The 57,671-nt window shown below is 71.4% G+C and carries 44 protein-coding genes and 2 pseudogenes (1 of these 46 running past the window's edge); 22 read left to right on the plus strand and 24 right to left on the minus strand.

What is annotated here, in order from left to right:
- Positions 1–86: 86 nt before the first annotated feature.
- From ACWD11_RS31430 to paaA, 11 genes are all read right to left on the minus strand, one after another.
- The gene (locus ACWD11_RS31430; RefSeq protein ID WP_451287085.1) at positions 87–1,841 is read right to left on the minus strand and encodes an NACHT domain-containing protein; all 1,755 of its coding nucleotides are present in this window, start codon (positions 1,839–1,841) and stop codon (positions 87–89) included.
- Between the two features lie 809 nt (positions 1,842–2,650).
- Complete coding sequence (locus ACWD11_RS31435; protein WP_389421102.1) at positions 2,651–2,806, minus strand: hypothetical protein; 156 nt, start codon at positions 2,804–2,806, stop codon at positions 2,651–2,653.
- 432 nt (positions 2,807–3,238) lie between these two features.
- Positions 3,239–4,498 (minus strand): kynureninase, encoded by a 1,260-nt coding sequence (locus ACWD11_RS31440; RefSeq protein WP_451287087.1) that lies wholly within the window; start codon positions 4,496–4,498, stop codon positions 3,239–3,241.
- Positions 4,495–5,343 (minus strand): alpha/beta hydrolase family protein, encoded by an 849-nt coding sequence (locus ACWD11_RS31445; RefSeq protein ID WP_451287089.1) that lies wholly within the window; start codon positions 5,341–5,343, stop codon positions 4,495–4,497. The genes ACWD11_RS31440 and ACWD11_RS31445 overlap by 4 nt, the downstream gene beginning before the upstream one ends.
- Positions 5,333–6,181 carry a tryptophan 2,3-dioxygenase gene (locus ACWD11_RS31450; RefSeq protein WP_389421105.1) on the minus strand — a complete coding sequence of 283 codons (849 nt, stop codon included), beginning with the start codon at positions 6,179–6,181 and terminating at the stop codon, positions 5,333–5,335. Before ACWD11_RS31450 ends, ACWD11_RS31445 begins: the two co-directional genes overlap by 11 nt.
- Positions 6,182–6,206: 25 nt before the next feature.
- Positions 6,207–6,983, minus strand: a complete 777-nt coding sequence (locus ACWD11_RS31455) for an SDR family oxidoreductase (protein WP_389421106.1) — start codon at positions 6,981–6,983, stop codon at positions 6,207–6,209.
- A gap of 33 nt (positions 6,984–7,016) precedes the next feature.
- Positions 7,017–8,132, minus strand: coding sequence for a 2Fe-2S iron-sulfur cluster-binding protein (locus tag ACWD11_RS31460; protein ID WP_451287091.1), 1,116 nt, complete (start codon positions 8,130–8,132; stop codon positions 7,017–7,019).
- A 10-nt stretch (positions 8,133–8,142) separates the two neighbouring features.
- The gene (paaD, locus tag ACWD11_RS31465) at positions 8,143–8,661 is read right to left on the minus strand and encodes a 1,2-phenylacetyl-CoA epoxidase subunit PaaD (RefSeq protein WP_451287093.1); all 519 of its coding nucleotides are present in this window, start codon (positions 8,659–8,661) and stop codon (positions 8,143–8,145) included.
- Complete coding sequence (paaC, locus tag ACWD11_RS31470; RefSeq protein WP_451287205.1) at positions 8,658–9,398, minus strand: 1,2-phenylacetyl-CoA epoxidase subunit PaaC; 741 nt, start codon at positions 9,396–9,398, stop codon at positions 8,658–8,660. Before paaC ends, paaD begins: the two co-directional genes overlap by 4 nt.
- A gap of 55 nt (positions 9,399–9,453) precedes the next feature.
- Entirely contained in the window at positions 9,454–9,765 is a 312-nt protein-coding gene (gene paaB, locus ACWD11_RS31475; protein ID WP_389421109.1) for a 1,2-phenylacetyl-CoA epoxidase subunit PaaB, read from the minus strand.
- Positions 9,762–10,772: a 1,2-phenylacetyl-CoA epoxidase subunit PaaA gene (gene paaA / locus ACWD11_RS31480; protein WP_389421110.1), complete on the minus strand. Its 1,011-nt coding sequence runs from the start codon at positions 10,770–10,772 to the stop codon at positions 9,762–9,764. The genes paaB and paaA overlap by 4 nt, the downstream gene beginning before the upstream one ends.
- A 324-nt stretch (positions 10,773–11,096) precedes the next feature.
- Between paaA and ACWD11_RS31485 the strand changes: the two genes are divergently transcribed.
- From ACWD11_RS31485 to ACWD11_RS31495, 3 genes are all read left to right on the plus strand, one after another.
- Positions 11,097–11,345: an acyl carrier protein gene (locus tag ACWD11_RS31485; RefSeq protein WP_389421111.1), complete on the plus strand. Its 249-nt coding sequence runs from the start codon at positions 11,097–11,099 to the stop codon at positions 11,343–11,345.
- A complete protein-coding gene (locus tag ACWD11_RS31490; protein WP_451287096.1) occupies positions 11,345–12,829 on the plus strand; it encodes a class I adenylate-forming enzyme family protein in 1,485 nt (494 codons plus the stop codon). The genes ACWD11_RS31485 and ACWD11_RS31490 overlap by 1 nt, the downstream gene beginning before the upstream one ends.
- 306 nt (positions 12,830–13,135) lie before the next feature.
- Positions 13,136–13,786: a 4'-phosphopantetheinyl transferase superfamily protein gene (locus tag ACWD11_RS31495; protein ID WP_451287098.1), complete on the plus strand. Its 651-nt coding sequence runs from the start codon at positions 13,136–13,138 to the stop codon at positions 13,784–13,786.
- A 58-nt stretch (positions 13,787–13,844) separates the two neighbouring features.
- On the opposite strand, the gene ACWD11_RS31500 is transcribed toward ACWD11_RS31495, so the two are convergent.
- The 4 genes from ACWD11_RS31500 to ACWD11_RS31515 form a co-directional block, all read right to left on the minus strand.
- Positions 13,845–14,039 carry an antitoxin gene (locus tag ACWD11_RS31500; protein WP_451287100.1) on the minus strand — a complete coding sequence of 65 codons (195 nt, stop codon included), beginning with the start codon at positions 14,037–14,039 and terminating at the stop codon, positions 13,845–13,847.
- A 71-nt stretch (positions 14,040–14,110) separates the two neighbouring features.
- Positions 14,111–15,340 carry a crotonyl-CoA carboxylase/reductase gene (ccrA, locus tag ACWD11_RS31505; RefSeq protein WP_389421115.1) on the minus strand — a complete coding sequence of 410 codons (1,230 nt, stop codon included), beginning with the start codon at positions 15,338–15,340 and terminating at the stop codon, positions 14,111–14,113.
- Positions 15,341–15,377: 37 nt separating this feature from the next.
- The gene (locus tag ACWD11_RS31510; RefSeq protein WP_451287102.1) at positions 15,378–19,487 is read right to left on the minus strand and encodes an alpha/beta fold hydrolase; all 4,110 of its coding nucleotides are present in this window, start codon (positions 19,485–19,487) and stop codon (positions 15,378–15,380) included.
- Complete coding sequence (locus tag ACWD11_RS31515; protein ID WP_451287104.1) at positions 19,480–28,098, minus strand: amino acid adenylation domain-containing protein; 8,619 nt, start codon at positions 28,096–28,098, stop codon at positions 19,480–19,482. The genes ACWD11_RS31510 and ACWD11_RS31515 overlap by 8 nt, the downstream gene beginning before the upstream one ends.
- 486 nt (positions 28,099–28,584) lie before the next feature.
- Between ACWD11_RS31515 and ACWD11_RS31520 the strand changes: the two genes are divergently transcribed.
- Both ACWD11_RS31520 and ACWD11_RS31525 read left to right on the plus strand, forming a co-directional pair.
- Complete coding sequence (locus ACWD11_RS31520) at positions 28,585–29,889, plus strand: phthiocerol/phthiodiolone dimycocerosyl transferase family protein (RefSeq protein ID WP_451287106.1); 1,305 nt, start codon at positions 28,585–28,587, stop codon at positions 29,887–29,889.
- A gap of 61 nt (positions 29,890–29,950) precedes the next feature.
- Positions 29,951–30,469 carry an RNA polymerase sigma factor gene (locus ACWD11_RS31525; protein WP_451287108.1) on the plus strand — a complete coding sequence of 173 codons (519 nt, stop codon included), beginning with the start codon at positions 29,951–29,953 and terminating at the stop codon, positions 30,467–30,469.
- A gap of 98 nt (positions 30,470–30,567) precedes the next feature.
- Here the strand turns inward: ACWD11_RS31525 and ACWD11_RS31530 are convergent, their stop codons facing one another.
- Positions 30,568–31,254: a PAS domain-containing protein gene (locus ACWD11_RS31530; protein WP_451287110.1), complete on the minus strand. Its 687-nt coding sequence runs from the start codon at positions 31,252–31,254 to the stop codon at positions 30,568–30,570.
- 999 nt (positions 31,255–32,253) lie between these two features.
- Between ACWD11_RS31530 and ACWD11_RS31535 the strand changes: the two genes are divergently transcribed.
- The 5 genes from ACWD11_RS31535 (at position 32,254) to ACWD11_RS31555 (ending at position 36,106) form a co-directional block, all read left to right on the plus strand.
- Positions 32,254–33,015, plus strand: coding sequence for an isocitrate lyase/PEP mutase family protein (locus tag ACWD11_RS31535; protein ID WP_451287112.1), 762 nt, complete (start codon positions 32,254–32,256; stop codon positions 33,013–33,015).
- A gap of 428 nt (positions 33,016–33,443) precedes the next feature.
- Positions 33,444–33,596 (plus strand): hypothetical protein, encoded by a 153-nt coding sequence (locus ACWD11_RS31540; RefSeq protein WP_451287114.1) that lies wholly within the window; start codon positions 33,444–33,446, stop codon positions 33,594–33,596.
- Between the two features lie 261 nt (positions 33,597–33,857).
- Positions 33,858–34,322, plus strand: coding sequence for a DUF2199 domain-containing protein (locus ACWD11_RS31545; RefSeq protein ID WP_451287207.1), 465 nt, complete (start codon positions 33,858–33,860; stop codon positions 34,320–34,322).
- Positions 34,322–34,984 carry a hypothetical protein gene (locus ACWD11_RS31550; RefSeq protein WP_451287116.1) on the plus strand — a complete coding sequence of 221 codons (663 nt, stop codon included), beginning with the start codon at positions 34,322–34,324 and terminating at the stop codon, positions 34,982–34,984. The genes ACWD11_RS31545 and ACWD11_RS31550 overlap by 1 nt, the downstream gene beginning before the upstream one ends.
- A gap of 375 nt (positions 34,985–35,359) precedes the next feature.
- Positions 35,360–36,106 (plus strand): hypothetical protein, encoded by a 747-nt coding sequence (locus ACWD11_RS31555; protein ID WP_451287118.1) that lies wholly within the window; start codon positions 35,360–35,362, stop codon positions 36,104–36,106.
- A 103-nt stretch (positions 36,107–36,209) separates the two neighbouring features.
- Here ACWD11_RS31555 and ACWD11_RS31560 read toward each other — a convergent pair whose 3' ends face one another.
- On the minus strand, positions 36,210–37,202 hold the full coding sequence (locus ACWD11_RS31560; RefSeq protein ID WP_451287209.1) for an NAD(P)-dependent oxidoreductase: 993 nt from the start codon (positions 37,200–37,202) through the stop codon (positions 36,210–36,212).
- A 32-nt stretch (positions 37,203–37,234) separates the two neighbouring features.
- Between ACWD11_RS31560 and ACWD11_RS31565 the strand changes: the two genes are divergently transcribed.
- The 7 genes and pseudogenes from ACWD11_RS31565 to ACWD11_RS31595 form a co-directional block, all read left to right on the plus strand.
- Positions 37,235–37,879 (plus strand): TetR/AcrR family transcriptional regulator, encoded by a 645-nt coding sequence (locus tag ACWD11_RS31565; RefSeq protein ID WP_451287120.1) that lies wholly within the window; start codon positions 37,235–37,237, stop codon positions 37,877–37,879.
- Between the two features lie 48 nt (positions 37,880–37,927).
- Positions 37,928–38,173, plus strand: coding sequence for a hypothetical protein (locus ACWD11_RS31570; RefSeq protein WP_451287122.1), 246 nt, complete (start codon positions 37,928–37,930; stop codon positions 38,171–38,173).
- A gap of 549 nt (positions 38,174–38,722) precedes the next feature.
- Positions 38,723–39,817 (plus strand): pectate lyase family protein, encoded by a 1,095-nt coding sequence (locus ACWD11_RS31575; protein WP_451287124.1) that lies wholly within the window; start codon positions 38,723–38,725, stop codon positions 39,815–39,817.
- 11 nt (positions 39,818–39,828) lie between these two features.
- The gene (locus ACWD11_RS31580; RefSeq protein ID WP_451287126.1) at positions 39,829–40,827 is read left to right on the plus strand and encodes a pectate lyase family protein; all 999 of its coding nucleotides are present in this window, start codon (positions 39,829–39,831) and stop codon (positions 40,825–40,827) included.
- A gap of 11 nt (positions 40,828–40,838) precedes the next feature.
- Positions 40,839–41,867 (plus strand): pectate lyase family protein, encoded by a 1,029-nt coding sequence (locus ACWD11_RS31585; protein WP_389421128.1) that lies wholly within the window; start codon positions 40,839–40,841, stop codon positions 41,865–41,867.
- A gap of 25 nt (positions 41,868–41,892) precedes the next feature.
- The gene (locus tag ACWD11_RS31590) at positions 41,893–42,909 is read left to right on the plus strand and encodes a pectate lyase family protein (protein WP_451287128.1); all 1,017 of its coding nucleotides are present in this window, start codon (positions 41,893–41,895) and stop codon (positions 42,907–42,909) included.
- A gap of 520 nt (positions 42,910–43,429) precedes the next feature.
- Positions 43,430–43,549, plus strand: a pseudogene (locus ACWD11_RS31595) (IS5/IS1182 family transposase); the annotation flags it as partial.
- An 83-nt stretch (positions 43,550–43,632) separates the two neighbouring features.
- Here ACWD11_RS31595 and ACWD11_RS31600 read toward each other — a convergent pair.
- Both ACWD11_RS31600 and ACWD11_RS31605 read right to left on the minus strand, forming a co-directional pair.
- The gene (locus ACWD11_RS31600; protein ID WP_451287130.1) at positions 43,633–44,439 is read right to left on the minus strand and encodes an IS5 family transposase; all 807 of its coding nucleotides are present in this window, start codon (positions 44,437–44,439) and stop codon (positions 43,633–43,635) included.
- A gap of 92 nt (positions 44,440–44,531) precedes the next feature.
- Positions 44,532–45,280: pseudogene (locus ACWD11_RS31605) on the minus strand (transposase family protein).
- Between the two features lie 116 nt (positions 45,281–45,396).
- Between ACWD11_RS31605 and ACWD11_RS31610 the strand changes: the two are divergent.
- The 3 genes from ACWD11_RS31610 to ACWD11_RS31620 all read left to right on the plus strand — a co-directional run bounded on the left by ACWD11_RS31610 (position 45,397) and on the right by ACWD11_RS31620 (position 47,507).
- The gene (locus ACWD11_RS31610; RefSeq protein ID WP_451287132.1) at positions 45,397–45,540 is read left to right on the plus strand and encodes a DUF6248 family natural product biosynthesis protein; all 144 of its coding nucleotides are present in this window, start codon (positions 45,397–45,399) and stop codon (positions 45,538–45,540) included.
- Positions 45,498–45,827 (plus strand): DUF6248 family natural product biosynthesis protein, encoded by a 330-nt coding sequence (locus ACWD11_RS31615; protein WP_451287134.1) that lies wholly within the window; start codon positions 45,498–45,500, stop codon positions 45,825–45,827. The genes ACWD11_RS31610 and ACWD11_RS31615 overlap by 43 nt, the downstream gene beginning before the upstream one ends.
- 510 nt (positions 45,828–46,337) lie before the next feature.
- A complete protein-coding gene (locus tag ACWD11_RS31620) occupies positions 46,338–47,507 on the plus strand; it encodes a PP2C family protein-serine/threonine phosphatase (RefSeq protein WP_451287136.1) in 1,170 nt (389 codons plus the stop codon).
- 960 nt (positions 47,508–48,467) lie between these two features.
- On the opposite strand, the gene ACWD11_RS31625 is transcribed toward ACWD11_RS31620, so the two are convergent.
- Positions 48,468–49,537, minus strand: a protein-coding gene (locus ACWD11_RS31625; protein WP_451287138.1) for an IS630 family transposase whose coding sequence is annotated in 2 segments (ribosomal slippage) — positions 48,468–49,060 and positions 49,060–49,537 — 1,071 coding nt in all. Because the reading frame shifts where the segments join, the coding sequence is not laid out codon by codon here.
- Positions 49,538–49,626: 89 nt separating this feature from the next.
- Positions 49,627–50,472, minus strand: a complete 846-nt coding sequence (locus ACWD11_RS31630; protein WP_451287139.1) for an IS5 family transposase — start codon at positions 50,470–50,472, stop codon at positions 49,627–49,629.
- Between the two features lie 607 nt (positions 50,473–51,079).
- On the opposite strand from ACWD11_RS31630, the gene ACWD11_RS31635 reads away from it, so the two are divergent.
- Positions 51,080–52,324 (plus strand): IS256 family transposase, encoded by a 1,245-nt coding sequence (locus ACWD11_RS31635; RefSeq protein ID WP_451287141.1) that lies wholly within the window; start codon positions 51,080–51,082, stop codon positions 52,322–52,324.
- A gap of 246 nt (positions 52,325–52,570) precedes the next feature.
- Here the strand turns inward: ACWD11_RS31635 and ACWD11_RS31640 are convergent, their stop codons facing one another.
- Entirely contained in the window at positions 52,571–52,999 is a 429-nt protein-coding gene (locus ACWD11_RS31640) for an STAS domain-containing protein (protein ID WP_451287143.1), read from the minus strand.
- An 824-nt stretch (positions 53,000–53,823) separates the two neighbouring features.
- Positions 53,824–54,453, minus strand: coding sequence for a TetR/AcrR family transcriptional regulator C-terminal ligand-binding domain-containing protein (locus ACWD11_RS31645; RefSeq protein ID WP_451287145.1), 630 nt, complete (start codon positions 54,451–54,453; stop codon positions 53,824–53,826).
- 105 nt (positions 54,454–54,558) lie between these two features.
- Here ACWD11_RS31645 and ACWD11_RS31650 point away from each other — a divergent pair, with 105 nt between their 5' ends.
- Positions 54,559–55,617 carry an aldo/keto reductase gene (locus tag ACWD11_RS31650; protein ID WP_451287147.1) on the plus strand — a complete coding sequence of 353 codons (1,059 nt, stop codon included), beginning with the start codon at positions 54,559–54,561 and terminating at the stop codon, positions 55,615–55,617.
- Between the two features lie 297 nt (positions 55,618–55,914).
- On the opposite strand, the gene ACWD11_RS31655 is transcribed toward ACWD11_RS31650, so the two are convergent.
- Positions 55,915–57,671, minus strand: partial view of a LamG-like jellyroll fold domain-containing protein gene (locus tag ACWD11_RS31655; protein ID WP_451287149.1) — the 3' portion only. Its footprint extends 118 nt past the window's final position; the window shows 1,757 of its 1,875 coding nt (coding positions 119–1,875); its start codon lies off the right edge, out of view; its stop codon occupies positions 55,915–55,917.

The following is a 57,671-nucleotide window of genomic DNA, read 5'->3' on the forward strand; positions in this document are numbered from 1 at the left end:
AACTCCGGCGGGTAGTTCTTCATGACCACGAGATGTCCGTTCTCAGATCCTCAGGATCCAGTGTCTCGTGTGTTCAACATCAGGGGTCAACGCCCAAGGTCGCCGCGCAGCAGCCTCAGCGGATCGCTCACCGGGCGGTCCGCATCTCCCACGGGGCGGGAGGTGGCCCTGCCGAGGAAGGCCGTACTCATCACCATGACGAGCCCCGCCCCGATACCGAGAGCGGCCAGTGCGCCTGTGGCGAAGCGATTCGGGCGCATGTCGACCATGATCGACACTAAGGCCGCGCCCATGGTGCCCAGCATCGCCAGAGCACCCTGCAGACACGACGCCACAGCACGCATCCGCCGGTAGGGCATGAGCCGTCTTGGCCGGGGCCACGGTTGGCTCCACCGCGGCAGCCCCCAGAGGCACACCACGACGGCCGCGGCGACGACGAACAGGAGCGGCGGCGCGGGGCGAGTCAGCGAGGCCAACAGACCGAACCCGACCGCGGCCAGAGCGATGAGTACGGTGCACAGCGCCAGGTGGGCAAGACGCACCCGGCGGGGACCGGCCAGCAGCCACAGCCTGTGCGGCACGATGTCCAGCTCGGGTGCCGCTGGCGGGTGTGGATCGGCGAGACCCGCGCCGAGCGGTCGGCCACGCCACAGCGCCAGACCGCTCACCGGAGGCACGGCTCGCAGGTGCCGTGCCAGCAGCCCCAGCCACTCCTGAACCGCCTGTGCGTCATAGCGGCCGGGATTCTTGGGGTGCAGCTGCACCGAGGCTGGCACGAACTCCTCCAGCAGATGCGTCTGTACGCTTCCGGCGGCGGCCCGCACGCACAGATGGGCCGGATCCCTGCCGGCGGCGTACACAGTAGCGGCCAGCGCCAGTTGCCACGGCGTCGACAGCGCCGCGGCCAGGCGACCTTGAGGATGCTGCTCCAGCTCGTCGAGCACGGGCCGCCAGCCGTTGTGCATGGCGCGACCGGCCAGGTAGTGGCGGGCCTGCTCGGCAATGACGGGCACCAAGTCGATCCACGCCGAGTCCCGCAGACCCCTGCCCGCGCCGCTGAGCACCTCGTACTGGTCGGTGCGGCAGGTGAGGACCACGGGTGCCGGAGCGCGTCCCTGGAATCGGGCGTTGAGCTTCTCCAGTGCGCTACGGGCGCGCGGTGTTGCGGCGAGTGACGCGGCAGACGGGTCCATCTCGTCCAGCCCGTCGAGGACGGGCAGCACGCGCCCCTGCCGCACCAGATGCCGAGCGACGGCCGGGTGCCGGTCGTACTCCTCCACCAGCTGCTCGACCAACCAGTCCTCGAACGCACGGTGTGTGTCCCAGCCGGCCAGGGCGAGTCGCACCGGTACGGGGTCTTCGGGCCTGCGGTCCTCCAGCAGGGCCAGCACCAACTCCACCGCCAGCACGGTCTTGCCTGCCCCGGCCCGTCCCGTGATCACTACGCGCCCGTAGCGGGTGAACCGGTAGAACGAGCCGACCTCTCCCAGCTGCCCGCCGGACACAGGCCCCGAAGGGCCTTGCACGACCACGGACCGCGCCTGCTCGCGGATCCGGAACTCCACATCGATCGCCACATGGTCGGCGCCCAGCAACTGCCTGCGCTGAAACGTCTCCAACTCCACGACACAGGCTGCGAGATCCTCGGCCAGCACCGGCGAGTCCACCGGCTCCCACGGACTGCGCCGCAGCCCCACCACCGAAACGATCAGGGCCACAACCGCGACCGCGAGAGCCACCACACTCGCCGTGTCCTGTGGCTCCAAGCCACCACCGACCAGAGCCTGCAGGGTCCATACCCCGCATCCCGCCACGGCGACGCCGCTGGCAGCGAACACCACCTGCCAGCCCCGCCGATGACCGCGTCCCCCAACCCGCATGTGTTCACTATCGCCGTTCCGCGCACCGACCGCGCGGACTTCCAGCTACCGCGATCAGCGTCTCGCCCCGACGGAACCCCGACCAGCTCTGACCACGGAGCACTTCGCCCCGGTCCTCGGCGTGCTGAAACTCCCCGGTGACCGCGCCAGTTCCTCGCCGAGACGGTCCGCACCACGAACGAGGAGTTCGCCGGCACCCTCGGCGTATACCTCATCGCGCCTCCGAGCACGATGGCCGTGCGCAGCCCCGCGCTGGCGAAGCTGTCTCCGAAGTCCGCTACGGCACCATTGCGTCGAACGCCTGGACCGGCGTCGGCTGTCTCACCGCAACCGCCTCCTGGGATGCTTTCCCGGGGCACACCCCGCGACGACGTGCAGAGCGGCATCGGCGTCGTGCACGACGCGCTCTTCATGGACGGGCCCGAGCGCACCGTGGTCCGGAGCCCGTCCACCCTGCTGCGCCCCAGGCGCTCCTGCACGGGGTTCAGCTTGATCGGGCTGGCACTCTGGGCACCGATGCAGCACGCCCGTCGCTTCTGTACCAAAGCGGCAGCATCCGCCTCACCCCGCAGCCAGGCAACTCATCGCCAACGAGACAGGGCGGGGTCGCCGCATGGCCCCGCCCACGGGATTCCCAACTGTCTCTCTGGCGGGCTCTCACCTCGTCCCGGCCTCGAGTGGTCCAGAAGCTCCTCACGGTGTGGACTTCCGACGCGCAGGGAGTCCTGGACACATCACTCGTCGCAGAGAGTTGGTGAGGCGCCCTGATTTTAGAAGAAGTGCTTGCGTCCACCGACCGCGCGACCGGTCGCACCCAGGAGCCACAGGATGACGCCCACCAGAATGAGGATGCCACCGATCGTCGTCAGCAGACCCATGCCTACAAGCAGGCCGATGATCAGCAGAATAAGTCCAAGAATGATCATTTTGTACCCCATCGTCAATTCCGGCTCAGGCGCGTGTGCGTATGAGCTTCACAAGGGCCTGAGTTCGTCCCTTGGTGGGTAGATCCCGACCAGCTCCGAATGCCAGGACCTTGGTGCGATAGCCCTTGTGCCCGGCGACACGGTGTTCACGCCCTCCTTCGGAACTTCGTTCAGTACGCCATCTCCTCGACCGTCCTCTGCTCCGGAAGGTCCTGCCACCCCGGACGGTTCGGACGTTGGTGACGGAGACACCGGGCAGCGGCGCCTACGGGCAGACGCCCCTGTAACGGGAGGACGCTGAATACCGTCCTGACCAGGTTGAATCCGGGTTCGGCAGTCGGCTACAGCCCACTTTCGATACACGGCCTGCGCTCGACCCCTTCACTGTCTCCTGGTGGCGGCCCCGGTGCGCCTGGCCGCCGCCCGGTCCCCTCAGGTCACCGGTCCCGTGGTCGGCGGCGCGGGGTCGTAGGCGGCGTCCCGGGTGAGGTCGCGCAGGCGCAGCGCGGCCGTGAGGAGGTCCCGGTGGGAGGTGAAGAGGGCGTTGACGCCGAAGCGCAGCAGGTCGGGTGCGCGCATGTCGGCGATCACGCCCCGCTCGGCGAGGGCGACGGCCAGTCCGCGGGCGTGCGGGTGGCGCAGGGTGACCTGGCTGCCGCGGCGGGCGGGGTCGGCCGGGGTGACGGAGGTGAAGCCGAGGGGGGTGAGGAGGGTGTCCGCGCAGTCGAGGAGGAACCCCGTCAGCGACAGGCTCTTGGCGCGGACATCGGCCAGGTCGACGCCGTCGAAGGCGGTGAGAGCCGCTTCGAGGGCGAGCAGCGACAGCACCGGCGGAGTGCCGATGCGGGCACGGGCGATGCCGGGGGCGGGCGTGTACTCCTGCGCCAGGGCGAACGGGTCGGCGTGGCCGGTCCAGCCGGGCAGCGGCGTCTCCAGGACGGCGTGGTGGCGGCGCGCCACGTACAGGAAGGCGGGGGCGCCGGGGCCGCCGGAGAGGAACTTGTAGCCGCAGCCGACGGCCAGGTCCACGCCGACCGCGTCGACGTCGAGGGGCAGGGCGCCGGCCGCGTGGCACAGGTCCCACAGCGTGAGGGCGCCGGAGTCGTGGGCGGCGCCGGTCAGTGCCCGCATGTCGTACAGCTCCCCGGTGCGGAAGTCGACGGGCGAGTAGCTGACGACGGCGACCCGGTGGCCCTCGGCATCGAGGAAGCGCGGGAGGTCCGCGGGCTCCACCCGCCGTACCTCCAGGTCCCGGCGGCGGGCGACCGCGTCGGCGAGGTAGCGGTCGGTGGGGAAGTGCCCAGGGTCGGTGACCAGCAGCGGGCGGTCCGGGCGGAGCGCGGCGGCGGCGTCGAGCGCGGTGAACAGCTGCACGCTGGTGGAGTCGCCCGCGACCGTCTGGCCGGGCGCGGCCCCGATGAGCGCGCCGATGGTGTCCCCGACCCGCAGGGGAGCTTCCCACCAGCCGTTCGCGTTCCAGGAACCGATGAGGCCGGTGGCCCACTGGTGCCGCACCACGTCGTCCAGGGCCGCGGGGACGGCGGCGGGCAGCGGGCCGAGGGAGTTGCCGTCGAGGTAGACGACGTCCGGCGGGAGGAGGAAGCGGGCGCGGAGGGGGGCCAGGGGATCGTCGGTGTCGAGCCGTGCGGCTCGCACGCGCAGGTCGGCGGGGGCGGACAGTGCGGCGGTCATCGGTGTGCGGCCTCCTGGCCCGCGCGACCGGAGCCCTTCGGGGGGAAGGCGGCGGCCATGTCGCGGAGGGTGTCGGCGACCGCGCGGGCGCCGGGCGCTTCCGGTTCGATGAGGGTGTAGTGGCCGGTGCCGGGCAGGACGACCGTCCTGAGGTCCCGGTGCACGGCCGCGTAGTCGCCGAACTGGGTGAGTGGGACCTCCTCGTCGGCGGCGCCGTGCAGCAGCACGGTGGGGACGCCGGTGGTGCCGGTGTCGCGCAGCAGGGTGAGGGGGTCGACCGCGGGCAGCCGCTCCGCGAAGTACTCCTCGCCGCCGAGGAGTTGGAGGGCGGCGTCGTTGCTGAGGCGGTCGCGGCGGGTGGCGGTGAGGTCGGTGATCGGCGCGAGGGCGAGGACGCTCGTCGGCAGGGTGCGGGTGTACCAGCGGGAACCGGGTGGCAGCAGTCCCCGGGCGGCGCACCACAGTGCCAGGTGGCCGCCGGAGCAGTGGCCCGCCAGGACGTAGGGCCGCCCCTGGGGCAGGGTGTCCACGATGCGGGCCACGTCGTCGAAGGTCTCGGGGTAGCCGCCCGCGCCGCCGGAGCGGCGGAAGCCGGGGAGCAGCACCTCGAAGCCCTGCCGGGACAGCCAGGCCGCGAACGGGGTCAGGTGCATGCGGTCGTAGCGCCAGTAGCCGCCGTGCAGCAGGATCACCAGCGGGGCGTCGGGGTCGTCGGACGGCCAGGCGTCGTAGGACTGGTGGGGGTGGTCGCCGTAGCGGCCGTGCGCCGGTGCCAGGACCGGCTTCAGGCTCAGGACCCGCTGCTCCTCCTCGGCGGCGAAGGCGGAGACGGCCCTAGATGTCACCACGCACCTCCCACAGTTCGGGGAAGACCGGGCGGGTGGCCCGCTGCTCCAGCCAGGCGAGCCCGGCGGAGCCCGCGCTGCCGGGTTTGGCGCCCATGGCGCGGCGCACCACCAGGACGTGGTCGTGGCGCCAGCGGGTGACGAGTTCGGCGATGTCGGTGAGCAGTTCGCCCAGCGCGAGGTGGGGGTGGTGCTGTGGCCCGGCGTAGATCCGCCGCCACGCCTCGGTCACCCCGGGGTCACTGGTGTACGGGCTGGTCATGTCGCGTTCGCGGACGTGGCGCGGGACGGGCAGGCCCTGCCGGTGGAGGTAGGCCAGTACCTCGTCGTACAGGGACGGTTCGCGGTAGGTCTCGGCGAGGGCGTCGTGGACGGCCGGGTCGCCGCGGTGGGCGCGCAGCAGCCCGGCGGACTTGTCGCCGAGGAGGAACTCCACGTGCCGGTACATCGCCGACTGGAACCCCGACGCCCGGCCGAAGGCGGCCCGGAAACCGTTGAACTGGGCGGGCGTCAGGGCGGCGATGGGCGCCCAGGCGCCGAGCAGAGCGGTCAGCGCGCGGCGGCTGCGCGTCAGGGCGTCCATGGCCGCGTGCAGGTCGTCCTTGGCGAAGGCCACCCGTGCCGTGCGCCACTCGTGCACGATCAGGGTGAACCACAGTTCCATCACCTGGGTGGTGACGAGGAAGCCCATCTCGTCCGGGGCCTCGGTGAGGGGGTGCTGGAGGGAGTTGAGCACGGACGCGTGGACGTACGTGTCGTAGGGGCTGGCGCCCGCGAAGGGCCGGGTCAGGGCGTCGTCCGTCACCGGCTCGTCGAGGGCGGACGTGCGGTCGTTCATCGCATCTCCTAGGAACGCGGCCGGGTCACACACCGAGGTGGGCGCCGCCGGAGGCGTCGATCCACTGGCCGGTCACCCAGCGGGCGTCGTCGCTCGCGACGAAGGAGACGACGTCGGCGATGTCCACCGGGTCGCCGAGCCGGCCGAACGTGGAGGCCTCGGAGTAGCGGCGGCGGATCTCCGGGACGGCGAGGGTGGGGTTGATCTCCGTCTCGGTGTAGCCGGGTGCGACGGCGTTGACGGTGATGCCCCGGGGTCCCAGTTCCTGGGCCAGGGAGAGGGTGAGGTAGTCGAGGGCGGCCTTGGTCATGGTGTAGGAGACGATCGCCGGGAAGGCGACGCGGGTGGCGACGGAGGAGATGTTGACGATTCGGCCGCCGTCGCGCAGGCGGTCCAGGCCGCGCTGGATGATGAAGAACGGCGCCTTGGTGTTGATCGCGAAGACGCGGTCGTAGTCGGCCTCGGTCACCTGGGCGAGGGGGCGGGGGACGGTGATGCCCGCGTTGTTGACGAGGATGTCCAGGCCCGCCGGGGCGTCCCGCTCCGCCAGGGCCGCGTCGAAGGCGGCCCAGAGGGTGTCGGCGTCGCCGGGGACGCCGAGTTCGGCGTGCACGGGGAAGGCGCGTCCGCCGTCGGCGTCGATCTCCTTGACGGTCCGCTCGGCGGCCGTCCGGTCGTGGCCGTAGTGGACGGCCACCAGGGCGCCCTCGCGGGCGAGGCGGCGGCTGATGGCTCTGCCGATGCCCCGGCTGCCTCCGGTGACCAGGGCGGTCTTTCCCTCGTGGCGGGCGGTGGCGGTCATCGTGGGTCTCCTTCGCTTCAGGGGGTGTACGGATCAGGTGTCGAAGTCGAGGGTGATCTCGGGGGTGAGCGGCCGGGCGCGGCAGACGAGGGTGTAGCCGGCGGCGTGGTCCCGTTCGTCCAGGGCGTGCTGGCCGTCGGCCGTCACCTGCCCGGACAGGACCTTGGCGCGGCAACTGCCGCATACGCCCTCGCGGCAGGCGTACGGCACGTCGGGGTGGGCGCGCAGCAGGGCGTCGAGGAGGACCGGGTCGTGCGGCTGGACGGTGGCGACACGGCGGCGGCCGTCGAGCAGGGCGGTGACCTGGACCTGTCCCGCCGCGGGTGCGGGTGTGGCCGGTTCCGGGGGCCGCTGTGCCGTCCCCCCGGGCGTGAACAGCTCCCAGCGGACGAGCGCCGGATCGGCGCCCTCCTCGGCCAGGACCCGCCGCGCGGTGTCGACGAGGCCGGGCGGTCCGCACAGGGCGTGGGCGGTGTCCGGGCCGGGGCAGGCGTCCACGGCCGCCAGCAGGCGGCGCAGCCCGGCCGCGTCGAGCCGTCCCGCGAGCGGGCCGCCCCCGCTCCCCCGGTCCTCGCGGGTCAGTACGTGCAGGACGGTGCACCGGTCGACGAACTCGTCCTTCACCTCGGCCAGTTCGTCGGCCAGCAGGGCGTCGGCGGCGGTACGGACCGAGTGGACGAGGGTGACGCGGCAGGCCGGGTCCCGGCGCAGCGCGTGGGCGGCCATCGGGGCCAGCGGGGTGATGCCGGTGCCGCCCGCGAGGAGGACGTGGTGGGCGCCGGGCAGCTCCGGCAGGGCGAAGGTGCCGGTGGGCGGGGAGAGTTCGAGGTGGTCGCCGGGGGCGAGACGGGTGGCGGCGTGGGTTCCGAAGCCGTCGGGGGCGCCCTGTTTGATCACCAGGCGGAGGGTCCCGGGGGCGTGCGGGGGCGGGCAGACCGAGTAGCTGCGGCGGAATTCGCCGTCGCCGTGGCGGTGCCGGACGATGACGTGCCGGCCGGGGTGGTGGGCGAAGACCTCGCGCAGGGCGGCGGGCACGTCGAAGGTGACGGCCACCGTGTCGGCGGTCGGGTGGCGGACCTCGGTGACGCGGAGCCGGTGCCAGCGGGGGCGGGGTGAGGCGGCGGGCGGGGCAGGGGCGGCGGTGTTCACGGTGGGTGCCTTACTGCGCGGTCAGGTGGGGGAAGGGCTCGCGGCATGCCGTGCACCACAGCACCGACTGGCAGCGGGAGGGCCCGAAGGGGCTGTGCGGCCGGGTGGCCCGTGAGCCGCAGTGCGGGCAGGGCACCTCGCCGAGACCGACGAGGACCGGGCCGGGGCCACCGGGGGCCGGGGTGACGGGCGGGGCGATGCCGTGCGCGGCGAGTCGGCGCCGGCCCTCGGGGGTGATGCGGTCCGTCGTCCAGGGCGGCGCGAGGACCTGCCGGACCCGGCCCTCGGGGTGGCCGCAGGCGGTCAGGACCTCCCGTACGGCGGCGGTGATCTCGCCCAGCGCGGGGCAGCCCAGGTAGGTGGGGGTGATCTCCACCTCCAGTACGCCGTCGGCGGCCGGGGCGACGGAGCCCACCACGCCGAGGTCGCCGAGGCCGATCACCGGCAGTTCCGGGTCCGGGAGCGCCGCCACCCGGTCGCGCACCTCCTGGGCGGAGCGGCGGGAGGTGTCCGGTACGGTCCCGCTCACCAGGTGCCTCCGGGGAACTGCCGCCGCACCGACTGCAGTTCGGCGATGAGCGGCCCGAACTCCTCGGTGTGCAGCCCCGAGCGGCCTCCCGTGGCCGACCAGACGGGCCGGGGCACGGTGAGCCCGGCCCCGGTGACGACCTCGGTGACCCGCCCGAGCCACGTCTCGCGCAGCGGTGCCGGGGAGGGCACCGTGCCGGAGGCGGCCAGGCGGCGCAGCACCTCGTCCTCCTCGAAGAGTTCGGCGGTGTACGGCCACACCCGTTCCAGGCCGTCCCGCATACGGCGGGCGCTCTCCTTCGTGCCGCGCCCCAGCGTCACCGTCCAGCGGTCGGCGTGCAGCCGGTGGTAGGCGACCTCCTTGGCGGCGCGGGCGCCGAACGCGGCGAGGTCGGGGTCGGCGCAGTGCGCGACGGCCTCGTAGTACAGGACGGCGTAGTGGGTGTAGGCGAGCTGCCGGGCCACGGTCACCGCGAAGTCGCCGTTGGGGAGTTCGGTCAGCAGGGCGTTGGTGAACTCGCGGTCCGGGCGGCCGTAGGCGAGGTCGTCCTCGGTGCGGCCGGTGCCGTCGAGCCGTCCGGCGCGGGTGAGCAGGGCGCGGGCGTGGCCGATCAGGTCGAGGGCGATGTTGGACAGGGCGAGGTCCTCGTCGATGGTCGGCGCGCGGGTGATCCACTGGCACAGCCGCTGGCCGAGGACGAGCGCGTCGTCGCCGAGGCGCAGCAGGTGCCGGGCCAGGTCGGGTGCGGCGGAGGGTCCGTTCGGCCGGGGGTCCGGGCGCGCCGCCGGGGCGTCACTCGTGATGCTCACCTTCGGGGCCTTTCTCGGTCAGCGGCGCGAAGTGCTCGGGGTAGCGGTAGGGCTTGTGGCGGGCGCCCGCGAAGTACGGGTCGCGTTCGTCCGGGGACGCCGTGTGGACGGCGTCGGAGCGGACCACCCACACCGACAGCGGGTCGCCCCGGCGCGTGTACAGGTCGCGGGCCGCGGCCAGTGCCGCGTCCGGTGCGGCCGCGCGCACCGAGCCCACGTGCTGGTGGGCCAGGCCCCGGCGGGCCCGCACGAAGACCTCCCAGGACGCCGGTGCGCCCTCCCCCGTCCCGCTCATCCGTCCTCTCCTCCCCGCGCGTCTTCGACGGCGGCGTACGCGGCGGCGGCCTCGCGGACCCAGGCGCCGTCCTCGTGCGCGGCTCGGCGGTGCGCGATGCGCTGGCGCGCCCAGTGGGTGTCGTCGCCCAGTGCCTCGCGGTAGGTGTCCCAGTCGACCGGGGTGAAGTCGTAGTGGCCGCGCTCCTCGTTCCAGCGGATCGCCGGGTCGGGCAGCGTCAGGCCGAGGCGTTCGGCCTGCGGGACGCAGGAGTCGACGAAGCGCTGGCGCAGCTCGTCGTTGGTGTGGCGCTTGATTCCCCAGGCCATCGCGCGGCGGGAGACTCCGGCGCCCAGTGCGGCGCTCGGCGCGTCGGCGCCGCCCGCCTCGGTGTCGGGCGGCCCGAACATCAGCGCCACGGCCGGCAGCCACCAGCGGTCGACCGCGTCCTGGGCCATCTCCTTCTGCTCCGGCGTCCCCTCGCACAGGGCGCGCATCAGGTCGTAGCCCTGCCGGACGTGGAACGCCTCCTCCTGGCAGACGCGGCGCATCGCCCGGCCGTACGGCCCGTACGACGTGCGGCACAGGGGTGCCTGGTTGATGACGGCGGCGCCGTCCGTCAGCCACGCGATGGCCCCGGTGTCCGCCCACGTGAGCGCGGGATGGTTGAAGGTGGCGGAGGCCCGCTGCTGCCCGCGGTGCAGGGCGTCCAGCAGGTCGGCGCGGTCCACGCCGAGCGTCTCGGCGGCGGAGTACAGGTACAGGCCGTGACCGGCCTCGTCCTGGACCTTGGCGATGAGAACCGACTTGCGGTGCAGGGACGGGGCGCGGGTGAGCCAGGCGCCCTCCGGCTGCATGCCGATGATCTCGGAGTGGGCGTGCTGGGCGATCTGGCGGACCAGCATGCGGCGGTATCCGTCGGGCATCCAGTCGCGCGGTTCGATCGTCTCACCGGCGGCGACGAGCGCGTCGAAGTGCGCGAGCAGGTCGCCCTCGTCCACGGCGGGGGCGGTGGCCGGCGCGGTCACCGGGCACCGCCCGGGCGTCCGGTGACCGCCGCGGCGGTGCCGTACCGCGGGCACCGTCCGGGGGTGCGGGCCCGTACCGGCTGCCTGGGCACGCGCATCACTCCTTCGGTTCGGGACCGCCCGTGCGGGGCCGGGCGGAGCGGGTGGCTTCGTAGCGGTAAGAGGCCCTGGGCGCGGCCCGGCTATCCCCGCGGCGGCCGGTTCGGGCGCGTGACAAAGCTCACGGGCCGGTCCGGGGAGTGCGGCCCGGCCCCGTGCGCCTCTTCAGGGGGTGACAGTCGTACATCGCGCGGCGGCCGGCACGCCGAGGCGGAAGGGGAAATCATGAGCACCATCAGGGAGTTGCTGGTCGAACTCACCGGTACGGCCGAGTACGCCGACCAGGTCGGCGACGACGTCGCCCTGGTCGACACCGGCATCGACTCCGGTGATCTGGTGCGTCTCGTGCTGCTCGTGGAGCAGCGGCTCGGCGTGGAGATCACCGCCGAGGACGTGCAGGAGCTGCGCACCATCGCCGACTACGAACGTTTCGTGGCCGAGCGCACGGTCGCCGGCGCGAGCGGCGGTGCGTGATGTGGCTGACGCAGCTGCTGGAACGCAACCGCCAGTGCTGGCCCGACCGGACCGCCCTGGTCGACGAGGAACGCAGCGTCACCTGGGCCCAGTTCCACGACCGCACGCTGGAACTGGCATACGGGCTGGCCGAGTTGGGCATCGAGCGGGGTGACCGGGTCGCCGTGCTCGCCAAGGACCGGATCGAGGTCCTGGAGAGCTACTTCGCGCTGGCCCGGCTAGGCGCGCTGTTCGTGCCGCTGAACCACAGCCTGGCCGAGCCCGAGGTCGCCGGGATCGTGGAACGCGTCGGCGCGGTGGCCGTCATCGGGGAGACGGAACTGCTGGACCGGCATCCCAAGCTGCCCGCGTCGGTGCGGATCCGGCTGGCGCTGGACAAGCCCGCCTTCGCGGCGCTGGGCACCCTGGCCGGGGCGCGGGAGCTGGCGCGGGTGGCCGACACCGACCCGATCGCCGTCCTGCACACCTCGGCGACCACCGGGCAGGCCAAGGGGGTGACCGTCGACAGCGGGTCGTTCCGGGCGATCGCTCTCGGCTGGCTGGTGATGGCCCGCCCCACCGACGGCATCGTCATGGTCAACTGCTGCCCGCTGTACCACGGCAGCATGGTCGTGTCCCTGAGCTACCTGGCGGCCGGTGCCACGGTCGTGCTGATGCCCGGCTTTACTCCGCAGAGGGCGCTGGCCGCGGTGGAGCGGCACCGGGCCACGCACATGTGGCTGGTGCCGCAGATGCTGCGCTTCATGCTCCAGGCCAAGGGGTCCCACCGCACCGACCTGTCCTCCCTGCGAGAGATCCTGTACGGCGCCGCCCCCATGCCGCTCGACGTCTACACCGACGCGGTCGGGCGGCTCGACTGCGGCTTCCGGCAGGTGTACGGCATGACCGAGGTGGGCGGCCCGTTCGTCACGCTCGGTCCCGACGAGCACCCCGCCCCCGGGGACGTCACCGCCCGCATCCCCTGCGGCCGGGTCGTCCCGGGCATGTCCGCCCGCGCGGTGGGCGAGGACGGCCGGGAGGTGCCGCGCGGCGAGATCGGGGAGATCGTGGTGCGCGGGCCGGGCGTCATGCAGGGTTACTGGAACGACCCGGAGGCCACCGCCGAAATCACCCTCGACGGGTGGACCAGGACGGGTGACCTCGGCTTCGTCGACGACGAGGGCCGCATCAGCCTGGTGGACCGCACGAAGGACGTCATCATCCGCGCGGGCCAGAACGTCTACCCCTCGGAGATCGAGCGCGCTCTGATGACCCATCCGGCGGTCCGGGACGCGGCGGTCGTCGGGATGCCCGACGAGGACTACGGCGAGGTGCCGCTCGCGTACGTCGCCCTGGAACCGGGCGCGGAGGCGGGCGCGGCGGCGCTGCTCGCGCATGTCGGGGGGCTGCTCGCGCCGTACAAGCGCCCGCGGCGGGTGGAGTTCATCGAGCAGGTGCCGCGCAACCCCGCCGGGAAGATCGTCAAGAAACTGCTGCGGGTGTGACGCGTGCGGCGGACGCCGATGACCCCACGTTCCGCGCGGACCGGGCCGGCCGGGACGGAGACGTCCTGCCCGGCCCGGAACGGTCGGGAGTCCTCGGGCGCGGCGGGCGGTGAGGCCGGGCCGGCGGCAGGGAGCGCCCCTGGGCGGGCGGCAGGAAGTGAGCCTGGGCGGGCGGCTGGGAGTGGCCCCTGGCAGACCGTGGGCGGTGAGGCCGGGCGGGCGGCAGCCCGAGGGCCCGCCCGGGCCGCGGATGACACGTCCGCGCGGGCAGCGGGCGGAGCGCTCGCCCGGGCGGCGGGCCGCCAGGTGACGGCGCTGCGTCCGCTGCTGGCCGCCGCCGGGCTCGGGCTGGGCGTCGCGGCCGTCTGCGAGCCGGGGCCGGAACCGGCCGGGCCCGCCGAGGCGGCCGCAGCGGCGTCGATGCCGCCGAAGCGTCGGCTGGAGTTCCTGGCCGGACGCCGGGCCGCCCGGCGGGCGCTGCGCGCGGTAGGGCTGGAGTGCGGGGAGATTTCCAGGTCGGGGCGGCTGCCGGTGTTTCCGCCGGGCCGGGCGGCGTCGATCTCGCACAGTGCCGGGATCGCCGTCGCAGTGGCCCCTGCCCCGGGCCGGGACCTGCCGCTCGGCTGCGACCTGGAACTGCGTCCCCTCCCCCGCGGCGCGGCCCGCCTGGTGCTGCGCGCGGACGAGGAGGCGCTGCTCGGTGCGGGAGCGCAGGCCTGGTCGGTGACGGAGCTGTTCTCCGCGAAGGAGGCCGCCTGGAAGGCCCTCGTCGGGCCGGACGGCGAGCACCCTGCCGGACCGGTGGAGAGCCTGCGCGACCTGCAGGTCCGCCCCGACGGGGACGGTCTGCGCGTCTGCCCGCGCGCGGAACCCGCACACGCGGTGCGGGTGCGGGTGGTGCGCGTCGGTGCGGGCGTGTTCAGCTACGTCGTCGGCCGGGCCGACGCCCACGGCTGAACGGGGTGGGGTCTCCCTGCCCCCGGCGCGCCGGGGGCAGGGAGACCCCGCTATCGGGTCAGCGCTGCGTGTTGCCGCCGTCCCGGTAGGTACGCCGTGCCGCGTCGGCGGCCGTGTCGGTCTTGGCGTCGTACTTGTTGCCGGTCCGCTCGTCGACCACGCGCTCGGCGCCCGAGACGCCCTTGTCGGCCTGGTCGGGGTGGCCCTTGGCCATCTGCTTGGCCTTGTTCATCATGTCGCCCAGCTTGCCCATGAGAAGTACCTCCGGCGGGGGTGGCGTGAAAGTCGTACCCCGCCGCAGGTACCCCTCTGAACCGGGACGAATCAGCCCCGGTCGCCCACTCGGGCGGCCATGTTCCCCGCGGGATGGCGGTTGTCGTGGATGAGCTGGTGGGCGAGGCCGATCTCCTCGAAATCGAAGGTCCGGGACAAACACGGGTCGATGACGCCCTGGTCGATCAGCCGGGTGATCTCCCGTGCCTCGCGGGCGGTGGCGACGTGCGAGCCCTGCAGGCGCTTCTGCCGCATCCACATGAAGCGCAGGTCTACGTCGCCGTTGTAGCCGGTAGTGCCGCCGCACAGGACGACCATGCCGCCGTTGTCACACAGGTACAGGGACGTGGGGATGGTGTCGGCGCCGGAGTGCTCCAGCACGATGCGCGGGCTGCGGCGCTCGCCGAGCACCTCCCAGAAGGCCCGTCCGAAGGCGCGGGCCCCCGACAGCCAGCGGCCCATCGCCTCGTCGTCGGAGGTGTCCGGCAGCCGCCCCCAGTGGTCGAACCGCCGCCGGTCGATCCAGCCCTCCGCGCCCAGCTTGAGGCAGAACTCGCCGCGCTCCTCGCTGGAGACGACCGCGACGGGGATGCCGCCGACGTGCCGCACCAGCTGGATGGCGATGCAGCCGAGGCCGCCTGCGCCGCCCCAGATCAGCACCGGATCACCAGGGCGCACGGTGTGCGGGGACCAGCCGAACAGCTGGCGGTAGGCGGTGGCGGCGGTCGCCATGTAGCAGGCGGCCTGCGCCCAGGACAGCCGGACGGGCTTGGGGTGGAGCATGTAGTCGTCGACGACGGCGAACTGGGCGAAGGAGCCGTAGTTCTCCTCGTAGCCCCACACCCGCTGGCTGGTGGACCAGGTGGGGTCGCCGCCGAGGCGGATGTCCTCGGCCCTCTCGTCCCAGCGGTTGGCGAGGACGACGACCTCGTCGCCGAGCTTCACCCCGCGGACGTCCTCACCGACCGCCCAGACGATCCCGGACAGGTCGGAGCCGCCGATGTGGAAGTCCTCGGTGGCGCCCGCCTTCTGCCGGGCGGCGATCACGTCGAGCGGCTCACCCAGCGCCGCCCAGACGTTGTTGTAGTTGATGCCGGCGGCCATCACCTTCACCAGGACCTGGCCGCGGCCCACGGGCGGGACGTCGACCACCTCGGTACGGAAGGCGTCGACGGGTTGTCCGTAGCGCTCACGGCGGATGAGCGAGGCGTACATCTTCGTCGGGACGGTGCCGATCTCGGGCGCGTCCCCGAGTTCGTAGAGGTCCTGGGTCGTTCTCACGCTGGTTCTCCTCAACACTCAACACGGGTGCACGGGTTCACGGGTTCACGGGGGGTGTGGCGGTCCGGTCGCCGGGGCCGCGCAGGGCCTTGGCGACCGCCTCACCGATGCGGGCGATCGGTTCGGGTTCGGTCATCTCGTAGTGGCCGCAGGGCACGTGGTGGTCGTGGAGGGTGCCGTCGACGTAGGGCCGCCAGCTGTCGGCCTTGCCGGGCAGCACCGCCAAGTCCGCCGGGAAGTCGGTGGGCTGCTCCTCGGCGGCGCTGAAGAACAGCACGTCACCGCGGTAGACGCCGGGGGTGAACTGGGGTGCGATGCGCAGGTTGTTGCGCATGACGGCGGCGATGGCGGCGGCCTCGGCGCGGGTGACCGGCACACTCGCCGGGTCGGCAAGGACGCGAGCGTCGATCCGCTCCAGGACGCTCTCCACGGCTGCCTCCGCGTCGACGGGGAGACCGGCCACCCGCGACAGCAGCGCCGCCACCTGGCGTTCGGCCGCGTCGGGGTCGTGGGCGGTGCCGTGCGGCTGGGGGGCGTCGAGCAGGGCGAGGAGTTCGACGCGCTCGCCGTCGCGCTGGAGGGCGCAGGCCATGGCGTGGGCGACGAATCCGCCGTAGGACCAGCCCAGCAGCCGGTACGGACCGTGCGGCTGCACCTGGCGCACCAGGTCGAGGTAGTGGGCGACCATGGCGGCGGCGTCCGGCGCGGGCGGCCGGGTGCCGTCGTGGCCGGCCGCCTGGATGCCGTAGACGGGCTGGTCGCCGCCGAGGTGGGGCAGCAGACCGGTGTAGCGCCAGGAGACGCCGGCGCCGGGGTGGACGCAGAACAGGGGCGTGGCGGTGCCCTCGGCGCGCAGCGGCAGCAGCGGTCCGAGCGCGGTGGGGGCGGTCCGCTGCGCCTCCCCGTCCTGCTCGTCGGCGGCGGCGAGGACTCCGGCCACGGTGGGCGCGGCCAGCAGGGCCGCCGCCGCGACGTCGAGGACACCGGCCTGGCGCAGCCGGCCCGCGAGCAGCACGGCGCGCATCGAGTCGCCACCGAGGTCGAAGAAGTTGTCGTGCAGGCCGATACCGCCGATGCCGAGGGTGTCCTCCCAGAGCCGGGTGACCTCCCGTTCGCGTGCGGTGCGGGGCGGTACGTGCTCCGTGGCCAGCCGGGGCCGCGGGGCGAGGCCGGAGGCGGTCTCTTCCGCGGCCGGAGTGTCGTCCGGGGCGGTGCGGGTGCCGGGGGCGTCGATCCAGTGGCGCCGGCGTTCGAAGGCGTAGGGGGGCAGCGGGGCCCGCCGGGGCGTCCCCGGCACCGCGGGCAGGGCGCTGTCCACGCCCACGCTCCACAGCCGTCCCAGCGCCTCGGCGAGGACGAAACCGTCGGACGCCTCGGCCTTGGCGTGCCGCATGGTGGTCACCGTCACCGGTGCCGCGTCGGCGAGCCGGCCGGTGGCGAGCCTGGTCAGGGTGTCGCCCGGCCCGATCTCCACGAGGACGGGATGCAGGCGGTCCCACAGGGCGGCAATGCCGTCGGCGAACCGCACGGTGTCGCGGGTGTGGTCGAGCCAGTGGCGTACGGAGGTGGCCTGGGCGTCGGTGACCCAGGTGCCGGTGACGTTGGTGACGTACGGGATGCGCGGCGGGCGCAGGGTGACCTGGCGCAGGTGGGTCTCGTAGGCGGGCAGGAGCGGGTCCAGGACGTGGGAGTGGGCGGCGGCGGGGATGCGCAGGCGGCGGAACGGGACGTCCCGGCGGGTCAGTTCGGCCTCGAAGCGTTCGACGGCGTCGAGGTGTCCGGCGACGGTGCAGGCGCCGGGTGCGTTGACGGCGGCCAGGGACAGGCCGTCGTCGAGCAGCGGGCGGATCTCCTCGGCCGGGGCGGCGACGCCGACGGTGGCGCCGCCGGCCGTGCTGATGAGGCGGATGCGTTCGGTGACCAGGGGCAGCATGTCCGCCAGGTCGATGACCCCGGCCAGGCAGGCGGCCGTGTACTCGCCGAGCGAGTGGCCGATCAGCGCGTCGGGGCGGACGCCCGACTCGGTGAGGGTGCGGGCCAGGGCGTACTCGGTGACCACGAGCCCGAGGAACGCGGCGGTGTCGTCGGGCCGCCGCTCCTCGAAAAGGGCGGTGCGCACGTCGGCGCCGAGGACGGGCCGCAGGATGCGGGCGCACTCGTCGACGGTGTCGCGGTAGACGGTGTCGTCGCGGTACAGCTCCGCGCCCATGCCCGGGTACTGGGTGCCGCCGCCCGGCAGCAGGAACGCCACGCGGGCCGGGTCGTCGGAGAGCGGCGGGGTGGCGGGGGCCGCGGAGCGCAGCGCGTCGAGGGCCTCGTCGCGGGAGGCCGCGGTGACGGTGAGGCGGTGGCGCAGCGCCGGCCGGTCGGTGCGCAGGGAGTGCGCCACGTCGTCCAGGCGCAGGTCCGGGCGGCGTTCGAGGTGCCGGGCGAGTGCCTGGGCCTGGCCGCGCAGGGCGCCCGCGGTGCGCGCGGACAGCGGCAGCACCAGGCGGCGGCCGTCCTCGGGCGGGCGGGGGGTGCCGGGGGCGGTGGGCGGGGCCTCCTCCAGGATCACGTGGGCGTTGGTGCCGCCGATGCCGAAGGCGCTGACGGCGGCTCTGCGGGGGTGGTCGCCCTCGGGCCAGTCCTGAAGTGCGGTGGGCACGCGGAACGGGCTCGCGTCGAAGTCGATGAGCGGGTTGGGGCGGTCGAAGTGCAGGCTCGGCGGGATCTGCCGGTGTTCCAGGGCCAGGACGGCCTTGATGAGTCCGGCGATGCCCGCGGCGGCGCCGAGGTGGCCGATGTTGGTCTTCACCGAGCCGAGGGCGCAGAAGCCGGTCCGCCGGGTGCTGTGCCGGAACGCCTCGGTGAGCGCGGACACCTCGATCGGGTCGCCGAGCTTGGTGGCGGTGCCGTGCGCCTCGATCAGGCCGATGGTGCCGGCGTCGACCTCCGCCTGGGCCTGCGCGGCGAGGATCACCTCGGTCTGTCCGGCGGCGCTGGGCGCGCTGAAGCCGACCTTGCGGCGGCCGTCGTTGTTGACGGCGCTGCCGCGGATGACGGCGCGGATGCGGTCGCCGTCGGCGAGGGCGTCCTCCAGCCGCTTGAGCACGACGGCCCCGACGCCGTCGCCGGAGGAGGTTCCGGCGGCGTCGGCGGCGAAGGCGCGGCAGTGGCCGTCGGGCGAGAACGGTCCGTCGGGCACGTGGCGGTAGCCGAGCGCGGCCGAGGGGTTGAGGGAGACGGCGGCGGCGAGCGCGGTGTCGCAACGGTGGTCCAGCAGGTCCTGGCAGGCGGTGTGCACGGCGACCAGCGCGGTGGAGCAGGCCGTCTGGAGGGACACGCTCGGTCCGGTGAGGCCGAGTTCGTAGGAGACGCGGGTGGCGAGGGTGCCGAGGGAGTTGGCGGTGGCCGCGTGGACCAGCTCCACCGAGCCGGGCTGCCCTGCGAAGCGCGGGTGCACGTGGGCCGGGTAGTAGCGGCTGTCGCCCGCGCCCGCGTAGACGCCGAACGCCTCGGCCGTACGGTCGCCGCCGAGGCAGCCCGCGTCCTCCAGGGCGTGGTAGGCGGTCTCCAGCAGCAGCCGCTGCTGCGGGTCGACGACGGCGGCCTCGGCGGGGCTGTAACCGAAGAAGCCGGAGTCGAAGCGGTCGATGCCCTCGACGGCGGACACCATCCGGATCAGCGTGGGGTCGGCCAGGCCGCGCGGGTCGCCGCCGGCGGCGAGGTACTCCTCGTCGGTGACGGGCCGGATCGCCTCCCGCCCGGCCGCGAGGTTCTCCCAGAAGGCGTCGAGGTCGTCGGCGCCGGGGAAGCGGCCCGCCATGCCGATGACGGCGACGGCGGGGAACTCGGGGAACTCCTCGTCGTGGGGTGCGCTGGTGTCGTGCACGGCCTGTGCCTCGTCCTCTCCCGGCTCGGTGGTGTGCAGCGTGGGCTTCGCCCGGTCGTCTCGGGGCTCGGTGGTGTGCGGCGTGGGCTTCGCCCGGTCGTCTCGGGGCTCGGCGGGGTGTGGGGTGGGCTTCGACCGGTCGTCGTACGGCTGGGTGCGGCGCGGCTGGGGCTGCGTCCGGTCGTCGTACGGCTGGGTGGAGCACGGCTGGGGCTGCGTCCGGTCGTCGTACGGCTGGGTGGGGTGCCGCGTGCCGCTCGGCCTGTCAGGCACGGTCCCGGTCCTTGCCCTGCCGTGCGGTGCGGCGCGCGCGGGCGGCGCGTTGCCGCTGTGCCTGCTCCCTGGCGCGGTCCAGGCCGTCGGCCTCCTGCCGTGGCGGCTGTTCGGCGACCGCCGGGGCACCGGCCCCCGCGGCCGACAGGTGGCGGGCCAGGTCCCGGACCGTGGGGTGGGCGAACAGGTCGACCACCGACAGGTCGGTGCCGAAGGCGCGGTTGACGGCGGTCTGGGCGGTGACGAGGAGCAGCGAGTTGCCGCCCAGGTCGAAGAAGTTCTCGTCCCGGCCCACCCGGTCGCGGCCCAGCACGCCGCACCACACCTCGGCGAGCCGGTTCTCCAGCCGCCGCAGTTCCTCCCCCGCCTCCGCCTCGTCCGGGCGTGCGGTGGTACCCGCCGAGCGCAGCGTCCACGTGTCGTCCGACAGCTCCGCCGCGCGGGCGCCGTCGGCCGCCGCGCGGTACAGGGCGCCCAGGTCGGTGCCGTCCTCCAGGCCGACGCGGGCGGCCAGGCGCCGCGTCTGGCGCACGGGGGCGACGACGTGGCTGCGGACCCAGGGGGCGGTGCGGTCGGCGCCGATGAGCAGGTGCGGTTCGTCCAGCGTGCGGGCCACGTCGAACGAGCGCAGCGCGGCGGGCGCGTCGAGCAGCCGGTAGCCGCGGGCCTCGGTGAGGGCGGTGAGCCCGTAGCCCCGGCTCATGCCGCGTTCGCGCCACATGCTCCACGCCAGCGACTGCGCGGACAGGCCGAGGCTCCGGCGGTACCGGGCGAGGGCGTCCAGGTAGGCGTTGGCGGCGGCGTAGGCGGCGTTCATGGCGCCGCCGAAGAAGCCGTTCACCGAGGAGAAGGTGACGAAGGAGGTGACCGGGTGGTCGGCGGTGAGCCGGTGCAGCGTCCACGCGCCGCTCGTCTTCGCCGCGAGGGCCCGGCGCCAGGTGGCGGCGTCCAGTTCGCCCACGGGGCGTTCGACGAGCGCCCCCGCCAGGTGCAGCACGGACGACAGGGGCGCGCCCCACGCCTCGGCGGCGGCCTCCACCGCAGCCCGTACCTGGTGTTCGTCGGTGACGTCGGCGCGGGCGTAGCGGACCTCGCCCAGCTCGCGCAGGCGGGCAAGGCCCTCGGCCTCGGATTCCGGTGTGCGGCCCGTGATCAGGAGCCGGGTGCCGGGGGTGCGCAGCAGATGGGCGGCGAGCTCGGCGCCGACGCCGCCCAGGCCGCCGGTGAGCAGCGCGAAACCGTCATGGGCGGGCGGCTCGGCGCGGGACGGGGTGTCGGGCAGGGCGGCGAGGCGGCGTGCATAGCGGTGTCCGTCGCGGTACGCCACCTCTGCGCCGTCCGCGGTGACGGTCGCCTCGGCCGTCAGCAGGGCCAGCGGGTCCGTGCCGTCGTCCGGCGGGAGGTCGAGGTGCGTGCCACGCAGCCAGCCGAACTCCTCGGCCAGCGACTTGAGCAGCGCGCCCGCCATGGCGTGGGCCGGGGACGGGCGGTCGCCGGAGCGTACGGCCTGGGCGCCCGCCGTCACATACACGAGGTCGACGGGGCGCTGCCGGCCGGGCCGGGCGGCGAGGGCGCGGGCGAAGGCGAGCAGTTCCTGCGCACCGGTCGTGTCCCACGGCGCCGTCCGCGGAGCACGGGGGCCGCGCAGCCCGTCGAGGTGGAGGACGGCGTCGACCGGCCGCCGGTCGTCGTCCAGCCGCCGCAGCAGCTCGGCGTAGTCGGCTTCCTCGGCGGGCCGCAGGCGGTGGTGCGCGGCGTCGAGCCGGGTGTACGACGTCCCTTCACCGACCACGGTGCACAGGCCTCCGCCGGACCGCAGTACGTCGGCGAGCCGTTCCGCGAGCCGCTGGACCCGGGGGTCGCGGCCGGTGAGGAGGAGGGTGTGCCGGCCGGGCGGCGTCGTCCGGGCCCGGGGGCGTTCCGTGCGCTGCCACACCGGCCGCAGGAACCAGTCGGGGACGGTCGCGGCGGTGCCCAGCAGCAGCTGGGTCCGGCGGACCTCGTCGTCGAAGGCGCCCGCCTCGAAGCTCTTGCGGAGCCTGGTGCGCTGGATCTTGCCGATCTCGGTCTTGGGGATCGCGTCCCGCCCGACCGGGATGAGGAAGGCCGGGCTGACGCCGATCTCCCGGGTCACCTTCCCGGCGATCTCACGCAGGGCACCGGGGGTGACCTCCTCGGTGACGTGGAAGAAGAGCGCGAGTTCGTCGGTGGGCGACGACGGATCGGAGCGCACCGCGACGGCGGCGGTGAAGCTGCGCTCCACGTAGGGCAGTTCCTCGACGCACGCCTCTATCTCGTGGCTGTAGTGGTTGACGCCGTTGACGATGATGACGTCCTTGGCGCGGCCGGTGATGTACAGCTCACCGTCGCGCAGGTACGCCAGGTCGCCGGTGTCGAACCAGCCGTCCTCGGTGAACGCCTCCGCGTTGGCGCCCGGGTTGTCGTGGTAGCCGCCGGTCACGGAGGTGCCGCGGACCTGGAACCGGCCCGCCTCGCCCTCCGTGAGGAGTGTGCCCTGCTCGTCGACGATCCGCATGGCGAACCCGGGGTAGGGCAGGCCGCAGCTCACGAACGTCCCCTCGCCGGGGACGGGTTCGGCGGGCAGGACGGCGTCGGTGACCACGGAGCAGGTCTCGGACATACCCCAGCCGGGGTGCATCACGTCCTGCGGCAGGCCGAACGGTTTCAGCGTGTGCAGGAACCGGCGGGCGGCCGGGGCCACGATGACCTCGCCGGCGTTCATCACCAGCCGCATCGGCGACAGGTCCCAGGTGCGGCCGGTGAAGCGGTGGGAGTGCTCGGCAAGGAGTCCGAAGGCGAAGTTGGGCGCCCAGGTGACGGTGACCCGGTGCCGGTCGGCGAGGTCCATCCAGCGCGGCGGGTCCTGGAGGATGTAGGAGGTGGGGGCGTGGATCTGGCGGCAGCCCAGGTACACGTCGCGCAGGTGGAACATCACCACGCCGGTGACGTGGTCGAGGGGGATCCAGTTCAGGGAGACGTCGTCCGCGCCGAGGCCGTTCAGCTGCTCGGTGGCGGCGGAGCGGGTCAGGACGTTGCGGTGGGTGAGGCGCACCGCCTTGGGCAGGCCGGTGCTGCCGGACGTCATCAGCATCAGCATCAGGTCGTCCGGTGCGGCGGGGTGCCAGTCGTGGTCCTCGGGCGCCTCGCGCAGCGCGTCGGCCGTGGTGAGCCGCAGGCCGGGCCAGTCCTGGCGGGCGGCGACCGCGCGCAGCCCGGCCTCGCGGCCGGCGGAGCACACGATCCAGGGCCGGCCGAGCATCCGCCAGATGCCCTCCAGCTTGGCCAGGGCCGCCGACGGGGTGTCGTAGGTGGCGGGGACGGTCAGCGGGACGGCGACGAAGCCGCCGAGGACGCACCCCCACAGCACGGCGAGGAAGTCCTCCGTGGCGTCGCACTGGAGGATGACCTGGTCGCCGGGGCGCAGGCCCGCCCGGCGCAGACCGGCGAGCACGCGGGAGGCCTCGGGGATCAGGGAGGCGTAGGTGCGCCGGTGTTCGCTGCCGTCGGCGTGGACGTGGACGATGTCGCCCCGGTCCTGTGCGGCTGCGCGGCGCAGGGCCTCGGCCCAGCCCGGCACGGACGGCTCGGTGAGGGCGGGGCCCTCGCTGAGGGCCGGTACGGCGGAGGCGGCCTGGGTGCGGGCGGCGGGGGCGGCGTTCGTGGTGCGGTCGGGCAGGCCGGTGTGGCGGCGTTCCAGTTCCTCGGGGGTGTTCTCCACCGTCACGTCGGCCGTGGTGACGCCCGGGATCTGTGCCAGCCGCTCCCGCCAGGTGCCGGCGGCGGTGCGGTCGATGGCGGGCAGGGCGTGCAGCGCCGCGGTGTCGACGGTGCCGTCCTCGGCGCGGGGCAGCGCGTTGACCGCCGTGACCCGGACGGTGCCGTGGCCCGCGCGGTCCAGGAGTTCCTCGACGCGTTCGGCGGCGTCCGCCCTCCCGGGGACCACGTACAGGCGCGTTGGGGTGCCGTCGGTGCCGGGCAGGGCGCGGGCGTCGCGGATGCCGGGCACGGACAGGGCCGCTTCCTCCAGTTCCGCTGGGTCGGCCGCGGCCGGGGCGGGGGTGCGCCCGGGGAGCGCGGGCAGCTCGCCGACGCGGGTGCCGGGCTCGGCGCTCACGGTGCGCAGGACGTCGTGCAGGGCGCGGGCGAACGCCTCGGCGGTGCCCGGGTCGTACAGGTCGGTGGCGTACTCGATGTGCAGGGTCAGGCCGTCGGGGGTGCCATCGGGGGTGTGGCGTTCCAGGACGTCCACGAAGAGGTCGAACTTGGCGGTGCCGGTGGCGGTGGGCCGCAGCTCTGCGCGTGTCCCGTCGAGTTCGAGCACGGCGGGTTCGTTGTTCTGCAGGGCCAGCATCACCTGGAACAGGGGGTGGCGGCCGGGTGTGCGGGGCGGGTTGAGGTCGTCGACCAGCCGGTCGAAGGGCAGGTCCTGGTGGTCCAGGGCGGCCAGGTCGGCGGTGCGCAGCCGGGCGATCAGGTCCCGGAAGGCGGGGTCGCCGGAGGTGTCGGCGCGCAGCACCAGGGTGTTGGTGATGAGCCCGATCAGGGGGTCGAGGGCGGGTTCGGTGCGGCCCGCGACGGGGGTGCCCAGGACGATGTCCTCGCCGGCGCCGCAGCGGGTGAGCAGGGCGCTGACGGCGGCGTGCAGCACCATGAAGAGGCTGGCGCCCTCGCAGTCGGCGAGGCTCAGCAGGCTGCGGTGCAGGTCGGCGCCGACGGTCGTCTCGACGTGCGCGCCGCCGCCGCGCGGTGCGGTGGGGCGGGGCCGGTCGCCGGGCAGGGTGCACTCCTCGGGCAGGCCGTCCAGGGCGGTGCGCCAGTGGGCGGTGAGCCGCTCCAGCCGCCCGGGGCCGTCCGGTCCGGGGGCGAGCAGGGCGCGCTGCCACAGCGCGTAGTCGGCGTACTGCGCGGGCAGCGGTGTCCAGTCGGGTGCCCGCCCGGCGCGGCGGGCCGCGTAGGCGGTGCTCAGGTCCTCGGCGAAGGGACGCAGCGACCAGCCGTCGGCGGCGCTGTGGTGCAGGACGAACAGCAGGGTGGAGCCCAGCAGCCAGACGGCGAGGGGGCTTTCGGCGGTGAGGTCGAAGCGGTAGCGCAGCGCGGCGGTGACGTGGGCGGCCGTCTCCGCGGCGGGGCAGTCGACGTGCCGCAGGACGGGGCGCAGTTCCCCCGGCGGCAGGATGCGCTGGTGGGGGACGCCATCGTTGTCGGCGATCACCGTCCGCAGGATCTCGTGCCGGTCGCAGAGGTCGCCGAGGGCCGCCCGGAGCGCGTCGGTGTCGACAGCGGCGTCGAGCGGGACGAGGAGCGGGATGTTGTAGGTGGCCGCTCCGTCGTCGAGCCGGTTCAGGAACCACATGCGTTCCTGGGCGTACGACAGCGGCACCCGCGCCGGGCGTTCGGCGGTGCCGAGGGCCGGGCGGGGCAGGGCGCCGTCCGCCGGTACGTCGAGCCGCCGGGCGAGGGCGTCGGGGGTCGGTGTCCCGAACAGGGCGGTGATGGGGATCTCGACGCCGGTCTCGTGCCGCAGGCGGGCCAGCAGACGGGTGGCGAGCAGGGAGTCGCCGCCGAGGTCGAAGAAGTTCACGTCGGTGCCCACGGTGTCCCGGGGCAGCTTCAGCACCTCCTCGAACAGGCGGCACACCAGGGCCTGCCGCGGTGTCCCGGGCCGGGTGCCGGTCGCGGCGGCGGTGAAGTCGGGGGCGGGCAGGGCCTCGACGTCGAGCTTGCCGTTGGCGGTCAGCGGCAGCGCGTCCACCGGGACGCAGGCGGCCGGGACCATGTGCTCGGGCAGGTGCGCGGCGGCGTGGGTGCGCAGTTCGGCGGGGCCGGCCGGTGCGTCGCCGGAGGGGACGGTGTAGGCGACGAGGTGCAGGGCGCCGTTGTCGGCGCGGCGGGGGACGACGGCGGCGCGGGTGACGCCGGGGTGGGCGGCGAGGACGGCCTCGATCTCGCCGGGTTCGACGCGGAAGCCGCGGAGCTGGATCTGCGCGTCGGCGCGGCCGAGGTAGTCGAGGGTGCCGTCGGGGCGGCGCCGGGCCAGGTCGCCCGAGCGGTACATGCGGGTGCCGGGCGGGCCGTAGGGGTCGTCGAGGAAGCGGCCGGCGGTCAGGTCGGGCCGGTTCAGGTATCCGGCGGCGACGCCGGGGCCGGAGACGTACATCTCACCGGTCGCGCCGGGCGGCACCGGGCGTCCCTGGGCGTCGAGGAGGTGGACGCGCAGGTCGGCGAGGGGGGTGCCGATCACGCTGCCGCGGCGCGGGTCGGTGAGGTCGGCGCGGGTGAGGCGGTGGTGGGTGACGTGCACGGTGGTCTCGGTGATGCCGTACATGTTCACCAGCGCGGGGCGGTCCAGGCCGTGCCGGTCGGCCCAGGGGCGCAGCCGCGCCGGGCGCAGGGCCTCGCCGCCGAAGACGACGTACCGCAACGCCCCGGTGCCGCCGCCGCGTTCGAGGTCGGCGTCGATGAGCTGCTCGAACGCGGAGGGCGTCTGGTTGAGGACGGTCACGCCCTCGCGGTGCAGCAGCTCCAGGAACTCCCGGGGGGAGCGGCTGACGGCGTACGGGACGACGACGACCCGGCCGCCGTGCAGCAGGGCGCCCCAGATCTCCCAGACGGAGAAGTCGAAGGCGTAGGAGTGGAACAGCGTCCACACGTCGTCGGCGCGGAAGTCGAGGTGCTCGGCCGCGGCGGCGAGGAGGCGGACGACGTTGGAGTGTGGGACGGGCACGCCCTTGGGGCGGCCGGTGGAGCCGGAGGTGTGGATGATGTACGCGGTGTCGGACGGGCTCACCGGCCCGTGCCGGTCGGCGTCGGTGAGGTCGGCGGCGGAGCGGCGGGCAAGGTCCGCGGCGACCTGCTCGTCGTCCAGGCGGACGACAGGCAGCGCGTCCCCGGCGAGGTGGGCGTGGGCGCCCTCGGTGACGAGGACGACGGGAGCGGCGTCCTCGACGACCAGCCGCAGCCGTCCGGCCGGGTGGCCGGGGTCGAGGGGCAGGTAGGCGGCGCCGGTCTTGAGGACGGCCAGCAGGGCGGGCAGCAGCCGCGTCCCGCGTTCCAGGGCGAGGGCCACCACCCGGCCCGGCCCGGCGCCGTGGTCGGTCAGCAGCCGGGCCAGACGGTTGGCCTCGGCGTTGAGCGCGGTGTACGTGAGCCGTTCGTCCCCGCAGGTGACGGCGGTCCGCTCGGGCCCGGCCGCCGCCCGCTCCTCGAACAGCTCGGTGAGGGTCCGCTCGGCCGGATACGTGTGGACGGGCGTGTCGCGGGGGTGCTCGCCCGGCAGCAGGACGTCCAGGTCGCCCAGCGGGGTCGTCGGGTCGGCCTCGGCCAGGCGGCGCAGCACCGTGAGGAACCGGTCCCGGTGCAGGGCGAGTTCGGCCTCCTCGTACAGGGCGGGGTTGGCGTCGAAGGCCAGCCACAGTCCCCCGGAGGAGGTGCCGGGCCGCACGGAGATCTGCAGGTCGTCGACGGCTCCGCCGGACAGGTGGTGCCAGGTGGTGGGGTGCCCGCCGAACACCGGGGACTCGTCGAACGGGACGATGTTGAGCACCGGCCCGTACAGCCGGCGTCCGGTGCCCAGCAGGCCCAGGTCGCGGCGGAGGAACTCGGCCCGGTACCGCTGGTGGCGGCGCAGCGCTTTCAGTTCGTCCGTGACGGTTGCCGCCAGCTTTGCGAGGGGCGTGTCCGGGGCGGCGGCCACGCGCAGCGGGAGGACGTCGGAGGCGGTGCCGGGGGTGCGCAGGGCGGCGCTGCCGAGGCGGCTCATGGTGGCGAGGCCGAGCACCAGGTCGCGGGCGCCGGTCATCCGGTGCAGATAGGCGGCGGTGGTGGTGGCCAGCAGGTCGGTGCGCCGGACGCCGAGACGGGCCGCGGCGGCGTCGAGAGCGCCGGTCTCGGCGGGTGTCAGCTCGGCCGTGCGGCGCAGGAAGGGCGTGGTGGGGGCGGCCGTGCGGGAGGTGAGCCGGGCGGGCTCGGGCAGGCCGGACAGGCGCCGCGCCCAGTGCTCGCGGTCGCGGGCGTACGCGTCGGAGGCGCGGTAAGCCGTCTCCTCCTCCTGGAGGCGGCTCACCGGCGCGAATCCGGCGGGGTCCGGCTCACGTCCCTCGGCCAGCGCGTTGTACGTGTCGGCCAGGCGCCGTCCGAGGAGCTTGTAGCTGTAGCCGTCGAGCAGGAGGTGATGGGCCCTCAGCAGCCAGAGGTGGCGGTCGGGGGCGAGGGTCAGCAGGGTGTGCGCGAACAGCGGGCCCTTCTCCAGGTCCACGGGCGTCGCGAGGTCGGCGCGGACGTGCGCCCACGCGGCGGCCTCAGGGTCCTCGGCGCCGCTGACGTCCGCGCGGTGCAGGGGCCAGTCGCCGGCGTCCGCGGCGGGGTGGCAGCGGGGCCCGTCGTCGGTGTCGGCGAACTTCAGGGCGAAGGTGTCGGCCTCACCGACGACGCGCCGCAGCGCGGTCTCGAACAGGCCGGTGTCGAGGGGGCCGTGGATCTCCACCGCCTCCGCCGTGTTGTACGCGGCGCTGTCCGGTGCGAGCCGTCCGGCGTACCAGAGGCCCTCCTGGGCCCCGGACAGCGGTCGACGTTCGTCCTCCTGGAGTGACATAGCACAACCCTCACGTGGCAAGCCGTAATGTCCCGGACGGCGAAGGCCCGGCCGGATCGGACGGGTGCGGCCACCGCTCCGTGCCGCCCGCGCGTGTCGGTACGCGCCGGGCGGGCCCACGGGTGGAAGGGCAGGTGGCACGCCGGGGATGGGGGCGATCACGTCACCCGGCCCCGGTCTTCCGGCACAGCACGGTGGGCCACCGCAACGGGCCGGGTCAAGCGGAACCCGGCTCTCCGGACGCAATTCAGGGGTTTCCCTGAAGAATGCGATGCCGGGGAGTGCACGGCGCCGCTCCCCCTTCCCGGCCGCCAACTTCTAGGGAAATCACGCGACTTCCCCGCACGCCGGGCTCCTCACTGGATTCGGCCACGCTCCGCCGTGCACTCTCAAAAGGCCCCCGCCCCCCGCGGACAGCCGCGGCGGCACACCGATTCCCGGGCCGTGGGAACCCCCGCGACGAACGACGGAAAGAAGGCTGACGGCATGCACCGTGCGCTGTGTCCGGTCGAGACGCTCTACGTGGGCCAGAGAAGCAGGGCCGTGCTCTCCTGCGCGCTGCGCGGCCCCGTGGACGCCGCCGCGCTGTCGGCCGCCTACGACGCCATGACCGAGGCCCACCCGGGGCTGCGGTCACGCATCGCGCAGGACGGCACGGGCCACGTCCTGCGCCTCCTGGACGAGGACGAACGGCCCCGTCTGACCACCCGGTCCGGCGACGGGGAGGAGGCCTACGCGGCGGAGCTGAACAGGCCCCTGCCGGTCGGGGGCCCGCTGAGCCGGGCCGTCCTGGTCAGCGCGCCGGACGGTGAGAGCCACCTGTTCGTCCTGGTGATCGACCACACCATCACCGACGGCCACAGCAGCATCGCCCTGCACAACGCCCTGTGGGACCGCTACCGGGCGCTGGTCGAGGGGGAACCCGCCGCCGAACCCGCCGCCTCCGGGCCGCGCTGGCCCGAGCCCGTCAGCCGGCTGCTGCCCCCGGCCGACGAGTCCGACACGGCGAAGTACCTCGATGGCCGCCTGGAGGACGTACGGCGGCACCCGGTCGAACTGGTGCCGTACGACGCCGCCACCGGCGACGGGACCGGCCCGCAGGGACGCATCGAGGTGCACCGGCTGACCCTGGACGCGGACCTCACCGCGCGGCTGCGCCGGACGGCACGCGACGCGGGCGTCTCCGTGCACGCGCTGATCGCCGCGGCCCTGCTGGCCGCGGCCCGGCAGCGCCTGGACGGCGACGGCCCCCGCACCCTCGGCTGCCTCTCCCCCGTCGACCTGCGCTCCCGGCTGACCCCGCCGGTGCCCGCCACCGCCCTGGTCCCCGCGGTCACCACCCACCTCCAGACCCTGGAGGTGGCCGGGGACTCCGAGCCACTGGAGCTGGCCCGTACCGTGCACGGCCGCCTGGCCGACTTCCTCGCCCGCGGCGACCAGTTCCACGAGATGCGCATCACCACGGAGATCCCTCGCACCCCCACGCTGCAACTGGCCACGGTGATCGCCACCAACATGGGCGTCGTCCCCGGCCCGCGGCTGCCGGACGGGCTGCGCGCGGTCGACGTGCGCCTGGTGCCTGCCCGCGAGCAGTACTTCCCGCAGGCGGGACGCAGCCCCGTCATGGCGTGCGTCGTCTCCTTCGAGGGCCGCCTCTCCATCGAACTCCCGCACTTCACGGCCTGCTTCAGCCCGGCCTTCATGCGGGCGTTCCGCGACGACGTACGCGGCGGCCTCCTCCGCTTCGCGACGGCGGCGGAGCCCGGGCCCGCCGACGCCGTCACGGCCTGAACACCTCCCCCCGCTCACGCTCCCCCGCCCGCCCGGCTGCCGTAAGGAGTCTCAGCCCGACATGTCCACCGTCAGCGAACTCCCCTCCCCCCTGACGCTGCTCCCCCGAGCCCAGGCGGGCGACGAGCACGCGATGAACCACCTGCTGACCGGCATCACCCCCTACGTCGCCCGGATCTGCCGCTCCATCACCCACGACGACGGCGCCGACGCCACACAGGAGGCGCTGCTCGCCATCTACCGCGGCCTGCGCTCCCTGCGCGAACCGGCGGCGTTCTACGGCTGGGTGCGCTCGGTGACGGTCCGCGAGGCCGTCCGCACCGCCAAGCGCTACGGCGAGGAACACAGCTGCTCCGAGCTGGAGTCGCGGCAGGAGGCGAACCCCCTGGACGCGGTGCACATCACCGATGTGCTGGAGCGGCTGTCCCAGGCGCACCGGCAGGTCCTCACCCTGCGGGCCTATGGGCTCAACGAGGAGGAGATGGCCGAGGTGCTCGCCCTGCCCCTGGGCACCGTCCGCTCTCGTCTCTTCCGCGCCCGCCGCCGCTTCCAGGAGGCGTGGCAGCCCTCGGCGGCGTGAGGCCGAGGGTGCCGACCCTCCGCACGCCGGCGGCCGTGGCGGTGTACGTGTGTCACCGCCACAGCCGCCGACCGGGCTCCGGGTGGGCCCGGTTCGTGCTACCGCACGCGTTCCGGGAGGACGCGCGGGGGCCACTGCCCGGCGGCGAACATCCCGAGCGCGTGCGCACGCGCCACCAGCGCGGGGCGGTTGGGCGCGTCGAACCTCCGCAGCATCTGCCCGACGCGGTACTCGATTCCCTGACGGCTCAGATAGAGCCGGGAGGCCAACTGCACGGTGGACTGGCCACTCGCGACCCCTTCCAGAACCTGCGCGTCGAGGGCGCTGAGCACCGGCCCGCCGGACACCCCGTCCGCGGTGCGGCGCAGAAAGACCACCACGCCGACCAAGGCGCCCGAGGGATTCCGGACGGCGACCCCGGTGATTTCCGCGTGGAATTCCCCACCGGTTCCGTCCCGGCCCGTCACGCTTTCCGTGAAGCGCGGACGACGCCCCGCGGAAAGGGCGGTGAACTGTTCTCGGAGCCGGGCGGGAACGGGTGAACGGAGAAGATCGAGAAGACCGTGTCCGCATATCTCGTCGGCGCTCAGGCCGAATTGCCGGGCGAATTCGGGTTCCGCGGCCGTGATGACCAGATCCCCCGGTGAGGCGTGGGCGATGCAGGCGCCCGCCGACGCGGCACCACGGGGCGCGCCGTTCCCGGCGGGTTCGCGGTGGGCGGGAGGAGCCGGGGTGGCGGCTTTCTTCTTGCGGGGCGAGGCGTCGGGGAAACTCGTGGTCGCCACGGACGTACCGTCCTTCTTCCTGCGCGTGGGGGGCTCGTGAGGGAGGGAAGGGTGAACGAACACGGAACGGACCGATGCGCTGTGCCTGGGTGTCGGCGAGCGCCCGGTGACGGCGGGTGTCACCTCGTCGGTGGCGGGGCCGGTGTCCGCGTCGTCCCGGGCGGGCCGACGGCGGGCGCCGGGCTCCCGGGAGGGATCAGGCTGGGCAGAGGGTGCGGCGCCGAGGCGGCCGGCAGGGGAACGGGGACGACACAGCGGATAACGTTGTCATGATCACTCGATCTCGGTGGTCGAACGCGGGCCCGGACGGAAGCTGGGCAGCACGAAAACCTCCACGGGGCGAAGAGGGGAATCGCAACAGGGGGAACGACGCATTCGAGATTAAGGGGCGGCCACTCCTGTGGCAAGGGTTGACCAAGTGACCTCGGCAACCCGTCAACTCCTTTACGATCGGGCCTTTTTCGGGCACCGGAAACCCCCAATACAAACATTCCCACGGAGCCGAACACCGCCTCTGAAACGGGCAGTTGACCTGCGCTTAATGGGATGTCGGCTCTTGCCGCACTCATAAAGCCCTGCAACTCCGCGCGCCCGAACGGGCAGGCCCGCACAGGGGCGGAGGCCGGAGAGGCCCCGCCGATCACGCCACGGAACCACAGGGCGAGGCAGTAGGGACACGCCTCGTCGGGCCGGACTGCGACGAGCGGTCCTGAACACGCGGAGTCCCTCAGCAAGGGCGGACGTGCGTGGACAGCGGCTCGCGCGTCCCGGCTACCCATGGGTCTATCAGCGATCCGGCTCCGGTCGCGTCCTCCCGTGCCTCTCGGGGACGAACGCCCGCGCAGGTCAGGGCCGTTGATCCCCGCGGTCACGGCCGAAGCGGAGCCGAACAGTCCTATGCGTGCTGCGAGAGGCTTGCCGGGTGCGTCCACGATGCGGGGCGTTGCGAACGCCGGTCGCCCGCCCGGTACTTGGCGGTGCCGGGGTAGCGTTGCTCGTATGGATCTCCACACCGTTGTTGAGCGCGCTCAACGCCTCAAGCAGCTGCACGCCGAGTACCAGCCGCTCGTGTTGCCGACCGTCTGGGACGTCTGGTCCGCGCGCACGGCAGTGGCCGCCGGGTTCCCCGCGCTGACGATCGGCAGCCATCCCCTCGCGGACTCCCGCGGGGCCGACGACCACGAGGGGCAGACCTTCGAGGAGGTCATAGCCGCCGTCAAGCCGATCGTCGCGGCGGTCGACGTCCCCGTGTCCGTAGACCTGGAGGCTGGGTACGGGCAGGAGCCCGCTGACATCGTCGCCGGGCTCATCGGGGCCGGCGCCGCGGGCCTCAACATCGAGGACACCGTCCACTCCGACGGCGGCCGCGTGCGCAGCACCCAGGAGCACGCCGCATTCGTGGGCGGCCTGCGCGCGGCGGCCGACGACGCGGGGGTCCCGCTCTGGGTGAACGGGCGCACCGACCTCTTCCTGCACGCGCAGGACGCCGCCGGCGTCCTCGACGAGGCGATCGAGCGGCTGCGGGCACTGGAACAGGCCGGTGCCGACAGTGTCTACCCGGTGGCCATCCAGGACGACGACGAGCTGCTCGCTGCCGTGACCGGCGCCGTCGGCGTTCCCGTGAACTCCACCGCCCATCCCGTCAAGCATGACCTCGAGCGTTTCCGCCGTCTTGGCGTCGGCCGGGTCACCTACGGCCCACTGCTGCAGTTCGCCCTGACGGACGCGATGACGGACATGCTCAAGCCCTGGGCGCCCTGAGAAGTCGGCCGAGCAGCCCGGCGAGTCCGCCGGTGTCCGTCACCCCACGGTGAGGGTGACGCGCGCCGCGGGCGCGCCGCGCTGTTCTCCCGGTCGGCTTCGGGACGTTTGCGGTCTGCCAGATCCCGCCCAGCTGACCACCCTCCCCCGAGCCCCACACGTCGGGAACGTGGTCGGCGCACCGTCGCAGGACGACCGCCGCGTTGATCCCGCTGAAGGCGACGCTGTGGCACAGCGCGACTCACAACAGACGGTGCTGCTGGAGGAGGCCTACGTCCGCAACGCCGCACGCTGGCACCGCCTTACGCCACAGAACCTCGACACAGTGCGCCCCAATCTGAGCCCTGACGTCGGCGCGGTCCTCGCCGCGCTGCCCGAGGAGGGCTCCGTGGAGCTCGTTTGGGAGGCGCAGGACGGGACGTTCAGCCATGCGATCGTCGACGACACTGCACCAGCAGCTCGCCGCCCTGGTGGCCGGCGCCCGGGCGGCCTGCGCCCTGCCTCTGTCCGTCGACGAACGCCACCCACTGCTCTGCGCCGTCCTGCCCGACAGCGACGGGGTGTTGGGCGCCCGGTGGTGACTCGCTTCGCACGGCGTGGGCCAGCCGGTGCTGTGCGTTGATGTTGTCCAGCCAGGCCAGGCGTGGGCTCGGTCACCCCGGTTGCGACTGAGCACCCTGTAGGGCAGCGGGACGGGAGTGGCTCCTGCTCGAGGTGCCGGGCAGTCCGGCCTCGGCGTGCGGCTCGTTCGGTGTCGGAACTCGTCACTATGCTCCAGTGCCATGACCAGTGATCTGGGGTTCACCTGCTCGTACTGCGAGGCCCACCACTCCGAGCTGCCGATGAACTACTCGGCCGAGGCTCCGGCTGTGTGGGATCCGGCATTCGCCGACGCCGACGACTGCCTGCTCTCCTCGGACCAATGCGTGGTCCATGCGCAGCACTACTTTGTGAAGGGCATGATCGAGATACCGATCGTCGGTAGCGACGAGGTGTTCTCCTGGGGTGTCTGGGTCTCGCTCAGCCGCGAGAACTTCTCCCGCTCGGCGGACCTGTGGGACACGCTCGGCCGGGAGGCCGAGAAGCCGTACTTCGGCTGGCTGACCACCGATCTGCCGGTCTATTCGTCCACGACGCTCAATCTCAAGACCCACGTCCACACCCGCCCGGTTGGTGAGCGCCCCTACGTCGAACTGGAGCCCACCGACCATCCCCTCGCTGTCGAACAGCGCGCGGGGATCACCCTGGACCGCGTGCGGGAGATCGCGGAGGCCGTGCTCCACTCCGGCAGCAGCGAGGAGAAGTGATGGCCAGTGCATGGGTGTCGCCGATCCCGGTCGCGCCGTCCGGCCTGAGCCGCAGAGCCCAGAGGTTCGTCGAGGTGGACGGCATCCGTGTCCCCGTGCAGGACATCCGACGCCACCAGGACGCCTGGGTCGGGCACGGGACCCCCGCAGCGGAGATCCACCGGGCCGCGGAATTTCAGGACCGCTGGGGCGGCCTTGCCCTGCCGCCGGCCCCGTTCTACGAGGGCGGCCCGCGCATCCTGGACGCCAACCATCCCGAGCGCTCGGCGACAGAGGGCTGGTCAGTCCCGGCCGGAAGCGGTCGGGTGTCCATGGCCTACGCATTTATGATCGGGCCTGAAGGCGAGTTCGGAATTGATGCCAACCGCTGGACACCTCTGCACGCCAACACAGACGGATGGGTGGAGTCCCTGGCGCTCGCCTCCCATGCCGGACGCTGGGCCAAAACCGTCACCAAGATCAGGGGCAAGGCCGTCGAGTCCCTGGACCTCGGCGGGTACGAGCCGGTACCTGAAGTACAGGGCCTGACCGACACGTGGTGGCGAGGCGAGGACTCGCTGATCGCCCTCTACCGCGGCGAAGCTGTCGGCCTTGACGCACCACAATGCCTTGAGGCTCACCTCTACGGAGGCCTCGACGAGTGGGGCCTCCACGGCGGATAGCCGCTCGCCAACGCCTCCGGATCTGAGCATCCAGTTGGGCAGACGGGCCAACTATGACGCTCAGTCACACCAGCGCAGCTTGCGAACGGCCGCCGTTCTTTGCGAGCTCAGCCGCCATTGCAGTCAGGCCGCCGCCGAGAGTGATGGTTGCCTAACGGGTTCTTGTCCGATCACAAAGTGGTTGGCCGATTTCAGGGGTCTGTCACTTCGGCGGTACTGCACCTGCGAGATTCGCCCGACCGACTGGCCGGAACAGCACATAGCAGATGGGCGCATTGACAAGTATCCGGGAATAACTGACGATCACATCGAATATCTCATCCCCCAGTTGTTCGAAGAGCTCAACCAGTTCGGCCCGTTCCCATGGAGTCCGTGATGCAGGGCAGGAACGATCTCGCGCAGCGGTTTCCGAGGTACTCAACGGTCCAGTGCACAGTCATGGCACGTCGGCCCTACGGGCTTATCGTCGAAGTGTCAGGAGGGTTTCGCGGCTACGTCGATCTCGGATACATCTCTCGTGTGCCGGTGCCCGAAGATGCCTGGCCACGCGTCGGCGAAAGGAGGAGGGCCCTCGTCCTGGGAGTGACCCATGACGAACGCCTCCGGCTGGATCTCAGGGATGACGATCTTGACCTCGCAGACCGTGCCGTCAACCTCACCGAGGCCATGCGCCGGTGGACACAGGCTCGTCACGCAGAACCAGGCGACGAAGCAGCAAGGCAGAGATTCTATGAGTCCGAAGACGCCGCACTGATCCTGGCGTGGCTTGTGAAGGCAAAAGGCCGGGGCACTCCGATGGAGTCAGTGAACGCGCTCATCAAAGGCGCACCGGAGGGCGTCAGAAGGCAGATCGTCGCCACAGTGACTCATGATGCTCTGTCCGGCAATTCTGATACTGCCTCCATCATTTCGCCGCTCTACCGCACATGCGGCCTTGCACTTTCAGTGACGGTGCTGAGCGACCTGCTGGTTGAACATCCTCCCAGCGCAGAAAGCCTAACCGCGTTCGCCCATGCCATAACTGAGCGGCCGGTCATCGACTGCCTCAAGAGCTGGGCTATGACCTCCCAGGACCCAGGCATCCAGAAAGTCGGCCGTGGCCTGTTCACCACACCTGAGTGAAGGCATGCCTGTGACATGGGTGCCATTCGGCTGAAGGTGGGCGGCGTACGGGATTCCCGAGGGCCCGACCGGGACTGACCGGGACTGACCGGGACTGACCGCCCTACGGTCGGGCGGCGCCCCGTCGGTTCCCCTGCGCGGTGCGTGCCTCCAAGGCCCGCAGCACTGCGGCCATGTCCTCGCCGCCGTACCCCGATGCCACGGTCTCCTCGAACAGCGCGTGGCACACGTCGAGCAGCGGTGAGGCGAGCCCGGTCCCGCGGGCGGCCTCGGCGATCAGCCGGTTGTTCTTCAGCACGTCGTGGGCGGCCGCCTGCACCGCGAAGTCGCGGTCGAGCAACTTGGACGCCTTCATCCGGGAGACGGCGCTGGCCATCGGACCGGCGTCCAGGACGTCCAGGAACAGCTGCCGGTCGAGGCCCTGCCGCTCGGCGAAGTGGAACGCCTCGGTCAGGCCGGTGACCTGCGTGATCAGAAACAGGTTCACCGCCAGCTTCATGAGCAGGGCGTTCGGCGCGGGGCCACAGACGAACGTCGTCCGGCACACGGGTGCCAGCAGCGGCCGTACGACCGTAACGGCGTCCTCGGCTCCGGCCAGCATCCCCACCAGCTGCCCGCGCTCCGCGGGGACGCGGGAGCCGGAGACGGGCGCCTCCACGTACCGCCCGCCCGCCGAGCGGACGTCGGATTCCAGGTCCCGCGAGTACGCGGGTGAGGTCGTGCCCATGTGGACGACGACGTGGCCGGCGACGCGTTCGGCGAAGTGCGGGGTGCCGCGGCCCAGGACGCTGTCCAGGGCGAGGTCGTCGGCCAGCATGAGGAGAACGACGTCCGTCCGCGCGAACACCTCGGCGGGTCCCTCCACCACCACGGCGCCGGCCTCGCGCAGCGGCTCGGAGCGTGCGCGCGTGCGATTCCACACCACCAAGGGGGTTCCGGAACGGGCCAGTCGCAGCGCCATGGGCTGTCCCATGACGCCGAGCCCGATGAAGCCGATGTGCCGCACGGCGTACCGCCTGTCCGAGGTGGGGCGCTTGCTATGACAGCGGTCATAGTAGCGTCGGTTATGACACCGGTCATAGAGTGGGCGGTGCAGGGCTGCTGCGGGACGGCGGGAAGAGGTCGAGGATGGCGGAGTCCGCCCACGGGCCGCGCGAGCGGATGGTCTTCAGCGCGGCCCAGCTCATCCGCCGCCACGGGGTCACCGCGACCGGCATGCGGGACGTCGCCGCGCACGCCGGGGCACCCCGGGGCTCCCTCCAGCACTACTTCCCAGGCGGCAAGGAACAGCTCGTCAACGAGGCCGTCGGCTGGGCGGGCCGGTACGCCGGCAAGCGCGTCGCCCGCTTCCTGGCGGGGCTGCCGGAGCCCACGCCCGCCGGGCTGTTCGCGGCGATGGTGCGGCAGTGGACCGACGAGTACGGCACGGCGGACTTCGCGGCGGGCTGCCCGGTCGCCGCGGCGACCGTCGACTGCGCCGAGTCGATCGCCTCCACCCGAGAGGCCGCCGCCACCGCCTTCGCCACGTGGACCGGCCCGGTCGCCCGGGCCCTCGCCGACATGGGCGTCCCACAAGAGCGCGCGGAACCCCTCGCCACGCTGATGATCAGCACCCTGGAGGGAGCGATCCTCATCGCCCGAGCCGAACAGGACGTCCGAGCCCTGACGACCGTGACACGGGAGCTGGGGCCGCTGCTGGACGCGGCAGTGAAGGCGGATGTCGAGGAAGGAGACGGTCCGCAGGCCCGGGCTCCCGGTCCCGAGACTCGATGAGGACGACATGAGGACCGGATTGTCAGTGGTGCGCAGTACGGACCTGGCATGGCGTCCGTCATCGACCTGACGACTGCACAGACGGGGTTGGCGTATACGGCAAGCTTTGCCGCCCTGCCCGTTCTGACCGACATCGCTGCCGGCCGCGAATCAGGCGACGTTGTCAGGCCCTTGGACTGGCCGGCCACATGGTCGTCGAAGAGCAACACCTGCACGAGCGCGATTACGTCCAGACACGCTATCCGCCGCGATCAACGAGCTCCACTGTTCGGCAATGGCGACGCCCTCCCCTGAGTCAAGGCGCTGTGGGCGAATTCGGGGGCGCGCGTGACGTCGGCCTTCAAGACCCGGTTGTGGTCTTGAAGGCCGACTTTGTCGTACGGGGTGGGTGCGGGCGTCGATGCAGCCGACCAGGCCGGGCGAGATCCCCTTTTACGGCCGCTGGGGATGTCCTCAATGGCACTGCCACCTTTCGTGTCATGTCTGCTTCTGATGGAAACTGGCGACTTCCGTACCGGCGCCGTGAGTTGACGCACCCCAGGGAAAGCGCTTACTTTCCGAAGAAAGCGCTTGCACCCTCTCGGCCGGGCTCTTCCGGCCGCACAGCGCCCAGAGCCGCACACGTTCCGCGCCCCGCGGCCCCGCAGTTCCGGAGCCGCACCGCCCGCCGCCAGTCAGCGCAGAGCCGCAAGCAAGCCGCAGTAGCTAGCCGCACCCTGCAGAGCCGCAAGCCTCACCCGTACCGCCCCGCCTAGGGCACCGGCCGGTCCGGCCTGCCTGGCCTGCCCACGCAACGCCACAAGGACCGGAGAAGCAGGAAAACCGGAGAAAGGGACACCCGTCATGCGTCTGCTCACCCCACGATCCGCCGGACCGTCGCGATTACCGGTCCGTCCGCCGTCGCCCGTCCGGCACCGTGCGGCACGGGCCGCGCTCACTGCCCTCGCCGCCCTCGCCGCCGTCCTGATGGGCCCCGCGCCCACCGCCGCCGCGGCCCCGGAGAGCAGCGCCGCCATCGCCACCGCCGACGGCTTCGCCTCCGTCAACGCGCTCGGGCAGAACGGCACCACCGGCGGCGCGGGCGGTCCCGTCGTCACCGCCACCACCACGGCCCAGTTCCTGGACTACATCTCCCGCCCCGGCCCGTTGACCGTGCAGGTCAGCGGCACGATCACGCTGCCGACCGGTTCCACCGACGGCATGCATCCGGTGGCCTCCGACAAGACGATCGTCGGGCTCGGCGGCAGCGCCCGCATCACCGGCGGCGGACTGCACATCGGCCTCCCGGTGAGCGACTCCGTCACTTCACCGCCCGCGAACGCCGTGCACAACATCATCATCCGCAACCTGCGGTTCGACGGCGCCAGCGACGACCTGATCAACATCCAGATGTTCTCCCACCACATCTGGATCGACCACAACGACTTCTCCAACGGCGACGACGGCGCCGTCGACATCAAGCGCGGCTCCGACTACGTCACCGTCTCCTGGAACCGCTTCCACGACCACGACAAGACGCTGCTGCTCGGCCACGACGACGACAACGCCGCCCAGGACAGGGGCCGGCTGCGCGTCACGTACCACCACAACTACTTCGACGCCTCCGACCAGCGCAATCCGCGCATCCGCTTCGGCGATCCGGTGCACGTCTACAACAACTACTACCGCGACAACAGCTACGGCGTGGCCTCCACCATGGACGCCGGGGTGGTGCTGGAGGGCAACTACTTCTTCAGCGTCAACAACCCCGCGCGGGTGGACTTCAGCGGTGACCTCGGCCGTCTCGTCGCGCGCGACAACATCCTCGTCGACTGCAACCACGCGATCGAGACCCGGGGTTCGGTGACCGAGCCGCGCACGTACTACGCGTACACCCTCCACCGGGCCGCCGAGGTGCCGACCGTCGTCCCGGCCGGCGCCGGCACCGGAAAGATCTGAGGGGGCCGGCCATGACCTCCCGTCCCCGGCCCACCCGCCGCGCCGTGCTCGCGTCGGCGGGCGCCTCCGCCGCCCTGCTGGCGGCCGGCTCCCCCGCGCGGGCCGCCGCCCGCCCCGGCGGGTACGCCCCGTCCGCCATGCAGCGCGCCGACGGCTTCGCCTCCATTGCCGCGCACGGCCTGTCCGGCACCACCGGCGGCGCGGGCGGCCCGGTGGTCACCGTCACCGACGGCGAGACGTTTCTCGACTACTGCGACCGCGAGGGGCCGTACGTCATCCAGGTCTCCGGCACCATGGAGATCACCAGCAAGCAGGGGCTGCGCTCGAACAAGACGGTCGTCGGACTCAGCGACGACGCGGAGATCACCGGCGGCGGACTCGACATGTACCGCCGCCACAACGTGATCATCCGCAACCTGCGCTTCACGCACGCCGACGACGACTCGCTGAGCATCCAGCAGTCCTCGCACCACATCTGGATCGACCACTGCGACTTCAGCTCCGGCGCCGACGGCCTCATCGACATCGTGCGCGGCGCGGACTGCGTCACCGTCTCCTGGAACCGCTTCCACGACCACAGCAAGACCATGCTGCTCGGCCACTCGGACGCCAACGGCTCCCAGGACCGGGGCCGGCTGCGCGTCAGCATCCACCACAACCTGTTCGACGGCACGGCCCAGCGCCACCCGCGCGTCCGCTTCGGTGAGCCCGTGCACGTCTACAACAACCACTTCCGGAACAACACCCTCTACGGGGTGGCGTCCACCGAGGACGCGGGCGTGCTCGTGGAAGGCAACCACTTCGAGAACGTGCCCCACCCGATCTACTCGGGCTACGACGAGAGCGGCCCCGGCCGGGTGGTCGAGCGCTCCAACGTCTACGTGAACTGCGGCGCCCCCGAGCGATTCGGCACCGTCACCGAGCCGCGCACCTTCTACGCGTACACCCTCGACGCCCCCGCCACCGTCCCCGCCCTGGTCGCCGCCGGTGCCGGCGTCGGCCGGATCTGAAGGAGACCTCCATGCCGGACACACCCCCGCTGTCCCGCCGCGGCCTGCTCGCGACCACCGCCGCCTCCGCCGCCCTGCTGGCCTCGGGCACGGCCGCCACCAGGGCGTTCGCCGCCCCCGCTGCCGCGCCCACCCCGCAGCGGCTCGCCGCCCTGGCCGCGCAGAGCGCCGACGGCTTCGCGAGCGTTCCCGCGCTCGGCCTCACGACCACCACGGGCGGCGTCGCCGGGCCCACCGTCACCGTCACCACCGGCGCCCAGCTCGCCGACTACGTCAACCGCAACTCCCCTTACGTCCTCCTCGTCTCCGGCCGCATCGAGATCGACGGCATGCTCACCGTCGTCGCCAACAAGTCGATCCTGGGCGTGGGTTCCACGGCAGAGATCACCGGCGGCGGGCTCCAGCTCGGCTCCACCACCCGCCCCGGCAACAACGTCATCATCCGCAACATCCGCTTCACCCACGCCTCGGACGACTCCGTCAGCGTCACCAACCGCGCCCACCACGTGTGGATCGACCACTGCGACTTCTCGCAGGGCTACGACGGGCTCCTCGACGTCAAGCGCGAGTCGGACTACATCACGATCTCCTGGAACCACTTCCACGACCACAGCAAGACCTGCCTGCTCGGCCACAGCGACAGCTACACCGCCGACCGGGGAAAGCTGCGCGTCACCTACCACCACAACTTCTTCGACGGCACCGACCAGCGCCACCCCCGTGTCCGCTTCGCCGAGCCCGTACACGTCTACAACAACCACTACCGCAACAACCGGCTCTACGGAGTGGCCTCCACCGAGAACGCGGGCGTGCTCGTGGAAGGCAACTACTTCGAGAACGTGCCCCACCCCATCTACTCGGGCTACGACGACAGCGGCCCCGGCCGGGTCGTCGAGCGGAACAACGTGTACGTCAACTCCGGCGCGCCCGAGACCCTCGGCACCGTCGTCGAGCCGCGCACCTACTACGCGTACACCCTCGACGCCGCGTCGAGCGTCCCCGGCATCGTCGCCGCCGGCGTCGGCACCGGCCGGATCTGAGCCCTCCCACCCGAAGGAGCCGCAGATGCACCGCAAAGGCACCCTGTTCCTCGCGGCGCTGGCCACCCTGACCGCCACCGCGGCGGCCCCGGCCGCCACCGAGGCCCCCGCGGCCGCCCTCGCCGAGTCGGCCCCCACCGGCTTCGCGAGCGTCAACGCCTGGGGCCAGAACGGCACCACCGGCGGCGCGGGCGGGCCCACCGTGACCGTCTCCACCGCCGATGCCCTGATCGCCGCCATCAAGACAACCGGGCCCAGGATCGTCCGCGTCAACGGCATGATCACCCTGCCCGACGGGATGTACGACGTCACCTCCGACAAGACGATCGTCGGCGTCGGCGCGAACTCCGGGATCACCGGCGGCGGCCTCAACATCGGCCTCCCCGTGAGCACCGTCACCTCGCCGCCCGCGAACGCCGTGCACAACGTGATCGTGCGCAACCTGACGTTCCGCGACGCCAGCGACGACTCGATCAACATCCAGATGTTCTCCCACCACGTCTGGATCGACCACAACGACCTGTCCGCCGGATACGACGGACTGCTCGACATCAAGCGCGGCTCCAGTTACATCACGGTCTCCTGGAACCACACCCACCACCACGCCAAGAACATGCTGCTGGGCCACTCCGACAGCAACGGCGCCCAGGACACCGGCCGGCTGAAGGTGACGTACCACCACAACTGGTACGACCGCACCCCGCAGCGCAATCCGCGCACCCGCTTCGGTGACCCGGTGCACATCTACAACAACTACTTCCTCGACAACAGCGACACCGGCCCGGCCTGCAACGCGGACTCCGGCTGCTTCATCGAGGGCAACTACTTCGAGGACGTCGAGGAGCCCATGACCAACAGCTACTCGGGCCCCGACGGCGCGATCGTCGAGCGCAACAACGTCTTCGTCGGCGACACCGGCGAACCCGTGACCGGCGGTAGCGTCGAGGACCCGGCCGACTACTACAACTACACGGTCGACAACCCGCAGTCGGTCAAGGACGCCGTCATGCGCGGCGCGGGCCCTGGCACCATCGGGCTGTAACCCGGGCCCCACGCCTACGGCCCAGCCTCCCCGGCCGTCACGCCCCGTCCGACTCCCCGCCGACGATGTTGGCGAATTCGGGGGCCTGCGTGACGTCGGCCTTCAAGACCCCGTTGTGGTCTTGAAGGCCGACTTGTCGTATGGGGCGGGTAGGGGTGTCGGCCGAGCGGGCCGGGCGAGATCCCGGCGGAGACAGTGCGGGGGGCGCGGGCCGCGTTCCAGAAAGAGAGCCTGGCGATCCAGGTTCGGGACGAGCTGGGAGTTGCTGTTCACCGACGAGCAGTTCGCGGATCTCTTCCGGGCGCGGAGAAGACCCGCGTGGTCGCCGGGTCGGCTGGCACTCGTGCCGTGCCGGTGAGCCAGACGGCAGGGGTTGCACTGCCGTCGCCGTCGTACGAGCCCGCCGCCGTCGATTCCCACTCCTGGTGGGAAGCGATCTCGCCCAATCGGCGCCAGCGCAGTACCGGCCTGCACTCGATCGGCTGTCGTTGGTCGCTGCTGGCCAGCAGGAATAGTCGGTTCGACGAAGCTGCGGGTCGTGATCAATGCCAACGGCGGCCTCGTGGTGGTGATCGGCCTACCGCTGCCCGGCAGCCGCTACGACTGCCGGGCGTTTCGGAGACGAGACATGAGGAAGGCGACCTGGCTGCGCTACGTGGGCGGCTCGATCATGGGCATCCTCGACCCCCTCCCCTCCGCTGTTCTCTCCCCAATGAACCTCTTTCATCCTGAATAGTTGCAGGTCAACAGCGTGTGGACCGCCTGGATGATGGTGCCGATGCGGCGGGTGGAGCATCTGGCTCGCCGTAGGAGCCGCCAGGACTTCAACTGGGCGAAGGCTCGTTCGCCGGGGGCTCGGAGTCGGGCGTGGTCGCGGTTGAACTGCTGGTAGTGCTCGGGCTGTTCGCTGTGGTGGTAGTACGGGGTTCGGAAGGTGGCGCCGGCGCCCTGGTAGGCGCGATCTGCGAGGACGAGGACCTGCCGGGTGAGGCATGCTTGGACGATGCCGTGGGCGCGGGCCGCGGTGAGGTCGTGGGTGCGGCCGGGTGTTGCGCGGGAGAACCAGAGCGGGGTGCCGTCGGGACTGGCGATGACCTGCACGTTCATGCCGTGTTTGCGGTGCTTCATCGAGTAATAGGGCTCGTCCGCGCGGATCCGGTCGGTGGGAATCAGGGTGCCGTCAACGATGACGTGGTCGCCCTCACCGAGGCCGGTGAGGGCTTCGTGGAGGCCGGGCGCCCAGGAGACCAGAACGTCCAGGGTCTCGTCCACGTATCGCCAGGCGGTGGCCTGGGATATCCCGAAACCTGATCCGAGCTGCGAGAACGTCTCGTTCTTACGTAGATGGACCAGCGTGAGCAACGCCTGCTTGAAGCAGCCGAGCTTGCGCCAGCGGGTGTTACGGGCCCGGCGGTGCTCATACAGCAGCCAGGCAACATGCTCGACGAGCTCATGCGGGACGTCGAGCGTGGCAGGATGCGGAACCCACAGGGCCCCTTCGGTCGCCGGTGTGCTGAGTGGAATCACCACGCCAACGACGAGGGGCCCTGTCTCGTCACTACACCCGCTGACCAGCCCATTTCACCCTCCAGCACAGGATGAAAGAGGTTCAATGAGCCTCTTCAGCGTTGCCGCTCCAGGGTGAGAATGGCTTTGGCGATTGACGTCTTGCGGTTGGGGCTGCAGCGGGACTGCGGAAGATCCGCCAGGACTTCAGGCAGGCCACGCCGCGCTCAACTGGTGCCCGTGCCGCGGCCAGAGCCCGGTTGACGGTCTTCTCGGTAGGGGTGTGTTCCCGCAGGGGCCTGCGTTTGATGCCCGTGGTCAGCCAGGGGCCACCGCCCTGGTAGGCGAGATCGGCCAGGATGGGAACGCCCTGGCGCTCGCAGATGCGGATGATCCGGTGGGTGCGGGCGGCGGTCAGGTCGTGGGAGCGGCCCGGCAGCGCGGGCGAGAGCCACAGCAGCCGGCCGTCCGGATCGGCGACTGCCTGCACGTTCACCCCGTGCCGGCGGTGCTTGTGGGAGTAGTCGGCCCGTCCGTCGCCGACCCGGTCGCACTCGGCGAGCGTGCAGTCCAAGAGGACGAAGTCCGGATCCTGCTCGCGTAGGACCTTCAGCAGGCCCGGTGCACGGTCGGCGAGAAGGTCGATGACCGCGCTGGTGTAGGCGTGGGCGGTGGACTCGCTGATCCCGAAGCCGGCAGCGACCTTCGCCAGGGTGGTGTGCTCGCGCAGGTACACCAGTGCCACTATCGCGCGCTGGGACGGACGGAGCTTGCAGCGGCGGTCACCCTCTCGGGTGACGATGAGCATGGTGACCCACTCCACGAGCGCATGTGGCAGGTCGAGTGCGGCAGGATAGATGACCAACGAGGCCCCTGAGCAGCGGGGTTGAGACGTCAGACATCTCGATCAACTGCCCAGGGGCCTCGCTCGTTGCGCTTCACTGACCGTCACCCGATCGGTGGCCCGCTCGAAGAAGCTCAATGAGCCAGAAGGAAGGCGCGTTGGTCCGCGTGCATGCCTGGACGAGGGCGCTGCGCAGAATGGAGGACGCCTACCCCCAAGGCTTCCACCGCTGGTGCTCATGGGAGACCGGCACCTGCCACCCCTGCCGTTCCACTGCATAGGCCGCAACGAACCCCGCGTCGACAAGCACGCTTGCCGCATCACGGATCACGGCGGCTTTGTCGTCGCCGTGATCCTGTACGGGCCGGGCCAGCAGCCCTGCCAGTGGCCCGGCCCCTGCACCCACTCTGCGGACGACCAAACGGAGGAGACCGCCAGCGCCATCGGCCCAGGAATCCCAGTGGCGGCCCACGAGTTGTGCCCGCGCGTGCCCTCAGCGGAGCCCGAGGGCCAGGCTCACCCTTTCACCGAGGGCACGGAGGGGCGCGAGGGCGGGGAGGCACCGTGATATGCCCGGTCCAGGAACCCTGCCGTTCGAGAACCTGCCTAGGGTGCTTGCCTTCCTGAAAGCACGTCGGGGACGGCAGCTTTCGCGACACGGAATGGCCAGCCCTTTGCGACCATCAGACACACCCGTGACGCCGACAAGGGGATCCGCGCCGTCACTCCACAGCCTGCCGGCCAGGTCGGACACCGTCTGCGTAAAGAGCAAGCTGGGATGGCGACCGCCAGGCTTCGACGCGGAGGCGTACAGCAGCGGGATCTGCCCGGGCGAGCACGGGCCGAGGAGTGGCATCGGCCCGTTCCCAGGATCGCTCGCCATGCTGTCGAAGCGCTGTTTCCTCCGCATCCCATGTCTGCCGACGCACCGGCCGCACGATCGCCCACGAACGCCGCCTGACGGATACGGGACGTGCTCGCACCGATCCGAATATCACCCTGACCAGGCAGGATGAGCAGAAAATGCAAGGTTGCGCAAACTCGGGGAAGAAGGTGTGGCAACCAACAGGAGGTTGCCGTGAGGGGTGAAGATCTGGAGCTGGGCGAGTTGCTGGCCGCTGCGGAAGCGGCCCCGCCCGGTGAGTCCGTCGACGTGGTGGCACACGACCTGCAGAAGCGGTTCGGTGCCGAGGCCGTGTCCTTCCTGTTCCTCGACCTCATCGGTCAGCGGCTGATCCGTCTAGCCGCGACCGGTGACAAGACCGCCGACCCGGGCGAGCCGATCGACCTGCAGGGCAGCGTCTACGACAGCGTTCTGCAGAGCCAGCGCCAGCATGTGGAACCGGACGGCCAGGGCGGACGACGCGTCATCACGCCCGTCACCAACCGCGGCGACTGCATCGGCGTCCTGGAGCTGAGCCTGCAGTCCGCGGACGACGCCGTGCTGCGCCAGGTCCGTCACGCAGCCCACGCGCTGGCCTACATCATCGTGACGGACCGCCGCTTCACCGATCTGTACCACCAGGGCCAGCGCACCACCGAGACCAGCCTGGCTGCGGAGATCCAACACCAGTTGCTGCCCTCGGCCTCCTGCTGCGAGGCCGCCCAGTTCACTCTGGCCGCCGGACTGGTCCCGGCTGACGACATCGGTGGCGACACCTACGACTACACCCTCGACCGCGACACTCTGCACCTGTCGATCACCGACGCCATGGGCCACGACACGAACTCTGCCCTGTTGGCCACCTTGCTGGTCAGCGCGCTGCGGCGGGCACGTCGCAGCGGCTGTGACGCCCTCAAGCAGGCCCGCCACGCGCACGAGGCCCTATTGAGTCACAGCCGCGGCCTGGCCACCGGACAGCTGCTCTGCATCGACCTCGAAACCGGGCTGTGCGAACTGGTCAACGCCGGCCACCCCCGGCCCCTGCTGCTGCGTGACAACGCCGTCGAAGAGGTGAAACTCGCCGTCAACCTGCCCTTCGGTGTGGCGGCACCCACCACCTACCGCCTGCAGGAACTGCTCCTGAGACCCGGGGACCGCCTGGTACTGCTCACCGACGGAATGCAGGAACGCGGTGCGGCAGCCGTCGACCTGGCCGCGGTCATCCACGACACCCGCGCGCTGCACCCTCGAGAAGCCGTCCGGACCCTGACCGCCGCGGTGCTCGACGCCTGCCATGGCAACCTCAAAGACGACGCCACAGTCCTGATACTGGACTGGCACAGCAATGACAGTCGGCCGACTTGACCGAGTCCCGCCCCCGCAGCAATGACGGCCTACTCCTGGGTGCCTACTGGGAGCAGCTCCGGGACATACCCCAGGGAGCGTCTTGAAGGCGGCCGTTGGCCGTACGTAGCGCGTGTGAGCGCGGACGGAGGGACTCGGTGGCAGAAGGGGGTGGGGGAAGCGGCCTTTCGGGCCCTTCGCCGCCCCACAGTCGGCGAAGGTCATACGACCTGTGTGATCTTCAGACCACGGCGAGAGCGTCTTGCTGATCCGATTGTGGGCCGGCGCACCGGGGGGCCTCGCCCCCTGCAGGTCAAGGACCGAGAAGCCACCACAGGAGTACAGGCGCGGCAGTCACTCCGGCGCCGTCCTGCTGGAGTACAAGTTGCCAGCGCCTGGCCTGCGCCCATCAGTCACTGCAGTGGCGATCAGCGCAACGAGATTGTCGGTCCAGCAATCGGACTCTGTCGTCCCTACCTCAATGCCGCACCCGCCACAGACGAGATTGGGCCCATCTTGGTCGGCGGGCCCGCAGCAACCACTGACACGCCGCGGATCGGCGTGAAGGACCGTCCCAGGAACGTCGTCCGAGTGCAAGATCAGAAGGCTGCCGTCGAAGTTTGTCTTGAAAGTTCCCAGAGCCATCCGCGGCGGGACGACCTCGTGGCCTGGCAGCCGCTCGGGTCTCCTGACGGGTTCCCCCGGCATCACTTCGCTGGTCACGGGTTGCTGACAATTGGCGCAGCGGAAGCTGGTCACGGGTTGCTGACAATTGGCGCAGCGGAAGCTGGTCATGCCGTCATTCTCCCGGGCTGCACGGGACGCTACGAGCCAGGACATTGGGGTCGTTTTCTGCTCGTGGTTCATACAGGAATGAGCGTTTGATCCGGGACTATCGGATCGCGCCAGGAGAGGGTGGCTTCGCCGGTTAGGCGGCGCTCCATCAGGGCGGTCCTGGCTAGAGATCTTCAATGGCTGAGGTTACGGCGGTTGGAAGTCGAGGCCGGTCTTGGCGGTGAGGCCGTCGACGAGGCCCGGCCGGTACTGCATCTGTTTGAGCCGGGTCTTCACCAGCGCGGTGAGCTGGTCGAGGCTGTGTTTGGTGAGGTTGGCCAGGGACCGTTTCAGGTGTGACCACACGCCCTCGACCGGGTTGAATTCAGGTGCGTACGGCGGCAGTTGGTAGACGGTCAGCCATAATCGGGCGTTGACCAGCTGGCGCATGGTGCGGCTGACGTGCGTGTTCAGATTGTCCCAGACCAACACGATCGGACCGCCGAGCTGCTGGTGTGCGGCGTCCAGCAGGCGGGCGTAGTCGGTCTCGGTGAAGCCCTTGCGTCGGCCTTTGGCGGGGCCGCGGTCGAGGTGGATGCGGTAGATCAGCCGGGACCGGTGGCCGGGCTTGGTGCAGATCAGCGCCGCCATGGAGACGCGCTTGGTGCCCGCGGCGGTGACTCGCACGAGGGGTGTGTGGCCTCGTCGGCCCCAGGTGCGGCCTTTGGGCGGCCTCAGCCCCTGGCCGGCTTCGTCCTCAAAGCAGAGCCAGGCGCCCAGGTCCGCCGCCGTCTTTTTATGACGGGCCACTGCTCGTCCTTCCAGGCGGCGATCTTCTCCTCGTCGCGCTCGGTGGCCTTGCGGGAGGGAACCTGCACGCTCCAGCCGATGCGGTGCAGCAGCAGATCCATCCCGGCCAGGGTGTACTCCACGCCGAACCGGCGGCGCACGACCTCCGCGATCCTCGCCAGAGTCCAGCACTGGTCAGACCAGCCGGCAGCGGCCGGGCCTGCTTCCAACACCGCCTCCAGCGCACGTAGTTGACTTGCATCGAGCTTGCAGCGGGCACCGCCGGGCCCTTTGGAGATCAGGGCCTGCCGGCCACCCGCAGCCAACGTCCGCCGCCAGCGGTTCGCCGACATCCGGGTCACCCTAAAGTGCCGGGCCACCTCTCGGTCACTGGCCCCGGCCTCGATCAGATCAGCGGCCGCCAACCGGACCCGCTCACGCCGAACCCGTTCCTCATCCGTCAGCCCTCCGCCATCGGGATACCTCATCTCACCGGCATAGCGCGGCACACGACAGCCGTCACGACCCCGCGTAACCCGCACCCTTAAAGATCTCTAGAGGGCGTCTGAAAAGCCTGTTATCGGGCTGGTCTTGCGATGCGGCGGACGAGGAGCATGGCCATGGTGAGGTAGATGGCGTTCTCCGAGCAGACGCGCAGGTACTCGTAGTCTTTGGACAGGCGGCGGCATCGTCCCAGCCAGGCAAACGTCCGCTCTACCACCCAACGTCGCGGGACCACGGCGAAGAGAGGCACCGCTGGAGGCGGTTCTCCCACCCGGGTCCAGGTCGAGTGGAATCCTCCGTCGCGGCGCTGCACGATCTCCACGGTGATGCCGGTGGTCTCCCGGGCCCAGGCATGGAAGTCGGCGCCGCGGTAACCCTGGTCAGCCCACACATGCCGCAGACGCGGAAAGGTGTCGGCAGCCCGAGAGAACAACACAACGGCGCCATCCCGATCGCCGAGGCTCGCCGGGCTCACACAGGCCATCAGGACGGTGCCGCGGGTATCGACGAGTAAGTGGCGTTTGATGCCGCTGACCTTCTTGCCGCCGTCGTAGCCGTGCAGGCCACCGCGCTCACTGGCTCGCACGCTCTGGCTGTCCACGATGGCCGCACTGGGAGTGGGTTCACGGCCGAGCTGTGCCCGCTCGCGTTCCCGCAGAGCCATCAACATTCGTTCCCACACGCCCTCTTGCTGCCACCGGCGCCAGTAGTGGTAGACCGTCTGCCACGGAGGCAGGTCATGCGGCAGCAGTCTCCAGGCGCAGCCGGCCCGCAGCCAGTACACCAGTGCGTTGAGGATCTCCCGTCGTGTGTGTTTTGCCGGCCGTCCACCGGGCCTGACTGCCGGAACCAGCGGACAGAGGATCGCCCACTCCGCATCGGACAGATCCGTCGAGTAATGGGTACGCAGCCCGCACACCCCAGCCCCCGAAAGCGCGTCACCGCCCCGCTACCAGGCGACTTGCCCGCTGACAGGCTTTTCAGACACCCTCTAGGCGGGATCATGGCATCGGAGCTGGCGGGCAAGGTCTCGTAAACGCGTGAGGTGCCCGGTCCCTGCAGTAGTCCGCGCCCAGCGCGTCCCGGTGCCGCGCCGATCGGCGCGGCTGGCCTCCCGGTACTTGAGAAGAGTTGAGGGGGTCGGTCGTATGGGCAGGGCCCTCGGCATGGCAGACGTCGAGAAGCGGGACGCAGTGCGGGCGCTGGCCGCGCAGGCCCGGAACGTCCCGTAGGCAGCGGCCTGCTCGCCAGTCAGGCATTCCACCGGCACAGCCGGACCGTAGCCAGCCCTCGTATCCGCTCAACGATCCTTCTCGGAAGCTCCACACCGGGGCCGTCCACTGCGACAGCGACCACGATCAATCTCGGGATGGCGTCCCATGAAGTGGTGTAGCCGGGCCGCGTTTCGGAACGCGCGGGTGTCTGCCCGGGGCGTGCATCCGCTGACCGTGCATGCTCCCTGAACAAGGGCAGGCCATCGCGCAAGTCTCCGTGGTGAACGGGCAGTTCAACCGGAGGAGCACGCGATGGCCTTGTCCCAGTCTGAGCTGATGCGGCTGCTGGAGTCACTACGTCGGGCAGAGGGAGTTGAAGCAATCAGGGTGGTGTGCGAGCGCATCTTGCAGGAGCTCATCGAGGCCGAGGCCACCGAGGTGATCGGTGCCGCCCCGCGTGAGCACTCCGAGACGCGTACGACCTGGCGCAACGGACACCGCGACCGTCTGCTGACCACGCAGGCCGGCGACCTCGATCTGAAGATCCCGAAGGTGCGGACCGGGTCGTTCTTCCCCTCGCTGCTGGAACGTCGGCGGCGCATCGACCGGGCACTGTTCGCCGTGGTGATGGAGGCATACGTGCACGGCGTCTCCACCCGCAGCGTGGATGACCTGGTCAAAGCACTCGGTGCGGACACCGGGATCTCCAAGTCCGAGGTCTCGCGGATCTGCGGCGAACTCGACGAGGAGCTGACCGCGTTCAAGGAACGGCCGCTGGATCACACCGTCTTCCCCTACGTCTTCCTGGACGCCACCTACTGCAAGGCCCGGGTGAACCACCGGATCGCCTCGCAGGCCGTGGTCATAGCCACCGGCATCTCGGCCACCGGGCACCGCGAGATCCTCGGCGTGATGGTCGGCGACAGCGAATCGAAGCCGTTCTGGACGAAGTTCCTGCGCTCGCTTCGGGCCCGCGGCCTGGAGAACGTCCAGCTGGTGATCTCCGACAGCCACAGTGGTCTGGTGGCTGCGATCCGCACGGTCTTCCTCGGTGCGGCCTGGCAAAGGTGCCGCGTTCACTTCGTCCGGGACGTCTTCAGCGTGATCGAAAAGGGCTCGGGCGAGATGGTGGCAGCGACCATACGCACCATCTTCGCGCAGACCACAGCCTCGGCCGTCCGCACCCAGCTGGATGTGGTGGCTGACATGCTCGGACGGCAGTTTCCGCAGGTCAGGAAGATGTTGTTGGATGCCGCACCGGACATCACGGCGTTCGCGGACTTCCCGTCGGCGCACTGGAAGAAGATCTGGTCAACCAACCCGCTGGAACGGCTGAACCGGGAGATCAAACGACGGGCCGACGTCGTCCAGGTTTTCCCCAACCCCGCCGCCCTGGACCGGCTCGCCGCCGCGGTCCTGGCCGAACTCCACGACGAATGGCAGGTCTTCGACCGCCGCTACCTCTCCGAAGCCTCCATGGCCGAACTCTTCACCACCCAACCGACCCCGCCCGACCCGCAGATCAACTCCCAACCGGAATCGAAACAGCTGCCGTGACTACACCACCCCGCGGGACATGACCCTGACCGTGACGTTCCACCAGACCGCAGCCCGCAGGTGACATCGCCGGCCAGGACCGGCCGGCCCTCGGTGCTCGCGACACCGGTGCTCCGTGCCAGGGCTTCCGCAGCTGGCCGGTATCAACGCGCCCCTGAGCCCGCAGCCACGCCCAGTTCCACTATGGCTGCGGCGATGTCCAACCCAGGAGCAAGAACACCGGCAAACCCGCCTGACCACGCCGGCTCAGGCCCCGACCACCATCTCGGCTTCAGCCTCGGTGACGGAGCCATACACCCGCAGGACGCTGTCCACCCCAGTCATGGTCAGCATCCGCTGCAACTTCGGCGGCACAGAGGCCAGCACCAGTACGGACCCGGCTCCCTCCGCCTGCCGCCAGGCCCACAGCAGCACATTCAGCCCGGCCGAATCACAGAACGACACCCCCGACAGGTCCACCACCACACACCGCAGACCCCGCGCGATCTCATCCACAAGCCGAGTGCGAAAGAACGGAGCGGTCTGCCAGTCCATCTCTCCGCCCAGCGGCAAGATCAGACACGCTCCCGACACACTCGTGTCAACCGAAGGCTCTGCGGTCATCACGCTCTCCCAACCGCCTCGAGCGGGAGACGCCACCGATTGTGATGATGAGCCTACAGATTTTCCACACATTTAGTTCTCAGTCTGTCCACAAACGGTGGCCATTTCGTGCTGCTGTCCCTAGCCATACGGATCCGTGCGCGGGCCCGCCGCACATACCTGGGGGTCGACTCATATGCCGAGTTCCGCTGCCGTCAGACCCGCGCAACGAACAGCGGCGCCCGCAGCTGCAGTTGGACCAGCCCATCGAGCAGGCCTCGCCCTTCACCGTGCCACCGAACAGAGAGCGAGCCTCGTGACTGCCCGGCACCGTGCTGGGTCGCCGTACCGGAGGGCCTTGCAGGTGGGGCGCGGCACGTGTCCCACGCTCCGGGCCAGATCCTCGGTCATGGTTCCGCTGCGGCAGAGCCATCGGCCAGTAGCTCCTCCGCCCTGTCAGCTCATACCCCCTGAGGTCGGTCAGGTGACGCAGTGACCTGCGGCGGTGGCGACCGGCGTCGTGGAGGCTCCGGCGAAGGCGTAGCGGCAGTAACCGTCGGCGGTGGCCTCCCTCCTCACCACCGCCAGCCGCGACGGCAGCGTGCGGCTGCTGCCCGTACTCGTCTGAACACCATGACCGCCGCCCGCAGGGCCGATGGCTCTTTCCCGGCCTGCGAGTAGGGCAACTCGTGACCACGGAGGCTCTCGACTCCGCCTCGATCGCCTGGGGTTCAGCGTCCAGCGGGGACGCGTGGCCGCGATCCGCCTGTTCGTTGTCCAGGCGCCCGCTCCCGTGGTCGCCCGCATGCTCGGCCGCCTCAACGAGATTGCCGCCGAGGTCGACGGAGTCTTGAGCCCCTATGCCCCCGGCGATCGCGCGCAAGGTGACCAGCACTCAGGCGGATACAGGAAGCTGGTCACGCAAGATCTCGCTCACCCCGCAGGTATGCTCCCGCGCGCGCTGCGGCTGCGGCGGCCTCGGCGGCTTGGTCCGCGGCGGCTTCGTCGAGACGGTCGCCCGTGGTCAGCAGGCGGTAATAGAGGGGGGCGGAGACAGCACGGATGACCTCGCGGGCATCGGTGTCCTCAGGCACCTCGCCCCGCTCGATGGCTTGCTGGACGCAGGGCGCCCACTCCTTGACTCGGATGTCGTAGAAGTTGTGCAGGGCTTCAGCTGTCTTGGCCTCGCAGGTGGCGGCGGCGATCACCGCTTTGAACAGCGCTCCTTGCCGCGGGTCGGCCAAGGTGCGCTGCACGAGCCGGGCGTTGGCCTTGAGATCGCCGAGCAGCGAGCCGGTCTCGGTACGCGGCAGTGACTGCTCGGCCATGTCCACAAGCAGGTCAGCCACCAGGTTGGTCACCGTTCCCCAGCGGCGGTAGACGGTGGTCTTGCCCACCTCGGCACGGCGCGCGATGTCGGCGAGGTCCAGGTGGGCAAAGCCATGTTCGGCCAAGGCGTCCCCAGCCGCTTGTAGCACTGCCGACCGCACCCGCGCCGTGCGCCCTCCAGGACGGATGGTCCCCGGATCCGCACCCTCAAACCCCATAACGGGACTCCAGTTCCATTAATCGCGCACGTCTGCTACGTTGAGGAACACACTAACGGAACTCCAGAACCATTAGCTAGTCAGACAGCGAGAGAGGGTACAGCCATGGAATACAGGCGGCTGGGTGCATCCGGCCTCAAGGTCCCCGCACTGAGTTTCGGCGCCGGCACCTTCGGCGGCCAGGGACCGCTGTTCGGCGCCTGGGGCAACACCGACGCGCGAGAGGCACGCCGCCTCGTGGACATCTGCCTGGACGCCGGGATCACGATGTTCGACACCGCCGACGTGTACTCCGGCGGCGCTTCTGAGGAGGTTCTGGGCGAAGCGATCAAAGGCCGCAGGGACCGGGTGATCGTGTCCACCAAGACCAGCCTGCCGATGGGTGACGGCCCAGGGGATGCGGGCTCCTCCCGTTCGCGTCTGATCACCGCATGCGAGGACGCCCTGCGCCGGCTCGGTACCGACTACCTCGACCTGTTCCAACTGCACGCTTTTGACGCCGGAACGCCGATCGAGGAAGTCCTGTCCACACTCGACGATCTCGTACGAGCAGGAAAGGTTCGCTACCTCGGCATCTCCAACTTCTCCGGGTGGCAGGCGATGAAGTCCCTCTCGATCGCGGAGAGGTACGGCCACCCGCGCTATGTCGCGCATCAGGTGTACTACTCCCTCATCGGCCGCGACTATGAATGGGAGCTGATGCCCCTCGGACTGGATCAGGGGCTCGGAGCCCTCGTCTGGAGCCCCCTCGGCTGGGGACGGCTCACCGGCAAGGTCCGCCGCGACCAGCCCCTGCCGGCCAATAGCCGACTGCACCACACCGCGGACTACGGCCCGCCGGTCGAGGATGAACACCTCTACCGCGTGGTCGACGCCCTTGACGAGATCGCTCAGGAGACCGGCAAGAAGATTCCGCAAATCGCCATCAACTGGCTGCTCCAGCGGCCGACCGTTTCCTCCGTCATCATCGGCGCCCGCAACGAAGAGCAGCTCCGTCAGAACCTCGGCGCCGTCGGCTGGACTCTCACGCCCGACCAGTTGGCGAAACTCAATGCGGCGAGCAGCAAGGTAGCGGCCTACCCGTACTTCCCTTACCAACGCCAGGAAGGCTTCGCTCGCCTCAACCCACCGGTCGGTGATGTTGCGGCTCTGCCTGCCGCATGACATGACATCGGTGGCTTTCGTGATGTGTAGTCGGCCTGGCCAAGTCCGCAGCCCTCGAGTACGCCACCGACCACACTCCCCCGGCCGCCTCCTTCGTCACCGGCACTTCCTCAACGTCGACGGCGGCTGCACCGCCTCATAGACACCTCCGGGGCCGGTGCAGTCATGACACTCAAGGAGCCGGGGCAGGCAGTCGTTCATGTGCAGGTTGCGGCGGTCTGGGTGGGTGGTGATCCGTCCGGAACGGTACGACAGCATGGCTGTGCTGTCGTACCGTCCCGGGCCCCGGGGCGCCGGTCAATCGAACGGCGTCAGGAACTGCTTCGGCGTCAGTGCGCGGTTGACGATGCGGGTGTCGCCCATCCACCCGTAGAAGCCCTGCCCGAACGTCTCGTTGAACTGGGTGGCGCCCAGGGTGAAGGGCTTGCCCAGGGTGGCGATGCCGGTGGAGGGCTGGGTGGGATTGCGGGCGATCTTCGAGCCGTCCACGTAGACGACCGTGCGGCGGCCGTCGTTGACGACGGCGATGTGCGTCCACCGTCCCACCGGCAGCGCGTGGCTCCACGAGGTGGGATCGGCGTCCTGCCGCTCGGGGTAGACGACGAACTGCAAGAAGCGCTCCGGCGAGAGGTTGAGGCTGCAGGTGGGCTCCAGCGGCGACCAGCCGGTGGTCTTGCCCGCGTCGCCGTTGCGGCCCTGCCAGCTCAGGATGCCCATCCAGGAATGGTCGCCCTCGAAGGGCTCCGGCAGCCGCACGAACGTCTCGATGGTGTAGCCGCGCAGGAACTTCTCGCTGTTGAGCGGCGCGCGGGGGCCGGTGGTCAGGATGGCGCCGCGGTTGGGGCTCTTGCCGCCGTCGAAGCGCAGGCTGGTGTGGGCGGGCTGGCCCGGGTGGTGGTCGGCCGAGACGGTGAGGGCCTGGGCGGCGCTGTCGTTGAGGCGGCTGACGGTCAGGTCGTTGCCGTGGCCGGACAGGTCCCGTACGACCGTCCCGTCCGGCACCGGGGCTCCCGGCGCCGGCAGGGACGCGCCAAAGGTGTCAAACCGCCAGTAGGCGAGGGTGCCGCGCACGAGGACGTCGGCGGCCGGACGCGGCTTCGGCGGGACGACCGGGGCGAAGCCCGCGAAGCGCTCGTCGAAGTCGATCGCGAGGCTGAACCGGTCGACCGGGCCGGTCAGTTCGAGCGTCTCCGCCTCCAGGGGCGTGCGGGCCTCCGGGTCGCGGGCGAGGAACCACGGGGAGAAGGTCTCGATGTCGATGACATTGCGCACCAGGTCGAAGTGGTAGAGGCGGATCATGGCCGCGCCGCCGTAGTAGCGGTCCTGGTAGTTGGTGATGTGCAGGTGGACATCGTTGTCGGCTTTGTTCTTCAAAACCGTGCGGCCGGGCGGCCAGTAGTGTCCGCCGAGCGCCAGGAAGATCTGGTCGTTGCCCTTGACCAGGGCGTCCCACATGCGGGTGCCGTTGTCCGACAGGTGGGCGGTGCCGTCGTCCTGCGCCCACACCAGGTCGTGGGTGGTCAGGATGGCCGGCACCTCGGGGTGGGCGTCCAGGACATCCTGCGCCCAGCTCAGGCCCGCGGCGGACACCCGCCAGTCCAGTGCGAGGACCAGCCAGGAGCGGCCGCCGGCGCGCAGCAGGTGGTAGCTGTTGTAGCCGTCCTGGGAAGCGCCGCCGAAGGTGGGGGCGGAGGTGAAGCGGTGCGGTCCGAAGGCGTCGAGGTAGGGCGTGTCGCCGCGCTGGTCGTCGCCGGAGGCGATGTCGTGGTTGCCGGCCAGGACGCTGTAGGGGATGCGGCGGTCGATCAGACCGAACGTGTTGGAGGCCAGGTCGATCTCGTCGCGGGTGCCGTGCTCGGTGATGTCGCCGAGGTGAGTCATGAAGGCGACGTTCGCCTCTTTGCGCTGGGAGAGCAGATAGCGGAACGTCGCCCGCAGCGGCTCGGGGTCGGCGCTGTCCGCGTCGAACAGGTACTGGGTGTCCGGCAGCACCGCGAGCGCGAACCGGGGGGCCTCGGTGTCGAAGCGGCGCTGGCTGCTCGGCCCGTCTGCGT

This window comes from Streptomyces sp. NPDC002776 (assembly GCF_053592195.1).

What these genes read in the sequence shown, in the direction of transcription:
- ACWD11_RS31435 (WP_389421102.1), bottom strand. Translation starts at nt 2,806, where the DNA reads ATGATCATTCTTGGACTTATTCTGCTGATCATCGGCCTGCTTGTAGGC.
- ACWD11_RS31440 (WP_451287087.1), bottom strand. Translation starts at nt 4,498, where the DNA reads ATGACCGCCGCACTGTCCGCCCCCGCCGACCTGCGCGTGCGAGCCGCA.
- ACWD11_RS31450 (WP_389421105.1), bottom strand. Translation starts at nt 6,181, where the DNA reads ATGAACGACCGCACGTCCGCCCTCGACGAGCCGGTGACGGACGACGCC.
- ACWD11_RS31455 (WP_389421106.1), bottom strand. Translation starts at nt 6,983, where the DNA reads ATGACCGCCACCGCCCGCCACGAGGGAAAGACCGCCCTGGTCACCGGA.
- paaB (WP_389421109.1), bottom strand. Translation starts at nt 9,765, where the DNA reads ATGAGCGGGACGGGGGAGGGCGCACCGGCGTCCTGGGAGGTCTTCGTG.
- ACWD11_RS31485 (WP_389421111.1), top strand. Translation starts at nt 11,097, where the DNA reads ATGAGCACCATCAGGGAGTTGCTGGTCGAACTCACCGGTACGGCCGAG.
- ACWD11_RS31490 (WP_451287096.1), top strand. Translation starts at nt 11,345, where the DNA reads ATGTGGCTGACGCAGCTGCTGGAACGCAACCGCCAGTGCTGGCCCGAC.
- ACWD11_RS31500 (WP_451287100.1), bottom strand. Translation starts at nt 14,039, where the DNA reads ATGGGCAAGCTGGGCGACATGATGAACAAGGCCAAGCAGATGGCCAAG.
- ACWD11_RS31515 (WP_451287104.1), bottom strand. Translation starts at nt 28,098, where the DNA reads ATGTCACTCCAGGAGGACGAACGTCGACCGCTGTCCGGGGCCCAGGAG.
- ACWD11_RS31520 (WP_451287106.1), top strand. Translation starts at nt 28,585, where the DNA reads ATGCACCGTGCGCTGTGTCCGGTCGAGACGCTCTACGTGGGCCAGAGA.
- ACWD11_RS31525 (WP_451287108.1), top strand. Translation starts at nt 29,951, where the DNA reads ATGTCCACCGTCAGCGAACTCCCCTCCCCCCTGACGCTGCTCCCCCGA.
- ACWD11_RS31535 (WP_451287112.1), top strand. Translation starts at nt 32,254, where the DNA reads ATGGATCTCCACACCGTTGTTGAGCGCGCTCAACGCCTCAAGCAGCTG.
- ACWD11_RS31540 (WP_451287114.1), top strand. Translation starts at nt 33,444, where the DNA reads ATGCGATCGTCGACGACACTGCACCAGCAGCTCGCCGCCCTGGTGGCC.
- ACWD11_RS31545 (WP_451287207.1), top strand. Translation starts at nt 33,858, where the DNA reads ATGAACTACTCGGCCGAGGCTCCGGCTGTGTGGGATCCGGCATTCGCC.
- ACWD11_RS31550 (WP_451287116.1), top strand. Translation starts at nt 34,322, where the DNA reads ATGGCCAGTGCATGGGTGTCGCCGATCCCGGTCGCGCCGTCCGGCCTG.
- ACWD11_RS31555 (WP_451287118.1), top strand. Translation starts at nt 35,360, where the DNA reads ATGCAGGGCAGGAACGATCTCGCGCAGCGGTTTCCGAGGTACTCAACG.
- ACWD11_RS31565 (WP_451287120.1), top strand. Translation starts at nt 37,235, where the DNA reads ATGGCGGAGTCCGCCCACGGGCCGCGCGAGCGGATGGTCTTCAGCGCG.
- ACWD11_RS31570 (WP_451287122.1), top strand. Translation starts at nt 37,928, where the DNA reads ATGGCGTCCGTCATCGACCTGACGACTGCACAGACGGGGTTGGCGTAT.
- ACWD11_RS31575 (WP_451287124.1), top strand. Translation starts at nt 38,723, where the DNA reads ATGCGTCTGCTCACCCCACGATCCGCCGGACCGTCGCGATTACCGGTC.
- ACWD11_RS31580 (WP_451287126.1), top strand. Translation starts at nt 39,829, where the DNA reads ATGACCTCCCGTCCCCGGCCCACCCGCCGCGCCGTGCTCGCGTCGGCG.
- ACWD11_RS31585 (WP_389421128.1), top strand. Translation starts at nt 40,839, where the DNA reads ATGCCGGACACACCCCCGCTGTCCCGCCGCGGCCTGCTCGCGACCACC.
- ACWD11_RS31590 (WP_451287128.1), top strand. Translation starts at nt 41,893, where the DNA reads ATGCACCGCAAAGGCACCCTGTTCCTCGCGGCGCTGGCCACCCTGACC.
- ACWD11_RS31610 (WP_451287132.1), top strand. Translation starts at nt 45,397, where the DNA reads ATGAGCCAGAAGGAAGGCGCGTTGGTCCGCGTGCATGCCTGGACGAGG.
- ACWD11_RS31615 (WP_451287134.1), top strand. Translation starts at nt 45,498, where the DNA reads ATGGGAGACCGGCACCTGCCACCCCTGCCGTTCCACTGCATAGGCCGC.
- ACWD11_RS31635 (WP_451287141.1), top strand. Translation starts at nt 51,080, where the DNA reads ATGGCCTTGTCCCAGTCTGAGCTGATGCGGCTGCTGGAGTCACTACGT.
- ACWD11_RS31640 (WP_451287143.1), bottom strand. Translation starts at nt 52,999, where the DNA reads ATGTGTGGAAAATCTGTAGGCTCATCATCACAATCGGTGGCGTCTCCC.
- ACWD11_RS31645 (WP_451287145.1), bottom strand. Translation starts at nt 54,453, where the DNA reads ATGGGGTTTGAGGGTGCGGATCCGGGGACCATCCGTCCTGGAGGGCGC.
- ACWD11_RS31650 (WP_451287147.1), top strand. Translation starts at nt 54,559, where the DNA reads ATGGAATACAGGCGGCTGGGTGCATCCGGCCTCAAGGTCCCCGCACTG.